44 protein-coding genes and 2 pseudogenes (1 of these 46 running past the window's edge) are annotated in these 57,671 nt (G+C 70.4%); 21 read left to right on the forward strand and 25 right to left on the reverse strand.

All coding sequences use genetic code 11. The features are described 5' to 3' along the window. Positions 1-66 precede the first annotated feature (66 nt). The 6 genes from ACFY5B_RS22885 to ACFY5B_RS22910 all read right to left on the reverse strand — a co-directional run bounded on the left by ACFY5B_RS22885 (position 67) and on the right by ACFY5B_RS22910 (position 8,800). Positions 67-1,932, reverse strand: a complete 1,866-nt coding sequence (locus ACFY5B_RS22885) for an RICIN domain-containing protein (protein ID WP_389971975.1) — start codon at positions 1,930-1,932, stop codon at positions 67-69. Positions 1,933-1,948: 16 nt separating this feature from the next. Continuing rightward, positions 1,949-4,096: a beta-galactosidase gene (locus ACFY5B_RS22890; RefSeq protein WP_389971977.1), complete on the reverse strand. Its 2,148-nt coding sequence runs from the start codon at positions 4,094-4,096 to the stop codon at positions 1,949-1,951. A 50-nt stretch (positions 4,097-4,146) separates the two neighbouring features. Further along, the gene (locus ACFY5B_RS22895; protein WP_389972201.1) at positions 4,147-5,079 is read right to left on the reverse strand and encodes a carbohydrate ABC transporter permease; all 933 of its coding nucleotides are present in this window, start codon (positions 5,077-5,079) and stop codon (positions 4,147-4,149) included. A gap of 2 nt (positions 5,080-5,081) precedes the next feature. After that, the gene (locus ACFY5B_RS22900; protein ID WP_389971979.1) at positions 5,082-5,999 is read right to left on the reverse strand and encodes a carbohydrate ABC transporter permease; all 918 of its coding nucleotides are present in this window, start codon (positions 5,997-5,999) and stop codon (positions 5,082-5,084) included. Between the two features lies 1 nt (position 6,000). Further along, a complete protein-coding gene (locus ACFY5B_RS22905) occupies positions 6,001-7,389 on the reverse strand; it encodes an ABC transporter substrate-binding protein (RefSeq protein WP_389971981.1) in 1,389 nt (462 codons plus the stop codon). Positions 7,390-7,690: 301 nt separating this feature from the next. Beyond that, positions 7,691-8,800: a LacI family DNA-binding transcriptional regulator gene (locus ACFY5B_RS22910; protein WP_389971983.1), complete on the reverse strand. Its 1,110-nt coding sequence runs from the start codon at positions 8,798-8,800 to the stop codon at positions 7,691-7,693. A gap of 235 nt (positions 8,801-9,035) precedes the next feature. Between ACFY5B_RS22910 and ACFY5B_RS22915 the strand changes: the two are divergent. Continuing rightward, positions 9,036-9,344: pseudogene (locus tag ACFY5B_RS22915) on the forward strand (hypothetical protein); the annotation flags it as partial. Between the two features lie 399 nt (positions 9,345-9,743). On the opposite strand, the gene sigJ reads toward ACFY5B_RS22915, so the two are convergent. Then, the gene (gene sigJ / locus ACFY5B_RS22920; RefSeq protein ID WP_389971985.1) at positions 9,744-10,667 is read right to left on the reverse strand and encodes an RNA polymerase sigma factor SigJ; all 924 of its coding nucleotides are present in this window, start codon (positions 10,665-10,667) and stop codon (positions 9,744-9,746) included. Positions 10,668-10,766: 99 nt separating this feature from the next. Between sigJ and ACFY5B_RS22925 the strand changes: the two genes are divergently transcribed. The 3 genes from ACFY5B_RS22925 (at position 10,767) to ACFY5B_RS22935 (ending at position 14,043) form a co-directional block, all read left to right on the forward strand. After that, entirely contained in the window at positions 10,767-11,168 is a 402-nt protein-coding gene (locus ACFY5B_RS22925; RefSeq protein WP_389971987.1) for a hypothetical protein, read from the forward strand. A 242-nt stretch (positions 11,169-11,410) separates the two neighbouring features. Then, positions 11,411-13,300 carry an ATP-binding cassette domain-containing protein gene (locus tag ACFY5B_RS22930; RefSeq protein ID WP_389971989.1) on the forward strand — a complete coding sequence of 630 codons (1,890 nt, stop codon included), beginning with the start codon at positions 11,411-11,413 and terminating at the stop codon, positions 13,298-13,300. A 107-nt stretch (positions 13,301-13,407) separates the two neighbouring features. After that, complete coding sequence (locus ACFY5B_RS22935) at positions 13,408-14,043, forward strand: acetoacetate decarboxylase family protein (RefSeq protein WP_389971991.1); 636 nt, start codon at positions 13,408-13,410, stop codon at positions 14,041-14,043. Positions 14,044-14,173: 130 nt separating this feature from the next. Here the strand turns inward: ACFY5B_RS22935 and ACFY5B_RS22940 are convergent, their stop codons facing one another. Next, on the reverse strand, positions 14,174-14,362 hold the full coding sequence (locus ACFY5B_RS22940; protein ID WP_389971992.1) for a CstA-like transporter-associated (seleno)protein: 189 nt from the start codon (positions 14,360-14,362) through the stop codon (positions 14,174-14,176). Then, positions 14,359-16,530 carry a carbon starvation CstA family protein gene (locus tag ACFY5B_RS22945; RefSeq protein WP_389971994.1) on the reverse strand — a complete coding sequence of 724 codons (2,172 nt, stop codon included), beginning with the start codon at positions 16,528-16,530 and terminating at the stop codon, positions 14,359-14,361. Before ACFY5B_RS22945 ends, ACFY5B_RS22940 begins: the two co-directional genes overlap by 4 nt. A gap of 226 nt (positions 16,531-16,756) precedes the next feature. On the opposite strand from ACFY5B_RS22945, the gene ACFY5B_RS22950 reads away from it, so the two are divergent. The 5 genes from ACFY5B_RS22950 (at position 16,757) to ACFY5B_RS22970 (ending at position 23,387) form a co-directional block, all read left to right on the forward strand. Then, positions 16,757-18,298, forward strand: a complete 1,542-nt coding sequence (locus tag ACFY5B_RS22950; RefSeq protein WP_389971996.1) for a sodium:solute symporter — start codon at positions 16,757-16,759, stop codon at positions 18,296-18,298. A gap of 20 nt (positions 18,299-18,318) precedes the next feature. Beyond that, on the forward strand, positions 18,319-18,861 hold the full coding sequence (locus tag ACFY5B_RS22955; RefSeq protein WP_389971998.1) for a SigE family RNA polymerase sigma factor: 543 nt from the start codon (positions 18,319-18,321) through the stop codon (positions 18,859-18,861). Beyond that, complete coding sequence (locus ACFY5B_RS22960) at positions 18,858-19,130, forward strand: hypothetical protein (RefSeq protein ID WP_389972000.1); 273 nt, start codon at positions 18,858-18,860, stop codon at positions 19,128-19,130. The genes ACFY5B_RS22955 and ACFY5B_RS22960 overlap by 4 nt, the downstream gene beginning before the upstream one ends. Before the next feature lie 279 nt (positions 19,131-19,409). Then, positions 19,410-20,498, forward strand: a complete 1,089-nt coding sequence (locus ACFY5B_RS22965) for an ABC transporter substrate-binding protein (protein ID WP_389972002.1) — start codon at positions 19,410-19,412, stop codon at positions 20,496-20,498. Positions 20,499-20,552: 54 nt separating this feature from the next. Continuing rightward, positions 20,553-23,387, forward strand: a complete 2,835-nt coding sequence (locus tag ACFY5B_RS22970; protein ID WP_389972004.1) for a SpoIIE family protein phosphatase — start codon at positions 20,553-20,555, stop codon at positions 23,385-23,387. A gap of 186 nt (positions 23,388-23,573) precedes the next feature. On the opposite strand, the gene ACFY5B_RS22975 is transcribed toward ACFY5B_RS22970, so the two are convergent. The 5 genes from ACFY5B_RS22975 to ACFY5B_RS22995 form a co-directional block, all read right to left on the reverse strand. Next, entirely contained in the window at positions 23,574-24,875 is a 1,302-nt protein-coding gene (locus ACFY5B_RS22975; RefSeq protein ID WP_389972005.1) for a ricin-type beta-trefoil lectin domain protein, read from the reverse strand. A gap of 171 nt (positions 24,876-25,046) precedes the next feature. Next, entirely contained in the window at positions 25,047-25,754 is a 708-nt protein-coding gene (locus ACFY5B_RS22980; protein ID WP_389972007.1) for a GNAT family N-acetyltransferase, read from the reverse strand. Between the two features lie 111 nt (positions 25,755-25,865). Further along, positions 25,866-26,723 carry a GDSL-type esterase/lipase family protein gene (locus ACFY5B_RS22985; RefSeq protein WP_389972009.1) on the reverse strand — a complete coding sequence of 286 codons (858 nt, stop codon included), beginning with the start codon at positions 26,721-26,723 and terminating at the stop codon, positions 25,866-25,868. A 36-nt stretch (positions 26,724-26,759) separates the two neighbouring features. Beyond that, a complete protein-coding gene (locus ACFY5B_RS22990) occupies positions 26,760-27,851 on the reverse strand; it encodes a rhamnogalacturonan acetylesterase (protein WP_389972011.1) in 1,092 nt (363 codons plus the stop codon). Between the two features lie 84 nt (positions 27,852-27,935). Beyond that, complete coding sequence (locus tag ACFY5B_RS22995; protein WP_389972013.1) at positions 27,936-28,985, reverse strand: glycosyl hydrolase 53 family protein; 1,050 nt, start codon at positions 28,983-28,985, stop codon at positions 27,936-27,938. A 442-nt stretch (positions 28,986-29,427) separates the two neighbouring features. On the opposite strand from ACFY5B_RS22995, the gene ACFY5B_RS23000 reads away from it, so the two are divergent. The 4 genes from ACFY5B_RS23000 (at position 29,428) to ACFY5B_RS23015 (ending at position 35,641) form a co-directional block, all read left to right on the forward strand. Continuing rightward, entirely contained in the window at positions 29,428-31,329 is a 1,902-nt protein-coding gene (locus ACFY5B_RS23000; RefSeq protein ID WP_389972015.1) for a rhamnogalacturonan lyase, read from the forward strand. Between the two features lie 155 nt (positions 31,330-31,484). Continuing rightward, complete coding sequence (locus ACFY5B_RS23005; RefSeq protein WP_389972017.1) at positions 31,485-33,677, forward strand: MMPL family transporter; 2,193 nt, start codon at positions 31,485-31,487, stop codon at positions 33,675-33,677. Positions 33,678-33,761: 84 nt separating this feature from the next. Continuing rightward, positions 33,762-34,970, forward strand: a complete 1,209-nt coding sequence (locus ACFY5B_RS23010; protein WP_389972019.1) for a sensor histidine kinase — start codon at positions 33,762-33,764, stop codon at positions 34,968-34,970. Further along, the gene (locus tag ACFY5B_RS23015) at positions 34,967-35,641 is read left to right on the forward strand and encodes a response regulator (protein ID WP_389972021.1); all 675 of its coding nucleotides are present in this window, start codon (positions 34,967-34,969) and stop codon (positions 35,639-35,641) included. Before ACFY5B_RS23010 ends, ACFY5B_RS23015 begins: the two co-directional genes overlap by 4 nt. A 21-nt stretch (positions 35,642-35,662) precedes the next feature. On the opposite strand, the gene ACFY5B_RS23020 is transcribed toward ACFY5B_RS23015, so the two are convergent. Both ACFY5B_RS23020 and ACFY5B_RS23025 read right to left on the reverse strand, forming a co-directional pair. After that, positions 35,663-36,799, reverse strand: coding sequence for an acyltransferase family protein (locus ACFY5B_RS23020; protein ID WP_389972203.1), 1,137 nt, complete (start codon positions 36,797-36,799; stop codon positions 35,663-35,665). Between the two features lie 140 nt (positions 36,800-36,939). Next, positions 36,940-37,422 carry a MarR family winged helix-turn-helix transcriptional regulator gene (locus ACFY5B_RS23025; RefSeq protein ID WP_389972023.1) on the reverse strand — a complete coding sequence of 161 codons (483 nt, stop codon included), beginning with the start codon at positions 37,420-37,422 and terminating at the stop codon, positions 36,940-36,942. A 124-nt stretch (positions 37,423-37,546) separates the two neighbouring features. Between ACFY5B_RS23025 and ACFY5B_RS23030 the strand changes: the two genes are divergently transcribed. Continuing rightward, positions 37,547-38,908, forward strand: coding sequence for a pyridoxal phosphate-dependent decarboxylase family protein (locus tag ACFY5B_RS23030; RefSeq protein ID WP_389972024.1), 1,362 nt, complete (start codon positions 37,547-37,549; stop codon positions 38,906-38,908). Positions 38,909-38,924: 16 nt separating this feature from the next. Here the strand turns inward: ACFY5B_RS23030 and ACFY5B_RS23035 are convergent, their stop codons facing one another. The 5 genes from ACFY5B_RS23035 to ACFY5B_RS23055 form a co-directional block, all read right to left on the reverse strand. Further along, complete coding sequence (locus tag ACFY5B_RS23035) at positions 38,925-40,667, reverse strand: amylo-alpha-1,6-glucosidase (RefSeq protein WP_389972026.1); 1,743 nt, start codon at positions 40,665-40,667, stop codon at positions 38,925-38,927. 33 nt (positions 40,668-40,700) lie between these two features. Then, entirely contained in the window at positions 40,701-41,519 is an 819-nt protein-coding gene (locus tag ACFY5B_RS23040) for a carbohydrate ABC transporter permease (RefSeq protein WP_389972028.1), read from the reverse strand. Next, on the reverse strand, positions 41,516-42,499 hold the full coding sequence (locus ACFY5B_RS23045) for a carbohydrate ABC transporter permease (RefSeq protein WP_389972030.1): 984 nt from the start codon (positions 42,497-42,499) through the stop codon (positions 41,516-41,518). Before ACFY5B_RS23045 ends, ACFY5B_RS23040 begins: the two co-directional genes overlap by 4 nt. Positions 42,500-42,509: 10 nt before the next feature. Further along, positions 42,510-43,751 (reverse strand): extracellular solute-binding protein, encoded by a 1,242-nt coding sequence (locus ACFY5B_RS23050; protein ID WP_389972032.1) that lies wholly within the window; start codon positions 43,749-43,751, stop codon positions 42,510-42,512. Between the two features lie 123 nt (positions 43,752-43,874). Next, positions 43,875-44,897 carry a LacI family DNA-binding transcriptional regulator gene (locus tag ACFY5B_RS23055; RefSeq protein WP_389972034.1) on the reverse strand — a complete coding sequence of 341 codons (1,023 nt, stop codon included), beginning with the start codon at positions 44,895-44,897 and terminating at the stop codon, positions 43,875-43,877. Positions 44,898-45,276: 379 nt separating this feature from the next. On the opposite strand from ACFY5B_RS23055, the gene ACFY5B_RS23060 reads away from it, so the two are divergent. Continuing rightward, a complete protein-coding gene (locus tag ACFY5B_RS23060; protein ID WP_389972035.1) occupies positions 45,277-48,930 on the forward strand; it encodes a LamG-like jellyroll fold domain-containing protein in 3,654 nt (1,217 codons plus the stop codon). A gap of 223 nt (positions 48,931-49,153) precedes the next feature. On the opposite strand, the gene ACFY5B_RS23065 is transcribed toward ACFY5B_RS23060, so the two are convergent. Both ACFY5B_RS23065 and ACFY5B_RS23070 read right to left on the reverse strand, forming a co-directional pair. Further along, a complete protein-coding gene (locus ACFY5B_RS23065; RefSeq protein ID WP_389972037.1) occupies positions 49,154-51,271 on the reverse strand; it encodes a CHAT domain-containing protein in 2,118 nt (705 codons plus the stop codon). Between the two features lie 33 nt (positions 51,272-51,304). After that, on the reverse strand, positions 51,305-51,988 hold the full coding sequence (locus ACFY5B_RS23070; RefSeq protein ID WP_389972039.1) for a hypothetical protein: 684 nt from the start codon (positions 51,986-51,988) through the stop codon (positions 51,305-51,307). 136 nt (positions 51,989-52,124) lie between these two features. Here ACFY5B_RS23070 and ACFY5B_RS23075 point away from each other — a divergent pair, with 136 nt between their 5' ends. Next, positions 52,125-52,448 carry a CU044_2847 family protein gene (locus ACFY5B_RS23075; RefSeq protein ID WP_344456004.1) on the forward strand — a complete coding sequence of 108 codons (324 nt, stop codon included), beginning with the start codon at positions 52,125-52,127 and terminating at the stop codon, positions 52,446-52,448. A 168-nt stretch (positions 52,449-52,616) separates the two neighbouring features. Here the strand turns inward: ACFY5B_RS23075 and folE are convergent, their stop codons facing one another. Beyond that, positions 52,617-53,336, reverse strand: a complete 720-nt coding sequence (gene folE / locus ACFY5B_RS23080; protein ID WP_389972041.1) for a GTP cyclohydrolase I — start codon at positions 53,334-53,336, stop codon at positions 52,617-52,619. A 99-nt stretch (positions 53,337-53,435) separates the two neighbouring features. On the opposite strand from folE, the gene ACFY5B_RS23085 reads away from it, so the two are divergent. From ACFY5B_RS23085 to ACFY5B_RS23095, 3 genes and pseudogenes are all read left to right on the forward strand, one after another. Continuing rightward, the gene (locus tag ACFY5B_RS23085; RefSeq protein WP_389972043.1) at positions 53,436-54,188 is read left to right on the forward strand and encodes a helix-turn-helix transcriptional regulator; all 753 of its coding nucleotides are present in this window, start codon (positions 53,436-53,438) and stop codon (positions 54,186-54,188) included. A 45-nt stretch (positions 54,189-54,233) separates the two neighbouring features. After that, positions 54,234-55,030 (forward strand): annotated as a pseudogene (locus ACFY5B_RS23090) (MIP/aquaporin family protein). Positions 55,031-55,160: 130 nt separating this feature from the next. Next, the gene (locus tag ACFY5B_RS23095; protein ID WP_389972045.1) at positions 55,161-55,559 is read left to right on the forward strand and encodes a cupin domain-containing protein; all 399 of its coding nucleotides are present in this window, start codon (positions 55,161-55,163) and stop codon (positions 55,557-55,559) included. Between the two features lie 267 nt (positions 55,560-55,826). Here the strand turns inward: ACFY5B_RS23095 and ACFY5B_RS23100 are convergent, their stop codons facing one another. Then, entirely contained in the window at positions 55,827-56,468 is a 642-nt protein-coding gene (locus ACFY5B_RS23100; protein WP_389972047.1) for an FMN-dependent NADH-azoreductase, read from the reverse strand. A gap of 350 nt (positions 56,469-56,818) precedes the next feature. On the opposite strand from ACFY5B_RS23100, the gene ACFY5B_RS23105 reads away from it, so the two are divergent. Both ACFY5B_RS23105 and ACFY5B_RS23110 read left to right on the forward strand, forming a co-directional pair. Beyond that, the gene (locus tag ACFY5B_RS23105; protein ID WP_389972049.1) at positions 56,819-57,256 is read left to right on the forward strand and encodes a MarR family winged helix-turn-helix transcriptional regulator; all 438 of its coding nucleotides are present in this window, start codon (positions 56,819-56,821) and stop codon (positions 57,254-57,256) included. 348 nt (positions 57,257-57,604) lie between these two features. Next, on the forward strand, positions 57,605-57,671 hold the start of the coding sequence (locus ACFY5B_RS23110; protein ID WP_389972205.1) for an SDR family NAD(P)-dependent oxidoreductase. 662 nt of this gene lie beyond the right edge of the window; the window shows 67 of its 729 coding nt (coding positions 1-67); the start codon lies at positions 57,605-57,607; its stop codon lies beyond the right edge, outside the window.

The raw sequence follows: 57,671 nt of genomic DNA on the forward strand, positions 1-57,671 counted from the left end.
GACGCGGCACCCCCGCCCGACGGAGGTGCCGTGTCCGAGCGTGTCAACGACCCGCGTGGGCAGGCATCACGAGCCGCCGCGTCGGGTGTCCCGGACGAGCCGCCAGTCCTGCGAACCGTCGCCGGCCGCGCTCTGGAGGGTCAGCGGCCCACCCGCGGTCGCACCGGTGAGGTACAGACCGGTGTTCTTGGCCGACTGGAGCTTGTAGGAACCGTCGGCGTTCTTGACGAGGTTCCAGCTGCCCGTGGAGCTGTCGTCGACCCACTGGCCGATCCGCTGGCCGGCCGTCGCGCTGCCCGTCCAGATGGCCGCCGCGCGTCCGCCCGACTTGTTGAGCAGCGTCGTACCGCCCTTCGGCTCGGTCACCACGTGCCAGTACTGGGTGTCCGGGTTCGCCGCCGCGCCGGCGTCCTCCAGGACCACGTCGGGGACGTTCCCGTTGCCGATGTTCGCGTCGTTGGTCCTGTTGCCGGTGCCGATCACCTGGCCGGTCTTGCGGTTCACCAGCCGGTAGTAGGCACCGTCCGAGTCGCCGAGGTCGACCTCGGCGTAGGCGATCTGCGACGTGCCCTGGTTGTTGAGGATCGCGACGCGGCCGGTGCCCTCTACGTACTGGAGGTTGCGGCTGTAGCCGGGCTGCGAGGTCGTCTGGTACTCCGTCCACACGCCGTCGCTGCGTCCGCTCTCGTTGACCCAGACGTTGCCGCTGTTCGCCGCGTTGTAGACCAGGCGCCCGTCGGGCAGTTGGATAAGGACCGGGCTGCCGCCGCCGGAGAGCGGACGGGAACCGGCGGTGACGGGCAGTGCGCCCACGGACATGCCGGTCTGGGTACCGCGGAAGAACTTCAGCGGGTCGTCGGCGATCACGTACCTGGTGTTGGCCCCGCCGCCCCAGTACTCGAACGTCAGCATCCACTTGTCGTCGGTCGTGCGGACGACGTTGGTCATGCCCGGCCGGCCGCCGCCGACCTCCGACTTGCCGCCTCCCATGTCCTGCACCGAACCGGCGAGGTCGACGACGGCGTCGCTCCACTTCGTGGCACTGCCGTCCCACGTGCGGTGCGCCAGGATCTGGCCGTGCGAGTCGGTGGCGGTGCCGTTGGCGGGGTCGGGCTTCGGGGCGCCGGTCTTCGGGTCGAAGCCGAGGTAGTCGTTCTCGTCGGAGTAGTAGCAGACCAGCTTGCCCTTGTAGACCATCAGGTACGGCTCCCAGAGGGGATCGACCTGCTTGGTCTTGTTCGCGTCGGCGATATTCCGGCCGATGGCACCCGCGCTGCCGCCCTGCCAGCCGCCCGTCGCGACGATGTTGAGGACCTTCCAGGTCTTGCCCTCGTCGCTGCTGGAGTACAGGGCGATCGCCAGGTCACCGCGGTCGCCGTCGTTGCTCGGCGTCCAGCCGGGGTCGGCCGCCTTGTGCTCCTTGTAGTAGGCGTCGTCGCCCGAGACGACGCTCGCCAGAAGCAAGGTGCCCGCCTTGAGCTTTCCGACGTTCTGCGGAAGCACGTAGAGGTACGGGTTCGTCCAGTTGCTCGTGTACTTGGCGTACTTGGGATCCTTGGACAGGTACGCGGGTGCCTTGACCTCGGACAGCGGCTGCCAGCTCGTACCGTGGTCGTCGCTCTTGTAGACGGGCAGGGTCTGGCCGTCGGCGCTTCCCGACGTGGGCACGACGGTGGACTTCTCGAACGAGGCGACCAGGCGCCCGCCGGGCAGCTGTGCCGTCTTCGGGTAGACCGCGCAGTTGCCCCGGCCCTTCAGGCACGGCTCGCTGCCGAGCTGGTAGAGGATCCCGCCCGTCGGGTTGTACGCCTGCGCGCTTCCGGCGGGTATCGCCAGCAGCGCGGAGGCCGCAGCGAAGGTCCCCAGGGCTCTGACCGTCCTGGTTGTTCTGGTGGTCCCTTTCGGGGACGACCACGGTGCGGCTCGGTTCATCGGTGGTGTGCCTCCTCTATTCGGTTGCTGCGACGAAGACGCGCACGTCCCACGCGCCCAGTGAGACGAACGTGCCGGCCTGTTGCGCCCCGCCGTCCAGGACGTCGGTCAACTGCACCGGTGCTTCGACCCGGGCGGGTTCGAAGCTCCAGTTGTGGACGATGTGGACGCGACGGCCGTCGGCGGCCGTGCCGGTGGTGACGGTGACGGACGCGGGGAGGTCGCGCCAGCCGCTGCGGGGCTCCGGCGCGAGCCAGGTGGCGAGCGCCCGGGCGAGGCCACGGCCGGGGACCGTGCCGACGTGGGTGACGCGGCCGGCTCCGTGGCGGCGGGTGGTGAGCGCGGGCCAGCGTCCGAAGTGCGGGTGGTCGTATTCGCCGAGGACGTCGGCGTCGGTGACGGTCAGGCCGTCCACCCAGTGGGTCGCCGTCGCCTCCTCCGGCACCTCCAGGGGGCTGCCGGCCGCCGCTCGCACCGGGAGGGCGCCGGTGAGGTTGCTGAACTCGTCGTACGACACCCCCGCGGCCTCGGTGAGGCGTCCGGGTGCCGCCTCGTGCCGGGCCCGGGCCTCATGGTCGGCGTAGCCGGTGCGGGGGCCGAGGACCAGGTGGCCGCCCGCGTGGGCGTAGGCGGCGAACCAGTCGAGCAGCTCGTCGTGGGCGATGTAGAGCGCCGGAACGACCAGGACCGGGTGGCGGTGCACGGCCTCCTCGGGGGTCAGGCCCTCGTTCTCACGGCTGGGGTCGTGCAGTTGGCGGGCGTGGACGATGCGGACCTGGCGGTCGGCCTCGAAGGCGCCGCGGTAGAAGGGGTCGAGAATGCGGTGGTAGGCGGCCGGGTCCGGTTCGCCGGCGGCGTTCGCCAGCGGCGGGTACTTCTGCATCAGCCACTTGCTGGGCGTGGAGTAGACGACCGTGATGTCGGCGTCCGGTTCGAGGTCCGCGACGAGCGCGCCCGCCCGGTCGAACTCGGCGCCCAGCCGGGCGATCTCGGCGTGCGTCCGGCCGGGCTGCCCGGTGTGCGGCAGGACTCCGCCCCAGTACGTCTCGGCGCCGAAACGCAGCGTCTGCCACTGCCAGTACTCGATCATCCGCGCGCCGCGCCCCACGTGCGCCCACGCGGCCTGTCGCCACTGCCCGTCGTAGCCGGGCCGGTTGTCCCAGCAGAAGCCGATGGAGTTGGCGTTGGTCTCGGTGACCAGGAACGGCTCCTGGCGGGAGGAGAACATCCAGTCCGCCGTCTGGTACATCGACCAGACGCCGGTGGTCTTCCAGACCTGTTCGTGCTCGTCGGGCGTGGGGTCGGGCAGCAGCAGACCGTCCTGCATGTCGTAGTACGGGTTGCCGGAGGCGATGTCGAGCCGGGCGGACAGCTCGTCGTCCGCGACGCCCTGCCGGGTGTAGGAGATGCAGGTGGTGACGAACTGTCCGGGGAGGGCGTACTCACGGACGATGTCCGCCTGCCAGCCGATGAACTCGGTGACCTGGCGGGCCTGGAACTCCCGCCAGGCGACGTCGTACTGCGGCTGTTCGTTGCCGTCCGGGGTCCACAGGTCGGCCCAGGTGGACAGCCGGTGCGACCAGTAGACCAGGCCCCACTCGCGGTTGAGGGTCTCGACGTCCCCGTACTTCTCCCGCAGGTGGTCCGTGAAGCGCTGGAAGACGCCGTGGTTGTGGAAGAGGTGCAGACCCGGCTCGTTGTCCACCTGCCAGCCGATGACCGCCGGATGGTCCGCGTACCGGGCGACGATCTTGCGGATGACCCGCTCGGCGAAGAAGCGGAAGGCCGGGTGGGTGAAGTCGACCTCCTGGCGGGCTCCCCAGCCGATGCGCTCTCCGGTGCGCCGCTCGCCCGTGATCTCGGGGTATTGGCGGGCCAGCCACGGCGGCACCGCGTAGGTCGGTGTGCCGAGGATGACGGAGATGCCGCGTTCGTGGGCACCGTCGAGAACCGGCTGCAGCCAGTCGAGGTCGAAACGGCCGTTCTCGGGCTCCCAGGTCGACCAGACCGACTCCCCCACCCGGATCACGGTGAAGTGCGCCTCGGCCATGAGGTCGAGATCGGCCTTCAGCCGTTCGTCGGGTCGCAGGCCGGCGTCGTACGTGGGGGTGTACTCGTGGTAGTACGCGGCACCGAACAGAACGCGGGCGGGCAGATCCGCCATGGGAGGAACCTCCGTGAACGAGAAGGGGGGTATGAAGCGCTGCGCGCGCCCTACTGCTTGACGCTGCCGGCGGCCAGGCCGCTCTGCCAGTAGCGCTGGAGCAGCAGGAAGGCCGCGACGAGGGGCACGATCGAGATCAGGGAGCCGGTCACGACGAGGGGGAGCATGTCGCTGCTGGCGCCCGCGCCACCGTTCTGTGCCTGCTCCGCCCAGGAGGACAGTCCGACCGTGATGGGGTACAGATTCGGGTCGTTGAGCATGATCAGCGGCAGGAAGTAGTTGTTCCAGGTCGCCACGAGGGTGAAGAGCAGGACGGTCACCAGGCCCGGGGCCAGCATGCGCAACGCGATCCTGAAGAAGATCCGCGCCTCGCCGGCCCCGTCGATGCGGGCCGCTTCCAGGAGGCTGTCCGGGACGGCGTCGGCGGCGTAGACGCGCATCAGGTACAGGCCGAAGGGATTGACGAGTGAGGGAAGGATGACGGCCCACGGGGTGTTGACCAGGCCGACGTTGGCGAACAGCAGGTAGGTCGGAATCGCGAGGGCGGTGGCCGGGACCATGATGGCGCCGAGGACCAGGTTGAAGGCCAGGCGGTCCCCGCGGAAGCGGAACTTGGCGAAGCCGTACCCGGCGGCGGCCGCGAGCAGGGCCGCGCCGAGCGCACTGACTCCCGCGTACACGGCGGTGTTGAGCAGCCAGTGCACGAAGACGCCGTCGTCCTGGGCGAAGGTCGCCCGGATGTTGGTCAGCAGCTGTGGGGCGTCGGAGAACCACAGGCCGAAGCTGTCGAACAGGTCCTGGGTGTTCTTGGTGGAGGCGATGAGCAGCCACAGCAGCGGCAGCAGGAAGTAGGCGAGCGCGGCGAGCATGGCGATCGTCAGCGGGGTGCTGCGGCGGGATCGGGACCGGCGGCGCGGTGACGGCGCCGGGGTGTGCTTCCGCTCGGTTCTGCCGGCGGCTGTGGTGCCCGCGGGAGTGGTCATGGTCACGGGGTCCTCCTGCGGTTCGCCGTGAGCAGGACGCCGTAGGAGGCGATGACGATGACCAGGCCCAGGAGGAAGGAGACCGTGGCGGCGTAGTTGACCTGCTGGCCGGTGAAGGCGAGGGAGTAGGCGTAGAGGTTGGCGGTGTACGAACTGCTGATGACGTCGGGGGCGATCTTCATCAGCAGGTTCGGCTCGTTGAAGAGCTGGAAGCTGCCGATCACGGAGAACAGCAGGGTCAGCAGCAGGGCGGGTCTCAGCGCGGGCAGTTTGACGGACCTCGCGATGCGCCAGGGGCCGGCGCCGTCCATCGCGGCGGCCTCGTACAGCTCGTGCGGGATGGTCCGCAGGGCCGCGTACAGGATGATCATGTTGTAGCCGACGAACTCCCAGGTGACGACGTTCGCGAGGCTGCTGAGCATCCATCCGTCGCTGAGGAAGTTCGGTGCCGGGACGCCGAGTTCGCGGCTCAGCTGGGCGAACGGGCCGAAGTCCGGCCCGTACAGATATCCCCACATGAGGGCCGCGACGACGCTCGGCACGGCGTACGGCACGAAGATGCCCAGCCGGATCACTCGCGCCAGCCGCAGCAGTCCGCTGTCCAGCGCGAGGGCGAACACCAGCGCCAGCCCCAGCATCAGCGGGACCTGGATGAGGAAGAACAGCGCCACGCGGCCGACACCGCGCAGGAGCAGGGGGTCGGTGAGTGCGGTGACGTAGTTGTCCAGGCCGACGAACACCGTTCCACCGACGAGGCGTTCCTGGAAGAGGCTCAGGTAGGCGGCGTAGCCGAGCGGGGCGAGGAAGAGCAGCAGGAAGAGGATCAGGAACGGGGCGACGAACAGGGGGCCGGCGACGCGGCGGCGACGCGGTCCGGCTCCCTTCGGCCTGGAGGCGGGTTGTGCGGTGGCGGCGGTCATGTCACGTTCCCTTGACGGTGAAGCCCTGCTTCTTGGCGTAGGTGGTCAGGCGCGTCTGCCAGGCACCGAGCGCGGCGGCCGTGTCGGCCTTGCCGGCGAGGGACTTGCCGACGGTCTCGATCCAGTCGGTCGCCGCCTGGTCGTAGAAGGGCGGCCACTGGAAGGCGGGGTCGACCGTGTCGCCGATGGAGGCGAACAGCTCGTTGACCTTCTGCCCGCCGTAGAAGGAGGCGGCGTCACCGGTGAAGGAGGGGTCGGTGAGCAAGGACTTGGTGGCCGGGAAGAAGGACTGCTCGGTGGCGAAGAGCTTCGCGCTGGCGGGGTCGCTGTTGAGGAACTGGGCGAACTGCGCGGCGGCGATGGCGTTCTTGGTCGAGCGCAGGACGGCGGTGGTCGAGCCGCCCCAGTTGCCGGAGGCCGGCTTGGACGTGTCCCACTGGGGCAGCGGGGCCGCGCGCCACTTGCCGGCGGTGGACTTGGCCGAGCCGGACAGGAACGCCGGCCCCCAGGCCGCGGTGAGCCAGGTGGCGTACTTGCCCTTGTTGAAACCCGCGTACCAGCCGTCGGTGAAGTCGGGGTCGGTGCTGATGACGCCTTCCTTGGCGAGCCCGCCCCAGTACGCGCCGAGCTTCTCGGAGACCGTGTCGTCGACGCTGAGGGAGAGGTCACTCTTGCCGGAGACGCCGTACGGGTGCGCGCCCGCCTGCCACAACAGGCCGTGCCAGGCGGCGGGTTCGTTGGCCGCGAGGTTCGTCAGGTAGACGTCCGGGTCGGCCTTGTGCAGCTTGCGGGCCGCGGCGGCGAAGTCGTCCCAGGTCTTGGGGACCTGGATGCCGTGCCGGTCGAAGATGTCCTTGCGGTACAGCATTCCCATCGGGCCGGTGTCCTGGGGTATCGCCCAGACCTCCCCTTTCGGGCCGCTGACCTGCCCCCACGTCCAGTCGACGAACTTGTCCTTGAGGGCCGAGGCGCCGTGCGGGCCCAGGTCCAGCAGGCTGTCCGTGATGGTGAACGTCGGGACCGCCTGGTACTCGATCTGTGCCAGGTCCGGGGCTCCGCTGCCGGCCTTCAGCGCGGTGCGCAGCTTCGTGTAGTGCTTGATCCCCTGGCCGGCGTTGACCACGTTGACCTTGATCGCGGGGTACTTCTTCTCGAAGAGGGCGACCTCGCGCTGGATGTTCGGGACCCAGGTCCAGAACGTCAGCTGGGTCGGCGTCCGCATCGCCTTGTCGATGTCGGACTTGCTGACCGGCTTGGCCGCGGCGGAGGAGCCGCCCGAGTCGCCACCGCCGCCACAGGCGGACAAAGCCGCGCCGAGGGACACCGCTCCGGTGGCGGTGAGGAAGAACCGGCGGCTCAGTACGGACGAAGGGATGGGGGTTCTGGACATGCTGGACTCCCGCCGGGGCGAAGGAAGAGGGAAGGCAGAGGCCGGCAGCGGCATGCCCGGGGAAAGCGAGGTGACGAAGCGGGTGAACCGGTGGCCGCGGACGTCGGGGTGGCCGAGCCGGGACACAGGTCCTGCGAGGTGGGTGGCCCCGAGTGGGCGGGTCCTTGGACCGGTCGGCCCGCCGGTGGTGGGGCTTGTACGGGTGGACAGTGCGGTACCAGGACGGGGCCGGCGGATGTCCGCTCACGTCGTGGTGCCCTCGCACCCCGCGGGTGACGCAAAACCGGACGTGGCGTCCCGGTCAGGCAGCCGGAGGAGCGTGAGCCTCGCCGGCCAGGGGCTGCACGGTATGTCGCACCGGCCCCGAGCCCGTCCGGGCCGGTGGCGGCGCGGTGGAGGAACGGACGACGAGCTCGACGGGTTGCCCCTGCGCCGTCGGCAGCTCCGCCTCCGGGTTCTCGATGGCGTGGACGAGCAGCCGCAGCCCCTCGTCGGCCACCGCGTCGAACGGCTGGCGCACCGTCGTCAGCGGCGGACGGACGTAGGCGGCAAGCGGGATGTCGTCGAAGCCGACGACGCTGACGTCCCGGGGCACCCGCAACCCGGCTTCGGTGAGGGCGCTGATCAGGCCGACGGCCATGTCGTCATTGGCGGCGAACACCGCCGTGACGTCGTTCCTGGCGGCCAGCCGGCGTCCTGCCGCGTACCCGGACACGGCGGACCAGTCGCCCTCGGTGACCGGGGGCTGCTCACGGCCACGCGCCGCGAGCGCCTGCCGCCAGCCCGCCAGCCGGTCCCGGGCGGCGAACCACCGCTCGGGGCCCGCGAGGTGATGAACCGTCGGGTGTCCCAGGTCCAGCAGGTGCTCGGTGGCGGCCCTGGCCAGCGCCTCGGAGTCGACCCCTGCGGCGATGGTCCGCTCCCCCGTGCGGGCGCCGGCCGGCGCCCCGAGGACGAGCACCGGAACCTCCGACGGGAGCGGATCGGCGTCCTCGTCGATGGGCTCCGACACGACGATGCCGTCCACGCCCCGCTCCAGGAGTGACTGCACGGCGCCGCCGACGCCGGCTTGGTCGCCTTCGAGGGTGTTGACCACGCTCAACGCGTACCCGGCGTCCCGCGCGGCCCGCTCGACACCGAGGAGCAGCGAGGCGGGACCGTAGAGGGCTGTTCCCAGCGCCACCACGCCGATGGTCCGGGACCGCCCAGACGCGAGGGCCCGTGCCGCGCTGTTCAGCCGGTAGCCGAGGCGGTCGGCCGCCTCCAGCACGCGGCGGCGCACCTCTACCGAGACGTATCGCTCGCCGTTGAGGACCCGTGACACCGTCTTCTGGGAAACACCCGCGGCCCGGGCCACGTCGACGCCTCGCGGTGCGGCGGAACCGCCGTCCCGCCCCCTTGCTCGCGTCATGGCGTCTCCCGGTGTGCGGTGGATCGGATCGTGTGGACGGCGTCGGTCGCCCGCCGTGCCGGGCGGGTGACTGCGCTGTCATGACTGCGCAGACATATCAACGCAGTCGAGCGGGCCGCGTCAAGACTTCGTACGAAGTCGGCTTGGTCCGCGGCCCGGGCTCACGGGGATTCGCCCTATGGTCTGGACCGGACGGCCAGTGCGGGCGGGGGCGGACGGGGGTGCGCCGGGCCAGGTGTCGGGAGCCACCCGCTTAATGACCGAGATGAACGAGGCCGATCTACGGGAGACCAAAGCCGGAAGGATTGTCGTCAAACCGGGCTGTGACATGAAGTCGCCGCACGAACTCGGGCCCGATCCAGTCGAGGCCGAGGCGCTGAAGGTTCGACTCGACGATCTGCACCGGGCGAAGATCCGGCTCGCTGATGAGGTGCTCGTGGTCGGCGAGCACACCGGAGACAGCACCCGAGCCGAAATCGCCTACGCCCGGTCGCTGGGCAAGCCCGTGCTGTTCACCCACCCCGAAGTCGATCCTGACGCCTGACCGCGCGCTGCCACCTCGACAACCAGGGCAAGCTGCCCGACGCCTGACCGTCCCGCGGTGGCTTCGGCCGTCGCCCACCCCACACCCTCCACAGGCATCCCTTGGACAGACGGCGAGCCAGGCCAGGGTGCGCTCTACGGTCCAGCGGTGGCGGCCCGATCCCCGCGAGGACTCCACTCCCCTGACGTCGCGACGGCGCCCCCGGTACCACCCGCTGGAACAACTCCCACGACGTGTCCGGCACCAACCCCTCGATCACCCCCGCCACGACCCACGGAATGGGCCTCGGCCTCGGCCAACCTGCTCGGCAAGCGCCTGGTGCGCCGGCCGCTGCCCCGTACTTCGTAGATCTCGCAGCCCACGGCCTCCAGCTGCCGAGCAGCCAACTGAGCTGACGTCTCAGGTCCGGCCACCCCGCCGCCAAGGCCGTAGCTTCTGCGGGTTGCGGACGGCCCAGATCCCGGTGACGCGCCCTGCGGAGACGTCGAACGAGGCCACGGTCATGACGATGCCGTCCCGCTGGGCCACCAGGCCGGGCCTGCCGTTGACCGACCGCTCCAGCAGTTCGAGTCCCGGTGCCTTGTCGGCGATGGTGACCATGTACTGGGCGATGCGCGTGCCACCCTCGACCGGGTGCCGCGCGGCGCCGGCCACGCCGCCGCCGTCGGCGGTCATCACGGCAGCCGGGTCGAGGAGACGGACCAGGGCGGCGATGTCCTTGCTCTCCCAGGCTTCTTTGACGTGCCGCACCACGTCGGCCTGGGCGGTCGCCCTCTCCCGGGAGCGTGCGGCGCTCACCCGCCGCCGCGCGGAGGCCGCAAGTTGTTTGCACGCCGCCGGAGTTCGGCCGAGAACGTCGGCGATCTCGGCGAACGGGTACCGGAAGACATCGTGCAGGACGAACGCCACCCGCTCGGCGGGCGTCATCGACTCCAGGACGACGAGGAAGGCCACCGTCACCGACTCGTCCAGGACGATCTGGTCGGCGGGGTCCGCGGGGCCGGTGGGGCCGGAGCCGTCCGCGGGGTCCCACTCGGCGCGGTCGGGCAGCGGCTCGGGGAGCCACACACCGACATAGCGTTCACGGCGGGCCCGGGCGGAGCGCAGCAGGTCCAGGCAGATGCGGCTGGTCACCGTCGTCAGCCAGGCGCCGGGGGAAAGGATCTCCTCCCGTCGGTTTCGCGGCAGCGCGTACCAGCGTGCGTAGGCCTCCTGCACGGCGTCCTCGGCCTCGGTGACCGAGCCGAGCAACCGGTAGGCGACATTGATCAGTTGGCGTTGCTCGCCGGCCATCGCATCCGCGCCGGTCCCGGCCGTCCCCATATGTCGGCGCCCCCTCGCCTTACCTTTCGCGCCCCCGCGTCGTCGGGCTGTCGAGACCTTATCGATCAACTGCCCGAGGGCGGAAGAGAGGACTGTGACATGGCCGCTCAATTGACAGCGACGGCACGGCGTGGCACCGCGTTCCTGCAGGTCGCGATCGCCCTGCAGACCCTGACGATCTTCCTCCAGGCGGTGTCCGCCGGACTGCTGCTGACCTCGTCCTACGGGGAGATGCTGCACAGCGTCGGGGCGCGTGTGATGTACGGGGCGTCGATGCTGTACGTGCTCGCGGCGGTGCTGGCGTGGAAGCCGGGCGGCGGCTCACCCCGGCCGATCTGGTACGCCTCGGGTTTCCTCGCGCTCGCCTCGCTCCAGGTCGTGCTCGGCATCGCGCATGTCCCGTCGGTCCATCTCCCCCTGGGCGTGTTGATGTTCGGCCTGAGCGTGCTGGCCCTGGTCCCGGCCGTGAGATCAGGCACGGGGCCGGCCGGAGCGAAGTAGGCCGAGCCGTCCGTCCCGAGGCTTCCGAAAACCCATGCGCCTCACGCGTTGCGAGCCTCCGCGATTCGGCCAACCACGGGCTGACGGGAGCGGCCCCAGCAATGAGCCGCTCCGGTCGACCCCTTGTGCGGCAAGGGACTCAGCGCGTCCGGAATCGAGCGCGTTCGAATCAGGGGTCATGTCGTTAGGCCGGGCACCGCCGAGCCGTCCGGGCTCGGCACGGACCTCCAGGAGGACCCCAGGTGACGGTGACCCGTGCCTCTTCCGCTGACGAGAACACTCCGCCCCCTCCCCCGCCCGCGACCATCGCGTTCGGCGGGAAGTTCGGCAAGAACCCGCTGGCAGACGCCGGTTTCGGAGCGATGTGCCGCCGTCTGCCGTCCGTACTCGGACACACCGCGCGGATGGCGTGGGCCGTCGACAGGACCGGCGTCGTGCTGCTCCTGGCGTGCCAGCTCCTCACCGGCGTCGCGGCGGCCGTCGTCCTCGCGTTCACCGCGCAGGCCATGACGCACATCCTCGGCGGCGGCACCGTTCCCGAACGCCTGCACGGCGCACTGCCGGCCCTGATCGTGGTGACGGCGGCCGCGGCCGTCGGCCGGATCACCAGTGCCCTCTCCTCCTACGCCGACGGCCGGATCACTCCGCTGCTGACGACCGAGGCCGACATCGCCCTGGTCGCCGCCGTGTGCCGGGTGGAGACCGCCGCTTACGGCGAGGACGGCTTCGCCGACCGGCAGGAAGCCGCCGAAGTGGGGGTCACCCGCACCCGGATGATGGTCCAGGACGCCCAGCGGTTCGTGTCGGCACTGATTCGCATGATCGCCGCGAGCGGAGTCATCACCGCACTGCACCCGCTGATGCTGCCCCTGCTGCTCCTGGCCGTCCTTCCGGCCGGCGCCGGGGCCGTCCTGTCCGCCCGCGTCGACTACGAGACCCACTACCTCAACGTCGGCGACCGCAATGTGCGCTCCATGATGCGCTGGTGGGCCACGTACTCCCGATTCGGCGACGAGGTCCGCGCCAACGGCATGACCGGCTATCTCGTCCACTGGTACCGGTCCCTGTCCGACCGTATCGACCAGCGCACTCTCACCGCCGCCCCGCGCCTGCTGCGCATCGTGCTGACCACCAGTGCCCTCGGCGGAGTGTTCCTGCTGTGCACCTGGGCCACCCTCGCGTGGCTCGCCGCTGACGGCCGGGTCGCCCTGCCCGTCGCCGCCACGGCCGTCGTCGCCGTGCAGACCACGCTCGCCGCGCTCGGCCAGTTCGTCATCCACGGCGCCGCGATGTTCCACACCTCGCTCTACCTGGCCGACATGCGGGCCTTCCTCGACATGGCCGCCGAACGCGCCCCCCGGCGCGGTGAGCTGACCATCCCGGAGCGCGTCGACGAGATCCGTCTCGACGAGGTCGTGTACCGATACCCGGGCAAGGAGGAACCGGCCGTTGCGGGGGTGTCGCTCATCCTGCGCCGGGGCGAGATCCTGGCGATCGTCGGAGAGAACGGCTCGGGCAAGTCCACCCTCGCCAAGCTCATCACCGGTGTCCTCCTCGCCGACAAGGGACGCGTGCTCTGGGACGGCGTCGATCTGGCGCACGCCGATCCCGACGCCGTGTGGAAACGGACCGCGCTCGTACCGCAGAACTTCGCCTGCTGGCCGCTGCGCGCCCGCGAGAACATCACCCTCGGGCAGCCGAAGAGCTTCGACGACGGTCCCGTGTGGGACGTCGTCGACGCCGTGGGCATGCGCGAGGCCATCGAGAAGCTGCCCCGGCAACTCGACACACTGCTCGCCAAGGAGCTGTGGGGCGGCGCCGAACTCTCCGGCGGGCAGTGGCAGCGGCTGGTGTGCGGACGCGCCCTGTACCGCCGGACGCCGCTGCTGATCCTGGACGAGCCGACATCGCAGATGGACGCCCGCGGCGAACACGCGATCTTCCTGGAGATCAAGAGGATCGCCGCCGAACGCATGACGATCGTCGTCACCCACCAACTGGCGAACACCCGTCTCGCCGACCGCGTCCTCGTCATGGACCAGGGCCGGGTCGTCGAGCAGGGGACGTACGACGAGCTCGTCCACGCCGGCGGCCTGTTCGCCGAACTCGTCGCGCTGGCCGAAGACCGCTGACCGCGACCGGGGGCGGGCCCGCGGTGTCGCGCCGCGGCCCGCCCCCGCCGTGTCCAGTGGAACAATCGGCCCTACGAGTCCGAACCGAGGAAGTCGGTCATCACGCCGTGGAACGAGCAGCCGTCCCCTTTCCTCCCCCGCCGTGGCACCTCACCGGCGACATGATCGTCTCGCTGTGGCGTGTGCCCGTGGGCGAGCTGCCGCCCTGGTCCCTGCCGTCCGGGGCCCGCCCGTGGATCGTGCGGCGCCGCGCCACCCTGGTCGCCTTCTGGGTCGACTACCGGCCCGGGGGCGTCCTCACCTACCGCGAGTTCCTCATCGCCCTGGCCGTGCGCCACGGACGCCGCCTCGCCGGCAGCACCGTGGCCGCCTGGGTCGACGACGAACAGTCCCTCGCCGGGGGACGCGCCCTCTGGGGCATCCCCAAAGAACTGGGCGCGATCACACTCCGCGCGGAGGGCCGGAGCGCCCGGGGTGAGCTGACCACTCCCGGGACTTCGGCCGTCCGCCTCACGTACCGCGACGTGCTGCGGCTGCCCTGCCGGCTGCCGGCCCGTGCCCACCTGGTCCAGCAGTCGTCCGACGGTACGGAGTGCCGCGTCCCCATGCGGATCAGCGGACGACCTGCCCTCGGCCGCGGCCGCGTCACGACCGGGCTCGAAGATCCCCTGTCCGTCCTCGGCCGGCATCGGCCGCTCTTCTCGTTCGCGCTCCGCGACTTCCGCGGCGTCGTGGGCGGCTGAGCCGCGCAGGTCTTCTCACCCGGTGCACCCACGCGGCCGGGTCCGGGCGACCGGACCCGGCCGCACTCGTTTGACGGACCACCGACGCAGCGTGCGGCGCCCTGTGCACGCCGCGCGTGACCTGAGCCGTTCAGCAGCAGCGGTTGTGGCTGCGTGCCTCTTGGTGCCGAAGGCGCAGCACCTGGTAGTCGCGACGGGTGGGGACCGGGGCGAGCGGGTGGTGGCGCCGGTGCCGTTCGCAGTGGCGGTCGTACTCGGCCTCGCCGGTCAGCTCGCGCAGGTACCAGCGCACGGCCCGCGCCCAGCGCCGGACCCTCACGAGCGGGCTCCGGCTCCGGCTCCGGATCCGGCCAGGGGCCCGATGGGGGTGCCCGATGGGTCGAGGCGGGACTCGACAAACGGCGCCTCGGTGGTCGGCAGCGGCGTCGCGGACCGTACCGCGCGCACGCAGACCACCGCCGCGTTGCCGATCACCACGGCGACCAGGAGCAGGAAGAGGGCGATGAGGACGCCGTCGACGGTGGAGTTGGTGATCACGGTGCGCATGTCGGCGGCCGACTTGGCGGGCGCGAGGATCTGGCCGGCGTCCAGGGCGTCGGCGTAACGAGCCCGTTGGGCGAAGAAGCCGATCTTCGGGTCGGCGGAGAAGATCTTCTGCCAGCCGGCGGTGAAGGTGATGGCGGTGACCCAGACCAGGGGGACGCCGGTGACCCAGGCCCAGCGCAGGCGGCCGGACTTGATCAGGATCGCGGTGCAGACGGCGAGGGCGATGGCGGCGAGCAGCTGGTTGGCGATGCCGAAGAGCGGGAAGAGCTGGTTGATTCCGCCGAGCGGGTCGGTGGCGCCGGTGTGGAGGAAGTAACCCCAGGCGGCGACGACCAGGCCGCTGCACAGCCAGATGCCGGGCTTCCAGTTGACACGGCCGATGGGCTTGAAGACGTTGCCGAGCATGTCCTGGAGCATGAAGCGGCCGACGCGGGTGCCGGCGTCCACCGTGGTCAGGATGAACAGCGCCTCGAACATGATCGCGAAGTGGTACCAGAAGGCCTTCATGGCAGCCCCGCCGAAGACCCCGGAGAAGATCTCCGACATGCCGACCGCGAGGGTCGGGGCGCCGCCGGACCGGGCGATCAGGGTCTGTTCCTCGACCGCCTTCGCGGCCTGGGTGAGCTGGTCGGGGGTGATGGTGAAGCCGAGGCCCGCCACCGCGTGGGAGGCCGACTCCGCCGTCGCGCCGAGGAGGCCCGCCGGGGCGTTCATGGCGTAGTACAGACCCGGCTCCAGCGTCGCCGCGGCGATCAGCGCCATGATCGCGACGAACGACTCCATCAGCATGGCGCCGTAGCCGATCAGCCGGACCTGCGACTCCTTCTGGATGAGCTTCGGTGTCGTTCCGGAGGAGACCAGGGCGTGGAAGCCGGACAGCGCGCCGCAGGCGATGGTGATGAAGAGGAAGGGGAAGAGCGAGCCCGCGAAGACCGGCCCGGCGCCCGAGGTCGCGAAGTCGCTCACCGCGTCCGCCCTGAGCACGGGCGCGGCCACGACCACACCGACCGCGAGCAGCGCGATCGTGCCGATCTTCATGAAGGTGGAGAGGTAGTCGCGCGGGGCCAGCAGCATCCACACGGGCAGCACGGAGGCGACGAAGCCGTAACCGATCAGGCAGAAGACGAGGGTGGTGGGGCTGAGGGTGAACGATCCGGCCAGTGAGGAGTTCTGCACCCAGCCGCCGCCGACGATGGCGAGGAGGAGCAGGGCGACGCCGATGAGGCTGGTCTCGACGACCCTGCCGGGGCGGACGCGGTGCATCCAGAAGCCCATGAACAGGGCGATGGGGATCGTCATCGCGACGGAGAACGTGCCCCACGGGGAGTGGGCCAGCGCGTTCACGACCACCAGGGCGAGCACACCCAGCAGGATGATCATGATGGCGAACACCGCGACCAGGGCGGCGACTCCGCCCGCCCGGCCGATCTCCTCGCGGGCCATCTGACCGAGCGACTTCCCGTCCCGGCGCATCGAGAGGAACAGCACCACCATGTCCTGGACCGCCCCGGCGAAGATCACCCCGGCGACGATCCACAGCGTGCCCGGCAGATAGCCCATCTGCGCCGCGAGGACCGGTCCGACCAGCGGCCCGGCGCCGGCGATCGCGGCGAAGTGGTGGCCGAGCAGCACCCGCCGGTCGGTCGGCTGGAAGTCGACGCCGTCCTCCAGGCGCTCGGCGGGGGTGGCCCGGCGGTCGTCCGGCCGGAGGACCCGGCGGGCGACGAACCGCGCGTAGAAGCGGTAGGCGATGGCGTACGAGCCGAGCGCGGCCACCACCAGCCAGATCGCGGAGATCTTCTCGCCCCGGGCCAGCGCGAGGACGCCCCAGGCGACGGCCCCGAGCAGGGCGACAACGGTCCACAACAGGACGGATCGAGGTGATATACGCGACTTTTCGGGCGTCGGCAGGCCGGTTTCGGGCAGGGTGGACGCAGGCATGGCGGCTCCTCACCAGGGCGGTGCGAGGCACCTCGTGACACGAGGTGCCCGGGGATCGGCGAAACGGCGGCTCTCCCGCTCGCTGTCGGTCTGTGCAAGAGTTGCCCACCCCCCGGAACCGGTTGACAGCGAATTTCCAGAGGATTTCCCGCCGGTTCCGTGTCCTCCGATCGGGGCCGCCGCGCAACTCCCCCGTGAGGATCAGGCACACCAAGGACGGTGACCCATGGCCGACGGCACCATGACCGCGACGTTCCTCGCCGTGATCGGCGGAGCGTCGCTGCTCGCCGTCACCGCGCGGCGCCTGCACCCCAGCGACCGGCTGCCGTCCCTGGAAGGCTGGGCATTGGCCGACCGCAGCCTGGGCCCGGTGTGGACCTGGTTCCTGCTGGGCGGCACGATCTTCACCGCGTACACCTTCACCGCCGTACCGGGGCTGGCGTACGGCAACGGCGCCGCGGCCTTCTTCGCCGTGCCGTACACGGTGATCGTCTGCCCCCTCGCCTTCGTGCTGCTCAGCCGGCTGTGGACCGTGGCCCGCGCCCACGGTTACGTCACCGTCGCCGACTTCGTGCGCGGGCGGTACGGGTCACCGCCCCTCGCGCTGGTCGTGGCACTGACCGGGATCCTCGCGACCATGCCCTACCTGGCGCTCCAACTGCTCGGCATACGGGCCGTGCTGACGGCCGGCGGGGTGTACCCGCGCGGTGCGGCCGGGGATCTGGTGATGGTGGCGCTGTTCGCGGGGCTCGCCGTGGCCACGTACCGGCACGGGCTGCGCGCGCCCACCGTCATCTCGGCCCTCAAGGCGGTTGCCGTCTTCGTGTCGCTGACCGCGGTCACCTGGCTGGTCCTGGAGCGGCTCGGCGGGCCGGGCGCCGTCTTCGACGGAGCGGCCCGGCGGCTAGGCGGCGACGCGCTGGTGCTGACCCCGGCCCAGCAGCCCGCCTACGCCACCCTCGCGCTCGGCTCCGCGCTCGCCCTGCTGATGTACCCGCACGTACTGACGGCGGGCTTCGCGGCCGACGGGCCGCGCACCCTGCGCAAGGTCGCCGTGGCGCTGCCCGCCTGGACGGGACTGCTCGCGCTCTTCGGGGTCCTCGGTTTCGCGGCGCTCGCGGCCGGGGTGCGGGCACCGGAGGGCGGCGCCGAGGCGGCCGTACCGATGCTGGTCGACCGGCTGATGCCGGGGCCGCTGGCCGGGCTGGTGTTCGGCGCGATCACCGTCGGGGCGCTGGTCCCCGCGGCGGTGATGTCGATCGCGGCGGCCACCAGCTTCGTACGCAACGTGTACGTCGAGTACGTGCATCCCACGGCCACGCCCAAACGGCAGGTGCGCATCGCCAAGGCCGTGTCGCTCATCGCGAAGGCCGGGGCGGTCGCGTTCGTCTTCGGGCTGCGCGACCAGGACGCGATCAACCTCCAGCTGCTCGGCGGGGTCTGGATCCTGCAGATCTTCCCCGCCGTCGCCGTCGGCCTGTACACCGCGCGACTGCATCCGCGGGCCCTGCTCGCCGGGTGGGGCGTGGGCATGGTGTCGGGGACCTTCCTGGTCGTGCGCGAGGGGTTCTCCTCCATCGTGGGCGTCGGTTCGGGGCCGCTGGAGATCTACGCCGGCCTCGCCGCGCTCGTGCTCAACCTGATCGTCGCGGTGGCCGGCACCGCCGTACTCGAACGTCTCGGCGTCCCGCGCGCCGCCGACAGGACCGACCTGCCGTCCCGCCTGACCGTCAGGCGGCGTCCGGAGACGGGAGCGAACCAGCAGTGAGACACAGACACCCGATACCGGTGCCGGAGCCCGACGTCGAGACACTGACGCCCGCGTCGGCCGACCCGGCCGAGCTGGAGCGCGAGGCCGGACTCGCCGGGCTCTTCGAGCGGCACTACGCCTCGATGCTGCGCCTCGCCGTGCTGCTCGGCGCGGACGACCCGGAGAACGTGGTGGCCGAGGCGTATTACCAGATCTACCGGAAGTGGCGGCGCCTGAGGGACATCGAGGCTGCGGAGGCGTATCTGCGCTCCACGGTGTGCAATCTGACCCGGATGCGCATCCGGCATCTCCAGGTCGCCCGCAAGCACGTGGAGAACCCACCCGAGGAGACCGTCGTCTCCGCCGAGAGCGCGGCACTCCTCCGCGACGACCAGCGCGTGCTGATCGACGCGCTGCAACACCTGCCGGCCCGGCAGCGCGAGGCGCTCGTGCTGCGGCACTGGCTCGGGCTGAAGGAGGGCGAGATCGCCGCCGCGATGGGCATCTCCTCCGGTTCGGTCAAGACGCACACCGCACGCGGCCTCGCCGCACTGACCCAGGCGATGGAGGCCCGGCGATGAACCACACCGAACCGGACCGCACGGAGCAGGAGCTCGCCGAGGCGTTGGCCGCCCTGGCCGGCGGGGTGCGGGCCGCGCCCGACGCCTATCGCACGGCACGCGGCGAGTGGCTGCGCCGCGAACGCCGTCGCCGGCTCGTCCTCGCCGTGCTCGTCACCGTCGTGTTCGCGCTGGCCACACTGATCGGCCTGTGGGTGCTGAACGAGGCGCCGTCCTCTCCGGGGGTGATCTTCTCGGGCCTCCCGGACCCTCGGGGCGGCACACGGTAGGCCGGTCGACGGCGGGACCGGGACATCAGCGGCGCCCACGCACACGGGGTTGGCGCTGGGAGGTGCCGGACGGCACCCGCACCCGAAGGCCTTTCGCCGTGCTGCGCAGCGCCGGTCCGGCGTAACCGCCCGAGGCCACCTCGGTGGGCCCCGGCGCTCTCGCGTCTGTGAAGGAAGCATTTTTCCTGGTAAACACTGATGAAAGCCGCACGAGCAGTGAGGCCGCCCGAGGATTCCCCTTCCTCACGGACCATCCAGCAGACGTCGTGGAGGCAGCCGGTGGGAGACGTCGGAATCGACCGCAGAGCCTTCCTGGCAGGAGTCGGGGGAATCACCGTCGGCGCGGGTGCCGCGTCGCTCACCGCTTGCGAGACCCGCCCCGGCCGGACCTCCACCGTGAGCGGCACGACGCTCGTCGTCCGCAACTTCGGCGGCTCTTACGGCGAGGCCAACCGCAAGGCCGTGTACGACCCGTTCACCAGAGAGACCGGCGTCCGGATCAAGGTGGTGAACTTCGCGCACGACCAGATGCTCGCCCAGATCAGGGAAGGCCGTCCACGGTTCGACGTGATGGACATCGACATGTCCAATCTGCTGCTGTTCGCTCGCGAGGGCGCCTCCGAGCCACTGGACTACGGCCGGTTGAAGAACACCCGGAACGCGGGCATCCCCCAGTCCCTGCTCACCCCCAACGGCGTGGGCAAGAGCTACTGGGCCAGCGTCCTCGCCTACCGCACCGACGCCTTCGACGGGAGGAAGCCCGAGTCGTGGGCGGACTTCTGGAGCCTCGGAGCCTTCCCGGGCTCCCGGGCGCTGCAGGGCGAGGTGGACTGGCCCGAGCTGGAGTTCGCCCTGCTCGCCGACGGCGTGCCGCTCGACGGGCTGTATCCCCTCGATGTGGACCGCGCCTTCAGGGTCCTCGACGAGATCAGGGGGTCCGTGCGGACGTTCTGGGAGTACGGCGCCGAGCCGGGCGAGCTGCTGTCCCGCGGCAGCGTCAAGGCTTCCAGCACGTGGGCCGGCAGGCTCCAGCACCTGATCGACGACAAGGTTCCGCTGGCGTACGAGTGGAACGGCGCCCGCAGGCAGAGCAACGGCTACGGAATCCCCAAAGGCTCCGCCAACCCGGACGCAGCCTACAAGCTCATCGATTTCGCGCTGCGGCCCGAGGTGCAGGCCCACATGGCCCGGCTCTACCCCGACGGCCCGGTGGTGCCAGCCGCCTACGGCCATCTCACCGAGTCCACCGCCATGCGTCTGGCGAGCACTCCCGGCCACCTGCTGTCGGGCTTCGACCTGGACATCGACTGGTGGCTCGAGAACCAGGACGCCGTGACCAGGCGCTGGCAGAAGTGGCTTCGCGCCTGATCGATTGAATGCAGCCATATGGCTGAATATCAATGTGCATGGTAAAGAGTCGGTATGATCCGGCGCCCTGGCCGATTCGCGGCCTTCCGCTCCCCCGCGCACAGTGGCGGGCGCTTCCGGTCCGCCCCGGATCGGGCGTGGCGCGACCGGCGGCGGAAGCAAGGCGCCAGAACCACCGGCGTTCGCCGGAAGGGTCTGCCGAGGGTGCGCAGCGTCGCCGGGCAGGTGTTCCTGCTGCAGCTGGTGATCATGGTGCTGTTCGCCGCCGCCGCGGGGGGCGCTCTCGTGGTGCAGGCCCGGGACTCGAGCACCCACGAGGCCCGGCAGCTGTCGGAGGGCGTCGCCCAGTCCTTCGCACGGGCCCCGGGAACGCTGGCCGCCATGAAGTCCGGCGAGCCCACAGAGCTGCTGCAGCCGCGCGCGGAGGACACCCGGAGGAACACCGGGGTCGACTACGTGGTGGCCTTCGACCCTCAGGGCTTTCGCTGGAGCCACCCCGACCCGACGCTGATCGGCAAGCACATCTACGCCGAGCGTGCGGGCGCCGCCGCCGACCGGCCGTTCACCAAGACGTTCGAGGGCAGTCTGGGTCTTGCGGTGGACACGACGGTGCCGGTCTACGACACCAACGGGCTCACCGTCGTCGGCTTCGTGGCGGTCGGAGTGACCGTGGCCAGCGTGGACGACGTGGTGCACGACCAGCTGCCGCAGCTGCTGGGCTTCGCCGGCGGCGCGCTCGCGGTGGCCGCGGGCGGGACGGCACTGGTCTCCGGGCGGCTGCGGCGACAGACCCGAGGCCTCGATCCGTCCGAGATGACCCGCATGTACGAGCACCACGACGCGGTGCTGCACGCGGTGCGGGAGGGCGTACTGATCATCGGGCCCGACGGGCGGCTGCTGCTCGCCAACGACGAGGCGCGCCGGCTGCTGGACCTGCCCGCGGACGCCGAGGAGCGGCACGTCGGCGAGCTCGGCCTGGAGGCGGCCACCACGGCGCTGCTGGGTGCCGGCCGGCAGGTCTCGGACGTGGTGCACCGGGCCGGCGACCGGCTGCTGGCGGTCAACGTACGGCCGGTGGACCCCGACGACCCTCCCGCGGGCAGTGTGGCCACCCTGCGTGACACGACGGAGCTGCGTGCGCTGGCGGGCCGGGCGGAGCTGGCCCGGGAACGGCTGGGGCTGTTGTACGAGGCGGGCGTGCGGATCGGCACCACGCTGGACGTGGTGCGCACCGCCGAGGAACTGGCCGAGGTGGCGGTCCCCCGGTTCGCCGACGCCGCGACGGTCGATCTGCTGGACCCGCTCCTGCGAGGTGCGGTGTCGGCCGGCCCGGGTCCCGAGATGCGCCGGGTGGCGGTGCACGGCGTCGACGGCGCCCGGTCCCTGTATCCGGTGGGTGAGCTGATCCGCTTCGTCCCCACGTCGCCCGTCGCGGTCGGGGCCGAGCGTGGCCGAGCGGTCCTGGACGCCGACCTGACCGGCTCCGACGGCTGGATGAACGCCCAGGACCCCGAGCGCGCCCGGCGGCTGCTGGCCCTCGGTTTCCACTCCGTGATCACCGTGCCGCTCCAGGCCCGCGGTGTGGTGCTGGGCATGGCGAGCTTCTGGCGCTCGAACGGCGTCCCCTTCGACGGGGAGGACCTGGCCGCCGCGGAGGAACTGGCCGCCCGGGCCGCGGTCGCCGTCGACAATGCCCGTCGCTTCACCCGCGAGCACACCCTGGCCGAGACACTGCAGCGCAGCCTGCTGCCGAGCTCCCTGCCCGACCACTCGGCCGTCGAGGTCGCCCACCGCTACCTGCCCGCCCTGGAGGGCGTGGGCGGCGACTGGTTCGACGTGATTCCCCTGCCGGGTGCGCGGGTCGCCCTGGTGGTCGGCGACGTCGTGGGACACGGCCTGCACGCCGCGGCCACGATGGGCCGGCTGCGCACCGCGGTGCACAATTTCTCCGCCCTGGATCTGCCCCCGGACGAGCTCCTCGGTCACCTGGACGAGCTGGTCGCGCGCCTCGACGGCGACGAGAACGTGGAGCGGGACAGTGAGAGCGTCTCGGGCGCCACCTGTCTCTATGCCATCTACGACCCGGCGTCCGGGAGGTGCTCGCTGTCCCGGTCCGGCCATCCGGAGCCGGCCCTGGTGCATCCCGACGGCACCGTGGAGTTCCTGCGGGTGCCCGGTTCACCGCCGCTGGGTCTGGGCGGCGGGGAACCCTTCGAGACCGCCGAGGTCACCCTCCCGGAGGGTTCGCGGCTGATCCTCTACACGGACGGCCTGGTCGACGACCGGGAGCGGGGCATCGACACCGGTCTCCAGGCGCTGCGCAAGGCCCTCGCGCGAGCGGACCGGACCCCTGAGGAGACCTGCCGGGACGTCCTCGACGCACTGCTTCCCGCCCGGTCGAACGACGACATCGCCCTGCTCGTCGCCCGTACCCGGCTGCTGGACCGTTCCCAGGTGGCCGAGTGGGACGTGCCGGGTGATCCGGCGGCCGTCGCGGCCTTCCGGGCGAAGGTCACCGGGCGGTTGCGGACCTGGGGGCTGGAGGAGATGGCGTTCACGACCGAGCTGATCGTCAGCGAGCTGGTCACGAACGCCGTCCGCTACGGCATCGAGCCGATCAGGCTCCGGGTGCTGCACGATCGCGACAGCCTGATCTGCGAGGTCGCCGACGGCAGCAGCACCTCGCCCCACCTGCGCAGGGCCGCGACCACCGACGAGGGCGGACGCGGACTGTTCCTCGTCGCCCGCTTCGCCCAGCGGTGGGGCACCCGCTACCTGGCCCGCGGCAAGGTGATCTGGACCGAACAGTCGACCCGGAGCCCGGCCGCCGAACCCGAGGAGACGTCGGCCGACGCCCTGCTGGACCAGTGGGAGGACCTGGCCTGGTGAGTCGCCCCGTCACAGGCCGATGCCGGTGACCTGGCGGACCCGTGGCACCGTCGGTGATGACGGCGCGGCCGCTGAACACACCGCCGTTCGTGTTCGACGGACGAGCTGTCAGAAACGTCACCGCATTTCTGACAACTCGCATGCCCTTCGACGTGGCCGGTCCTCAGCGGCCGGAATCGATGCGCGTCATCCCACGGTCCAGCGCTGGTTGGCTCCGCCGTTGCAGTTCCACAGGACCCCCTGGGTCCCGTTGGCCGTACCGGAGCTGGCAGCGTCCAGGCACAGTCCGGAACGGGCGCTGGTGATCGTGCCGTTCGCGTTGACGTTCCAGCGCTGGTTCTGGCCGCCGTGGCAGTCCCAGATGACCGCCCGGGTGCCCGGGGAGGTTCCGGAGGCCTCGGCGTCCAGGCACTTGCCGCCGTACACGCGCAGTTCGCCGGCGTCCGTGCGGGTCCACTTCTGGCCGGCGCGGTCCAGGCAGTCCCACAGCTGCACCTGGGTGCCGTTGGTCTGCGAGGAGTTCGGCACGTCCAGGCAGCGGCCGGAGCCGGCGCCGACGACCTTGGTGCCGCTCGGCGGCTCCGGGGTCGTGCCGCCCGGCGGAACGTAGGGGCACTTGGTCTTCGAGCGGGAGATCTGGCTGCGGTCCGCCAACGACGGGCACAGGAACTGGGTGTAGCGGGTGTCGTTGTCGAGGAAGATCTTGAGCCAGGGGATGGTACGGCGCGTCACGTTGGAGTTGCCCCAGGTGGAGAAGCCGTGGCCGCCGGTGGTGAGCTCGATGAAGGCGCTCTGCGTGCCGGCCGGCATGCCTCCGTAGAGGCCGTCGAGGTAGGAGGGAGTGACCGTGCCGTCGTCCCGGGCTCCCATGATCATCGTCGGGACGCGCAGGTTGGACAGGTTCTGGGAGGGTGAGAAGGGCGCGAGCGGAAGGGCTGCCTTCAGGGACGGCCGCCGCACGGCAGCGCTGATGGCACCGCCACCGCCCATGGAGTGGCCGAGCACGCCCAGCCGGTTCGGGTCGACGCGGTCGCGCACCGGGCTCTTCTGGGTGAGGTAGTCCAGCGCCGCGAGAAGCTGGGTTCCCCGGGCGGTGTCGAAGTCGTTGGGGCTGTTGGTGTCGATGCCGATGACGACGAATCCGAAGGAGGCGAGCCAGTGCCCCATCCAGGCGCCTTCGGCGCTCCACCGGGCGGTGTAGCCGGGCACGGCGGCGATCGCCCCCCAGGTGCCCTGGCTGGTGTCCGTCGGGTAGTAGATCTTGCCGCCGTTGAAGCCGTTGCCGGGCGACACGGTCGTCTCGGCGGTGGCGAACGTGCCCCGCTGGGCGGCGACACTGCTCACCGTGGGGTCCGGTCCCCGCTGGTAGGGGTTGTCCGCGGCCGCTGCCGGCTGGATCGAGACGAGTGTGGCGAGCAGGCCGGTCACGGCCGCGGCCAGGGCGGCCCTCAGCCCGGCCGTCCTGCTTCTGCGCAGGGGTATCCGCATGGTCCTGTTCCTCCTTGCCCGTGCCTCTCCGACGAGGGCGGGGCGGTACGCGACGAGTGGGGGGTGCGCGAACAGGTGCTGTGAAACTCTGGGAGCGTTCCCAGGTCGGGTGAGCGTAGGTAAGCCCTGATGTGCCGTCAAGCATGCTCTCGGGATCGCGGATCCGACGCCTCACGGAGTGCGGAAGCCGCGGAACGTCACATGCTCGCGGGTCTCGAAACCGAGCCGTTCGTAGAGCGCGAGCGCGCCGCTGTTCGCCTCGGCCACGTGCAGGAACGGACGTTCGCCGCGAGCCATGATGCGCGCGATGTGCGCGCGCAGCAGGCGGACCGCGTGGCCCCGTCCACGGGCCTCGGGTGCGGTACAGACGGCACTGATCTCGGTCCATCCGGGAGGCCTCAGCCGCTCCCCCACCATCGCCACCAGCACACCGTCCTCGCGGATGCCGAGGTAGGTGCCGAGTTCGTGCGTGCGGGGCCAGAAGGGCCCCGGCCGGGTGCGCTCGACGAGGTCGAGCATCTCGGGCACGTCCTCCGCACCGAGTTCGACCATGTCGCGCTCGGACCCGTCAGGTGAGGGGTCCGGGCCGCTGTCGCCGGCCCAGATCATCTGGCGGCCCTCGAGGACGAAGACCGGTTCCCAGTCCGGCGGCGGTATCGCCGGGCAGCTGAACATGTCCGCGAACTCGCCCGGGCCCAGCAGCTTCGCCAGGTCGGCCCATGCCGCCGCGTCCGGCTCGGCCGGTACCGCCGAGAAGGTCGCGACTGCGGGTACGTAGGTCGCGGCGCCGCCGAGCCGGCGGGCGAGATGTGCGTGGTGCCCGCGGAGCGACTCGCCCACCGGGTCGTCGAGTGCGACGGCGTCGCTGAGCCCCGTCATCGTGCTGCGCCTTTCCTGCCCTCTGCTGCGGCCGGTCGGCCCGTGGACCGGCACGGCGTCTTCGGATGCCGGCAGCCATGCTAGTCAGTCCCTCCCGAGCGGCTCTCGGCACTACCTGAGATACGTGGCGAGCGGAAGGTTCTGCCGGCGCACGTCACCGGCGACGATTCCGGCGATCCGCTGCGCGCCGTACGTCTCGAAGTGCGTCCGGTCGTCGCAGAAGAAGGCGCCCACGGGGCCCGATCCGAAGTCGCCGTTGTGCGGGCAGAAGCGCAGGCTGTTGTAGAGCGAGACGCTGAGCGCGTGCAGGTCGACGACCGGCGCCCGGGTGGCGGATCCGACCGCGAAGGTCTCGTTCACGAAACCGCGGTTCTTCGTCGCCGTGCTTCCGGAGCAGGTGATCGCGGCGACCGGTGTGAGCAGCACCGGGTGCGCTCCCCGGGCCAGGGCGGCCTGCACCATCGTGGTCATCAACTGCCGGTAACGGGTGGGGCCCACGTGCCGCGGACAGGTCGACGAGGAGTCGTTGATGCCGAACTGGATGAACAGGTAGTCGCCCGCCTTCATCCCGGTGCTCGCGTTCAGCATCGACTGCCAGCGTGACGAGTAGGCACTGGACGTGAGACGGCACTCGCCGTCCGAGCCTTTGGTGCTGCTGACGTTCCCCTCGTACATCCAGGTCTGGATGCTGCGGCCTCCCACGGCCTGGTTCCGGACGGTGACGTCGGCGTCGAACAGGGCGTCGAACTGGCTGCCCCAGCCGACCGGGCAGCGGGCGGAGCCCGGGTTGGCCATGGTCGAGTCGCCGGCCAGCCACACCGTGACCGGCTGGGCGGCCGCCCGGGCGGCGGGGGCAGCCGAGCCGGAGCAGCGCGTCGTGGCGCTGCCGGCCGCCGAGGCCGCACCCAGTCCGAGGCTCGACAGGGCGAGCACCAGCAGGGCGGTGATGACGGTCCGTAAGTTCTTCATCGGTTTCCTCCAGGGGACGGGCGTCCCGTGCGTCGGTCAGCGCAAGTGGGCGGCGAGCGGCAGGTTCTGCTCCCGGACGGCCTGGAGCAGCAGCCCGCCCATCCGGGTCGCGCCGTACTGCGAGAAGTGGGTGTTGTCCGTGACGCCGTCGACGGAGGAGCGGAGGAAGAGCTGTGCGGAGGCGGACGGGCCGAGGGACTCGACCAGCGTCTTGCTCCGGGCGGTCAGGTCGATCACCGGGACCCGCTGCGCCGCACCGACCGCGCGCATCTCGGCGGGCAGGTTCACGCCGACGCCGTTGACGTGCAGGGCCGTGGAGGTCAGCCGGTTGCCGTCGAACAGCCGGCGGACCGGGGGCGTCACCAGGACCGGGACACCGCCCTTGCCGCGGACCCGCGAGATCATGGTGGTGAGGTTGTTCCGGTAAGCGGACGCGCTGGTCTGCTTGTCGTTGTGGCCGAACTGGATGAAGACCGGGTCGTTCGCCTTGACCTTGGCCAGCAGGGCGGGCAGGAGTGCCGAGTTGCTGATGAAGCTTCCCGAACTCTCTCCGGAGTCGCCGTAGTTGGCGATGACCGCACCCGGACGTACCGAGGACGTGATCATCTGCCCCCAGCCGGTGTAGGGAGCGGCGGGCTGGTCGCACACGGTCGAGTCGCCGGCCAGGTAGGCGACCAGCGGCTGGGCCGCCGGTTTCACCGAGACGGCCGAGACCTGGGGGCCGGAGCCCGTGAAGCGGAGGTCCAGGCCCGGGTTGCCGGTGCCGCCCTGACCGGTCGGCTGTCCCTCCGGCTGGCGCACGTTGACGGTGAACGAATGGGTGGTGACGGCTCCGGCCGCCGTTCCCGTGGCCGGGAGCATCAGCCGCCGGGACTCGGCCCACATCTCGGTCTGTCCGGCGGAGGCGCCGCCGATGGAGACCGTGACGTCGTAGTTGCCCGGGGCGACGCCGTAGTGACAGGTGATCACCGAGGTGCCGGAACAGCCGGCCGGCAGCGCCTGCGGCGCGGCGGCGACGTGCTGGGCCACTCCCGAGCACGCGAGGGCCGCCAGGGTCAGCAGGCCCGCCGTCGCCAGCCGGGCTGCATGTCCGCCACGGCGCTCGGGTGGCATGTTCATTACAGTCATCAGTCCGTCCTTCGTCACACGGGAGGTCCGGGTCGGGGTGAGGGCATGTCGGAGCCGCGCACCGCCTTGGATCAGGCTCGCCGCTCAGGCGGCGGTGAAGCCGCTCATGATGGAAGTGGGCCGCTTGCTGGCGGAGTCCCAGGCACCCATGTTGTAGCCGGTGAACGGGGACATGCACTCCGGCTCCCAGTAGAAGATGCCCTGCCCGCCGGCGGCCTTCAGCGCCTGGGTGTAGGCGACCAGCGCGGCCCGGGTGGAGGCGGCCCGGTCCACCCGGCCTCCGAACTCGCTCTGCAGGAACGGTTTTCCGTACGCGGCGGAAATCTTCCGCATGTTCTCCACGATCCCCGGCGCGACATCGGCGCTGCCGTACGAGGAGAACACGGACATGTCCCACTTGCCGCCGTTGGCGGCGAAGCGGCTGAAGAACGTCGTCATCACGTCGTACTTCTGCGGCTGGGCCAGGTGGATGCACACCGTCGAGTTCGGCGACACCGTCTTGACCTGGGTGTAGGCCGCGTTGAGCAGGCCGGTCATCTGCACCGGGCTGGAGACGCTGCCGACGGGCCGGCAGATCCCGCTGTTGATCTCGTTGCCGATCTGCACCCATGAGGGCAGCACGTCATTGGTCTTCATGACGGTCATCGTCTGGTGCACGTACGAGCTCATGGCGGTGAGCATCTGGCTGTAGCCCAGGTTCTTCCAGGCCGCGGGCGGGTTCTGCACACCGACGGAGTTCCAGGTGTCGCCGAACATGTAGTCCAGCATGATCGACATGCCGGCGGCCTTGACCCGTTTGGCGAAGGCGGCGACCTCGTTGATGCCGCAGTGCCCGTTGGCCGGGTCGCCGGACGGGTTGACGAACGTACGGAGCCGGACCGCGGTGATGCCGTACCCCTTGAGGATGGTCAGCAGGTCCTGTGTCTGCCCACCGGCGTTCTTCCAGGAGTAGCCGCGGGCCTCCATCTGCGGCACCCAGCTGATGTCGACGCCCTTGACGAAACCGGCGGCGGCGTGGGCCGGCGTTTCGAGTTCGCCGAGCGCGGCAGCGGTGGCGAGGGCTCCGGCGGTCGCGGTGGTGGCCTTGAGCAGCGTCCGGCGGCTGATCCGAGCAGGAGCAGGGGTTCGGGGCATGGTCGCTCCTCCCTGCCCGCCGGCCGCGCATGGGGCGTCGCGGCCGGCGGACAGCGGGTCGTGGGGGGTGGATGTTCCGGGACTGGGACTGATCCGCCTGCACATACTGGGAGCGTTCACAACCTGTCATCCGGCCACGAGACACTCCTCCTCGGCGGGGGAAGACCGCAGGTGCAGGGAATCCGTGAACTGCCGTGCTCCGCGCCGGCGTTCACAGACGGGTCGACCGATGCGACTGCCCCCGGCCACGGTTGGCCGTGAGGCGTCTCACGCAGTGTTCTCGCGCCGTAGCCCGGCTGTCAATTCATGACGCGCGAGAAACTCACGGATCCGAACAGGGCCGAACAGCAGACTGGACACAATCCTTGACGAGGCATCAGCCCGTTCTTACGCTCCCTCCTCATGGGAGCGTTCCCATACCCCCCACGCCCCGGAGGCCACCGTGACCGACCCGCATCGGCGTCCCCGTACCGCGCCACGATCGTGGCGATCACCCCACCGGCCGGGCGGCCGGCTCGTCGGCTCCCTCTCCGCCGCCGCTCTGGCCGTCTCCGCGCTCGTCGCACTGCCCCAGACCGCCCAAGCGGCGACCGCACGGCAGGTCGAGAAGCTCGACCGCGGCCTGTCCAGCGTGCACACCGGCAGCGGCAACCTGCTGTCATGGCGGTGGCTCGCGACCGACCCGAACGACGTGTCGTTCAACGTGTACCGGGGCGGCACCAGACTCAACTCCTCGCCCGTCACCGCCTCGACGAACTACTTCGACTCGGGCGGCGCCGCCTCGGCCGACTACACGGTGCGCGCGGTGGTCAACGGCACCGAGCAGGCCGCGTCCGCGCCCGCGGTGCAGTTCCGCACGGGCTACAAGGACGTGCCGATCTCCCCGCCCGCGGGCGGCACCGCCCCGGGCAACTCGGCCTACACCTACGAGGCCAACGACGCCTCCGTGGGCGACCTCGACGGCGACGGAGCCCTGGACCTGGTCCTGAAGTGGCAGCCCACCAACGCCAAGGACAACTCCCAGTCCGGTTACACCGGCAACACCATCGTCGACGGCATCAAACTCGACGGCACCCGGCTGTGGCGGATCGACCTGGGCCGCAACATCCGCTCCGGCGCGCACTACACGCAGTTCCAGGTGTACGACTACGACGGCGACGGCAAGGCCGAGGTCGCCATGAAGACCGCCGACGGCACCCGCGACGGCACCGGCGCGGTCATCGGCTCCTCCTCCGCCGACCACCGCAACTCCAGCGGCTACGTCCTGTCCGGGCCCGAGTTCCTGACGATGTTCAACGGCCAGACGGGCAAGGCGATGCAGAGCGTCGACTACGTTCCGGGCCGCGGCACCGTGTCCTCCTGGGGCGACAACTACGGCAACCGCGCCGACCGCTTCCTCGCCGGGACCGCCTACCTCGACGGCGCCCGCCCCTCGCTGATCATGGCGCGCGGCTACTACACCCGATCGGTGATAGCCGCCTGGGACTGGCGCAACGGCGCCTTCACCCGGCGCTGGACCTTCGACACGTCCTCCTCCAGCAACAGCGGCAAGGGCTACGACGGCCAGGGCAACCACAGCCTGTCCGTCGCCGACGTCGACGCCGACGGCAAGGACGAGATCGTCTACGGCGCGATGACCGTCGACGACAACGGCAACGGCCTGTGGACCACCCGGCTCGGGCACGGCGACGCGGGCCACGTCGGCGACCTGAACCCGTCCCGTCCGGGCCTCGAGTACTTCAAGGTCTCGGAGGACTCCAGCAAGCCCGGCTCCTGGATGGCCGACGCCCGCACGGGGGCGCGGCTGTGGCAGACGGCGTCCGGCTCGGACAACGGCCGGGGCGTCGCCGCCGACATCCACGCCGGCAGTCCGGGCGCCGAGGCCTGGTCCGCCACCGACACCACCCTGCGCTCCGCCACCGGTGCCTCCCTGGGCCGGGAACCCTCCAGCATCAACTTCCTTTCCTGGTGGGACGGCGACCCGGTCCGCGAGCTCCTCGACGGCACCCGCATCGACAAGTACGGCACGTCCGGCGACACCCGGCTGCTGACCGGCTCCGGTGTGGCCTCCAACAACGGCACCAAGTCCACCCCGGCCCTGTCGGGCGACATCCTCGGCGACTGGCGCGAGGAGGTCGTCTGGCGCACCGGCGACAACAGGGCGCTGAGGATCTACTCGACGCCGCACCAGACCAACACCAAGATCACCACCCTGCTTCAGGACACCCAGTACCGCACGGCGCTGGCCTGGCAGAACACCGCGTACAACCAGCCCCCGCACCCGAGCTTCTTCATCGGCAACGCCATGCCGACGGCACCCCGGCCGACGGTCTACACACCCTGACCCGTTCCGACCGGCCCTGACGCGCAGACACTTGTCTCTACTGCGATCGCAGTAGAGACAAGTGTCTGCGTTCGGCCAACGACGAGAGACCAGCGGACTGCGAGCGTGGCGGTGTGCCGGGATTCCGGCCCGTGTTCCTCTGGAAAGGCTCGTCGATGTCCCCTCTCGCCCGCTGGTGCCACCGGCACCGGCTCGCCGTCGTCCTGGCCTGGGTAGGCCTGCTGATCGCCCTGGGCGGGGCGGTCGGCGCGGCCGGCAGCAACTTCGGCAACAGCCCGCTGTCGCAGGACACCGACTCGGCCAGGGCGACGGCTCTGCTCCAGAAGGGCGCGAGCAGCGCCGCGGGCAAGAGTGGCCGGGTCGTCTGGCAGGTGAGTGAGGGCAAGGTCACCGACGGCGCGGCCGAGCGGGCCATGGCCGGAGCGCTGAAGCGCATCGCCGACGCCCCGGGCGTCGCCTCGGTGACCGACCCCTACACGCCCGCCGGCCGTGCCCAGCTCAGCGAGGACGGCAGGACGGCGTACGCGACGGTCGCGTTCGACGACGGCGTGGACGACGCCCGGATCGACCATGTGAAGGACCTCGCGACGGCCCCCGAGTCGGGGAGTCTGCACATCGCGCTCAACGGGCAGGCCTTCACCGTCAACCCGGAGCCGAACGCGGTCGCCGACGCCATGGGCATCGTGCTCGCCTTCGTCGTGCTGCTGTTCGTCTTCCGGGCGGTGTGGGTGGCGGCGCTGCCCATCATCACGGCCGTCGCCGGCGTCGGCACCTCCGCGGTCACGGTGATGCTGCTCAGCCACGCCGTCACGCTCTCCGACACCACGCTGACCCTGGGTTCGCTGATCGGTCTGGGCGTCGGCATCGACTACGCGCTGTTCATCGTCAACCGACACCGCGGCAACCTGATGGCGGGCATGAGTGTGGCCGACTCGGTCGCCAAGTCCCTCAACACCTCCGGCCGGGCCGTGGTGTTCGCCGGTCTGACCGTCGTCGTCGCGCTGCTGGGCATGCTCACCCTGAACGTCGGCATCATCAACGGCATGGCGATCGGCGCGGCCATCACCGTGGTCCTGACCGTGCTGGCCGCCATCACCCTGCTGCCGGCGCTGCTCGGCGTGATCGGGACGAGGATCCTCGGACGCGCCGAGCGCCGCACCGAGGCCGGGCAGGCGCCGGGCGCGGCGGGCGCCACCGGGATGTGGGGCCGCTGGGCCGAGCACGTCCAGGCACGGCCCAAGGTTCTGGGCCTGGTCGGGCTCGTGGTGCTCGCGGCCCTCGCGCTGCCGACGCTCTCCCTGCGGCTGGGCGCGTCCGACGACGGCAACCTGCCCGCGTCCTCGACGAACCGTCAGGCGTACGACATGATCGCGGACGGCTTCGGCCCGGGCTTCAACGGCCCGCTCGTCCTCGCGGTCCAAGCCCCCACCGCCGCCGACAAGGCGGCCCAGGCGGAACTGGTCACCGCTCTGAAGCGGGTCGACGGTGTCGCCGGTGTCGGCGCCACCCCCATGCAGGAGGGGCAGACGGTCGGCGTGGTCTCCGTGATCCCGACCACCTCGCCGCAGTCGGCGGCCACCTCCGACCTGATCCACCACCTGCGTGACGACGTGATCCCGGAGGCGGAGCGGGGGACGTCCCTGAAGGTCTACGTGGGGGGAGTCACCGCGAGCAACGACGACTTCGCGTCGGTCCTGATGGGCAAGCTGCCGGTGTTCGTGCTGGTGATCGCCGTGCTCGGTTTCCTGCTGCTGACCGTCGCCTTCCGCAGTCTGCTCATTCCGGCGGTCGGCGCGCTGCTGAACATCCTCAGCATCGGTGTGGCCTTTGGCGCGATCGTCGTCGTGTTCCAGTACGGCTTCGGCGCGGGGCTCCTCGGGCTCGGTGCCGCGGGGCCGATCGAGTCGTTCGTGCCGATCCTGGTCGTCGGCATCATGTTCGGCCTGTCCATGGACTACCAGGTCTTCCTGGTCAGCCGGATGCGCGAGGAGTGGGCGCACACCGGTGACAGCCGTCGTGCGGTGCGGATCGGGCAGGCGGAGACCGGCAAGGTGATCGCCGTCGCCGCCACCATCATGGTCTGCGTCTTCGGCTCGTTCGTGTTCGGCGGCATGCGGGTCATCTCCGAGTTCGGCGTCAGCCTGGCGGTGGCCGTGGCCCTGGACGCCCTGCTGATCCGCATGGTCGTCGTGCCGGCGCTCATGCACCTGTGCGGACGGGCCAACTGGTGGCTGCCCCGCCGGCTGGACCGGGCACTGCCCCGCGTCTCGGTCGAGGGCCCCGCGCCGGAGCCGGCGCGACCGGCCCGGGCGGTCCGTGAGCCGGAGACGGCCGGCTTCCGCGGCTGAAAGATCATCGGCGTACGGCGCGGACCGGGCGGCGGGCTGGGCCGCCGCCGTCCGGTCCGCGCTGCGTAGAGTGAGGGAGTGCAGGTGGCAGCGGTGAGTCGGCGGTTGTCGGTCCGTCACGAACGGATCCGGGACGCGTTTCCGGCCGTGGTGCTGGTTCTGGTGGGCACGGCGGCGACCGCCGCGGGCGAGGGCGGTTCCGGCTGGCACGCACCCCGGCCGGCCGGGACGGCATGGATGGCGCTGGCCTGCGCGCCGCTCGTCTTCCGCAGCCGGTGGCCGCTTCCGGTCGTGATCGCCTCGCTGGCCGTCGATCTGGCCCACCTGTCCGTCGCGCCGGACTTCTCCATCACTCCGGCGGCGAGCCTGGTCGCGCTCTACACCCTCGCCACCCGGAGCAGCCGGCGCACCGCCTGGATCACCGGCCTCATCGCGTCGGTCCTGATCACGGCCGTCTACGCGGTCGCCGAGTCCGAACCACCCCTCGCGGGCGCCAGTCTGCTCCGCTTCGACCTGGCGATCGCGGCCACCGCGCTGGGCGACGCCGTCCGCACCCGCCGTCGGCACCTCGCCGAGGTCGAGGCACGGGCCGAACGGGCCGAGCGCAGCCGGGAGCAGGAGGCGCGGCGGCGGGTCACCGAGGAGCGGGTCCGTATCGCCCGGGAACTGCACGACGTCGTGGCCCACCACATCACCCTGGTGAACGCGCAGGCCGGCGTGGCGCACCATCTCATGCGCCACGATCCCGACCGCGCGTACGAGGCACTGGCCCACATCAAGGACAACAGCCGGGCCGCGCTCGACGAACTGCGCGCCACCGTGGGCCTGTTGCGCCAGCCCGACGACGGTCCCGACTCCCGCGCGCCCCTCCCGGGACTGGCCGACCTGGACGCCCTGGTCGGTGGTGTGCGGACGGGCGGACTGTCCGTGGAGGTGAGGTGCACCGGCACATCCCGGCCCGTGGCGCCCGCCACGGAACTGACCGCTTACCGCATCGTCCAGGAAGCGCTCACCAACACCCACAAGCACGCGTCGGCGACGCGGGCGGAGGTGGAGCTGGACTACGGACCGGACCGGCTGCGGGTCACGGTGACGGACGACGGCAGGACCGGCGCCGTCCAGGGGCCCGGCTCCGGTCATGGCCTGATCGGCATGCACGAGCGCGCGAGTGCCATCGGCGGCACGGTCACCGCGGGTCCGTTGCCGGACGGTGGCTTCCGGGTCGTCGCCGAGCTCCCTCTCGCTCTCGCCCCCGCATCCGTCCGACCCTCACGAGGTACGAGTCACCCATGACGATCCGCGTCCTGCTCGCCGACGACCAGGCCCTGTTGCGGGGCACTTTCCGGCTGCTCCTCGAGGCGCAGCCTGACATGGAGGTGGTCGCCGAGGCGTCCGACGGTGGGGAGGCGGTGCGGCTGGCCCGGTCCGCGCGGGCCGATGTGGTGGTGATGGACATCCGGATGCCAGAGGTCGACGGCATCGAGGCCACCCGGCTCATCGGCCGGGACGAGGACCTGGCCGGGGTGAAGGTGCTGGTGCTCACCACGTTCGAGGTGGACGAGTTCGTCGTCGAGGCGCTGCGGGCCGGTGCGAGCGGCTTCCTCGGCAAGGGGGTCGAACCGGCCGATCTCCTCCAGGCGATCCGGCTGGTCGCGGCCGGTGAGGCGCTGCTCTCGCCGGCCGCGACGAAGGGCCTGATCGCCCGGTTCCTTTCCCAGCCCTCCCCCGGCGGCCTCGCCGACCCCGAACGGCTGGCCACGCTGACGCCCCGGGAGCGCCAGGTCATGCAGTTGGTGGCCACGGGCCTGTCCAACGACGAGATCGCCGAGCGGCTCTTCGTCACCCCGGTGACCGTCAAGACCCACGCCAATCGGGCCATGGCCAAGCTCGGCGCCCGGGACAGGGCCCAACTCGTGGTCATGGCCTATGAGAGCGGGCTGGTCCGCGCCGGGGAACGGACCTGACCGTCACGGCACCGGCCTCCGTCACGCTCCGGTGGGTGCGGTGCGCGGCACCTCGGCGGCATCCCGCCGGAACGCCCACTCCAGCCGGGGCTCCAGCGCGAAGCGGAACAGCCGCCGCACGGGCGGGGTGCACAGGGCGGTCATGACGGCCGCCGCCACGAGGGTGACCGTGATCTCGCCGACGGGGTCGTGGATCCACTCGGGGCCGAACCAGCCGAAGTGCTTGGCCCCCTGTACCGCGAAGCCGTGCAGCAGGTAGCCGTACAGCGTGCCCGCGCCGAGGGCGGTGAACCATGTGCGCCGTCCCGGGACCCAGGCGAGGAAGCAGGCGACGAGGAGCAGCGAGCAGCCGAACAGGGCGAGGGTCATCACGGGGCCGTACCAGCCGGGGACGCCCAGTTCCTCGGCGCTGGAGCGGTGGAAGAGCCAGGCGTAGTCCCACCGGGGCGTGATCCAGTACGCCCCGGCGAGGGCCATGGCGAAGACGGGCAGGGACAGCAGGCGCGTCTCCCGTCGGCGCACCAGCCGGAAGTGTTCCGGCTTCAGCAGCAGACCGAGCACGAAGTAGGGCAGGAACTGCAGGACGCGCTGGAGATCGAGGTCGTCGCCGATGGACGGCGAGAGGGTCGCCAGGGCCGCGATGACGAGGGCGACGGGCAGCGGCCACCGCAGGAGCCTCCAGATCGGGGTGGTCAGCCGCCAGATGAACAGGGCCGCCAGGAACCACGTCAGGTACAGGGGACTCAGCAGGCTGATGGCGCGGTCGGGGTCGCCGCTCGTCCAGCGCGTGTAGTAGGTGTACGCCACCTCGAAGACGACGTACGGCACGACCACGGTGGTGACCAGGCGTTTGATCCGCTCCGGGCCGGCGTCGAAACTGCGGGAGAAGTAGCCGGAGATGACGATGAAGGCCGGCATGTGGAAGGCGTAGACGAGCGTGTAGAGCGCGGTGACGGCGCGGCTGCCGTCGCGCAGCGGTTCCCAGGCGTGTCCGATGGCCACCAGAACGATGGCCAGGTACTTGGCGTTGTCGAAGAACGCGTCTCTGGGCTTGGCCGCGGGGGCCGCCGCCGGCCGGTCGCCGGTCGACCGGCCGCTCGCGGCACGGGGGACTTCGGGTGGGGATTGCCGTGTCTCCCGGTCGCCGCGCGGGGGCAGCGTGCGCGGGCCGGCGTTTCCTTGCGGTGGAAGCCCGGACAGACCAGAACACCTCTTTCGTCGCGTGTCGGTGGTTCCCGCCTCCGATCACATCACGAAAGTTCTTCAGTTGCGTAATCATGCAACCATAGGCTCGAGGATCAGGCGTCGCGCAGCGCCTTCTCGATCTCGCCCAGCGAGCGGGTCAGCCGCCCGTAGTCGGCGGGGGCCACCGGTGCCACGAAGTACCGCTCGACGACCCGCGCGTGGACCGCGGCCGCCCGGAGGAACGCCGTGCGACCCTGCTCGGTCGGCTCGACCAGGACGCTTCTGCGGTCCCCGGGAGCCGGCACGCGCCGCACCACGCCGGTTCCCTCCATGCGGTCGATCAGGCGAGTGATGCCGCTGCTTGTGAGTGTGAGGTCGTCGGCGAGCCGGCGTTGCGAGATCTCCTCGTCCGGATGCCGGCAGAGCCGGATGAGGACCTCGAACATCGTGTGGCTGATCCCGCACTCCTTGCGCAGGGCCGTGTCGATCCGTTGCTCCAGCCGGGTGGCGGCCTTGATCAGCAGCCCGAAGTCGTGCACGAGCCGGCTGTCGGCGGCTCGTGCGGCTTCGTCGTTCTGTCGTTTCGCGGTGTCCACCCGGCCGACTTTAGTGCTTCTTCACCTACTGCTGTCTCAATTACTGAGCAATCAATTGCTGAGCAGTCAACGAACTCCTATCGTGGGTGCCCACCACCCAGCACGTCGACAGAGAGGGAAGTCAGTGGACCTTCAGCACTGGCTCGGCCGGGCCAACGACGCGATACAGCAGTGGGCCGACACCTTCGGCCCCTATGAGCAGCACCCGTCCCTCCTCGTCGACGACGACCGTTTCGCCGCCGCCTTCGAGGAGCTGACCGGGAGGCTGAAGGAGAACTACCCCTTCTTCCACCCGCGCTACGCGGGGCAGATGCTCAAGCCCCCGCACCCGGCGGCGATCGTCGGTCACCTCACCACCATGCTGATCAACCCCAACAACCACGCCCTGGACGGCGGTCCCGCCACCGCCCGCATGGAACGCGAGGCCGTCGCGCAACTGGCCACGATGTTCGGCTTCGACACGCACCTCGGCCACCTCACCACCAGCGGCACGATCGCCAACCTGGAGGCCCTCTTCGTCGCCCGTGAGCTCCACCCCGGCCGCGGCATCGCCTACAGCGCCGACGCCCACTACACCCACGGGCGCATGTGCCACGTCCTGGGCATGAAGGGGTACCCGATCCCGACCGACGACCGCGGCCGCATCAGCCTCGATGCGCTCGAGGACATCCTGCGGACGGGAGAGGTCGGCACCGTCGTGCTGACCGCCGGCACCACCGGCCTCGGAGCGATCGACCCGGTCCACGACGCCCTCGCCCTCAGAGAGCGCTACGGCGTCCGGCTCCACGTCGACGCGGCGTACGGCGGCTTCTTCACCCTGCTCGCCGGCGCCGACGGCCCGGAGGGACTCCCCCCGCAGCCCTGGCGGGCGATCGCCCGGTGCGACTCGATCGTCGTCGATCCGCACAAGCACGGACTCCAGCCCTACGGCTGCGGTGCCGTCCTCTTCCGCGACCCCGAGGTGGGACGCTTCTACCTGCACGACTCGCCCTACACCTACTTCACCTCCAGCGAGCTGCACCTCGGCGAGATCAGCCTGGAGTGCTCCCGCGCCGGCGCCTCGGCCGCGGCCCTGTGGCTCACCTTCCAGGTGCTCCCGCCCACGCCCGACGGACTCGGCCGTGTCCTCGGAGCCGGCCGGCGGGCCGCCCTGCGCTGGGCCGACCTGATCACCGCCTCGGAGGAACTGGAGCTGTACCAGCAGCCCGAGTTGGACATCGTCGGCTACTTCCCCGCGGTGGAGCCCGCCACTCTCAGCGCTGTGGACGCGGCGTCGGCACGCGTCCTGGCCGACGGCATGACCGGCCCCGATCCCGTTTTCCTGAGCACCCTGAAGGCCGACCGGGACGCCTTCACCGCACGCCACCCGCAGGTCACCGCCGATGCCGACGGTGCCCGCATCCTGCGCAGCGTCCTGATGAAGCCGGAGTCCGAGGACCACGTACCGCGCCTCCATGACCGGGTCGCGCGTCTCGCCCGGTCATGAGCGCCGCCCCGAGGGTTCACGTCAGGTCAGGGTCGCCTCGGAGCGCGTACGCCTCGGCGAGGAGGAGGTAGCTGCTGGCGGTCCAGGTGTAGGCGCGGTCGCGCAGGCCCGTTCCGGCGAGGGCGTCGAAGTTCTCGGCGAAGCCGTGGGCCTCGCACAGGGCGCGGAAGCGGCTGCTGATGTCGTCCGCCAGCCGGTGGTGTCCGGCGCGGCGCAGGCCGTCCTCGACGAGGACGGTGGCGGGAGCCCAGATGGGGCCGCGCCAGTAGCCGTCGTCGAGGTAGTGGGGCGACGTGGGCAGTTCGGTGGCGAGACCGTACGGGGTCAGGTGGGCCTTGATGTGGTCGGCCAGGGCGCCGCTGACATGGCCGGGCAGATGCTCGCCGAGCACGATGGGCATGAGGTCGAGGAGACTGGCGCTGCTCCAGGTGTCCCCCGTACCGACGCCCCGGGCGACGAACCGGTCGTCCTTCCAGAGCTGGTCCAGCAGTGCCGCCTGGGTCTCCCGGGCGGCTCGCGCCCAGCGGCGGGCCTCGTCGCCTCGACCCAATTCCTGCGCCAGATAGGCGAGTTCATGCAGCTGGAGGACGAGGAAGGCGGACAGGTCGGCGGTCTCGACCACCCGCTCGGGGTCGAAGGTGGTGGCGTTGTCCCAGCCGCTGTCGTTGCCGTGCTGGTAGTGGGGGAAGGCGGCGCCGGGAGCGCGTCGGGCGGTGAGCCAGAAGTTCGTCCAGCGTTCCAGCCGCTGGTAGGTCTCGCCCAGTTCGGCCGGGCCGGGAGGCGTCGGCAGGCGGCGGCGCAGGTGGCCGAAGGCCCAGCCGTGGATCGGCGGTTTGACGAAGTTGTAGAGGACCTCGGAGTGGGTCACCGAGTCGGGCAGGGCGCCGCTGCCGTCCTGGTGGTCGAAGGGCAGGGCGAACTGGTCCCGTGCCAGTTCCGGGCAACCGGGCGCCAGGGCGAGGGCGTTGAAGCAGTGGTCCCAGCTCCACACCTTGTCCATCCAGTGCTTGGACATCAGCACCGCGGGCCGGGTGACCAGACCGGTCGGGTTCACGGTGGCCGACCAGACCACGTAGGCGGCCAGCTCGGCGGCCGGGGTGGCGGACGAGCGCCAGGGAGCCACGGCGTCCACGAACCGGGCGAACGTGGCCTGCTCGGATGCCGCGATGTCGTCGAAGGCCGCCGCGGACGTGTACGGCGGGCGTGCGGCGTCTATTTCCTCGATCGCGATCTCCCAGGCCCCGTCGGCCGTCGCGGCCGTGGCGAGACCGCGCTCGGCGCTGCCCAGCGTCTGGGCCCCGGTCGCGTCGAGGGTGCCCGACAGTGCGGTGACGCGGTACCGGCGTCCGGTCTCGTAGGACGTGAACACGTGGGCGCCGGCGGCGGCGTCGTGGAAGAACCAGGTTCCGCTGAACGGCGTCAGGGTCCGCGCGGCAGCCCGTACGGCCATGCCCAGACCGCTCCCCCGCAGTCGCACGGTGTCCGGCGACTCGTAGGCGAGCTCGACACGTCCCTGCGCGCCGATCCAGCTGAGCAGGCCCGGTCTCGCCTCCACGCGGGTCTCGGCCCGCTCTCCGGTGACCGGGTCCAGCGGTGTCAGGCTCAGGACGGCGTGCATGCCGTTCTGGTGGGAGACGAGGTGGAGATCCTCGGCGTACGTCTTCTCCGCCACCACGGGCGAGATGCCGAACCAGGACCCGTACGTGCTGAAGGGGATGTCCTGGACGGAGAAGGCCGGGCCGGAGCGGTCGGCGGTCATGAGGTGTCACTCGTTTCTCGAGCAGGGGGAGGGTCAGTCCTTGACCGCGCCGGCCGTCACGCCGGCGGCTACGTAGCGCTGGGCCAGGACGAGGATGACCGCGGCGGGCAGCGAGGCCACGACGGCGGTGGCCATGATGGCGTTCCACTCCTGGTTGTTGTTGCCGATGTAGTGGTAGATGCCGAGGGTGATCGGCTCGTGCGCCCCGCCGTTGACGAGGGTGCCGGCGAAGACGAAGTCGGACCAGGACCACAGGAACGCGAAGAGCGAGACCGTGACCACGGCGTTGCGGCTCATCGGCAGGACGATCGACCAGAAGGTGCGCACGGGCCCGGCGCCGTCCGTCCGGGCCGCCTGGAGCATTTCGCCCGGGATGCCGGACATGAACGCGGTGAAGATCAGCACCGCGAAGGGCACGGCCAGGGTGGAGTCGGCGACGATCAGCCCGGGGACGGACCGGAGCAGGCCCAGCTGCAGGTAGATGGCGTAGAAGCCCATCGCCATGATGATGCCGGGGATCATCTGCGCGGCGAGGAGGAGGAAGCTCAGCGCTCCTCCGCCGCGCGGGCGCAGTTTGGCCAGGGCGTAACCGGCGGGGGCGGACAGGGCCACGGTGAGGGCGACGGTGCCCAGGCCGATGACCAGGCTGGTGCCGAGGTAGGGCAACTGCTCGTCGAGGACGGTGCGGTAGCCGGCCAGGGTGCCGTGGACGGGGAACAGGCCGGGCGGGGACTTGCGCATGTCCTGGTCGCGGGTGAGGGAGACGTTCAGCATCCAGTAGACCGGGAAGAGCATGATCGCGGTCAGCAGGACGCCGACGATCGTCTTTCCCCAGGTGCGTCGGCTTGTCATGAGTACGCCTGCTTTCGCTGGACCCTCATGTAGAGGAGGCCGAACGCCAGGGCGGCCACCACCAGCAGGTTGCCGACGGCCGCGCCCGGGCCGAAGGCGGGCAGCAGGTTGCCGAAGCCGAGCTGGTAGGACCAGGTGGCGAACGTCGTGGAGGCGTCGGCCGGGCCTCCCTTGGTCATGATCCAGATGATGTCGAAGACCTTGAGTGTGTAGACCAGCCCGAGGAGCAGCGTGATCGCCGACACGGGGCGCAGCAGCGGGAAGGTGATGCTCCAGAAGCGGCGCCAGGCTCCCGCCCCGTCGAGGGCGGCCGCCTCGTACAGGCCGGAGGGGATGGACTGCAGGCCGCTGTAGAGCACGACCAGGTTGAACGGGACGCCGATCCAGATGTTCGCGATGATCACCGAGGTGAGCGACCAGGACGGTGACGTCAGCCAGTTGACGGGGTCGAGGCCAAGGGCGTGCAGTGCCGCGTTGACGATGCCGGAGTCGCTGTTGAGCATCCACGACCAGGTCGAGGCCGACACGATCAGCGGCAGCAGCCAGGGCACGAGGAACAGGGCCCGCAGAGTCGCCGAGAGGCGGAAGTGCTGGTTGAAGAAGACCGCGAGGGCCAGGCCGATGGCGTACTGGAAGGCCAGGCACAGGCCGGTGAAGACGACGGTGTGGAGCAGGGCCGGGGCGAAGGTCGGGTCGTCGAAGACCTTCTGGTAGTTCTCCAGGCCGGTGAACGGCGCGTCGCCCTGGACGAAGGAGCGGACGGTGTAGTTGCGCAGGCTCAGGTCGAGGTTGCGGTAGAGCGGATAGGCGTAGAAGAGGGCGAGGTAGAGGGTCACCGGGGTGAGGAAGGCCCAGGCGGCCCACTGCGGGGAGACGGGCCGGCGGCGCTGCGTGGTGCGGGCCGGGGGTGGGGCGGCGTGGGCCGCCCCGTTCCGCGGCCGCACGGACCGGTGGTCCGGCGGACGGACGGTCTGCTTCATCGGGCCCACATCACTTGACCGCGGCCTGCGCCGAGGTCAGCGCGTCCTCGGGCGACTTGGAGCCGCTGAGGGCGGACTGCACGGCCTTCCACATCTGCTCGGAGATCTTGGGGTACTTGGTGCCCAGGTCGTCACTGGTGCGGCCCTTGGCCGCCTTGACCGCGTCGACCCACGGCCCCAGCGCGGCGTCCGCCGCCACCTGCTTCTGCCGGACGTCTTCGGTGGGGGCGACGTAGGAGAGGGTGGTGTCGGTGTCGTACAGGTTGGTCTTGCTGGTCAGGCAGGTCGTGAGCTTGCTCGTGGTGGCGTAGCGGGCGGTGTCGCTCTGGACGGGGACGGTGACGAACTCGCCGCCCGTCGGGGCCGCGGCGTTGCCGCCGCCGGTGGCCGGTATGGGCAGGACGCCGTAGTCGAAGCCGGCCTTCTTGGCGGCCGCGAGCTGCCAGGTGCCGTTCTCGGCGAAGGCGTAGTCGCCGCTGGCGAACTCCTGCCAGCTGGTGGTCTGGGTGTTGTTGAGCACGGAGTTGGGGGCGTAGCCCTTGTCCAGCCAGCCCTTCCACAGCGACAGCGCGGAGACGGCCGCGGGCGAGTCGAGGTCGGTCAGGGCGGCGCCGGAGCCCCAGAACCACGGCAGGAACTGGAAGCTGCCCTCCTCGGTGCCGATCGCGGAGAAGGTGATGCCCTTCTTGCCCGCGTTCTTGATCTTCTCCAGGGCTGCCGTCAGCGACTTCCAGTCCTTGACGGAGGCGATGTCGACGCCGGCCTCCTTGAGGACCTTCTTGTTGTAGTAGAGCGCGAGGGTGTTGGCGCCGATCGGGGTGCCGTAGGTCTTGCCGTCCGACTGGCCGGCCGCGAGGAGATTGGGGTCCACGGCGGAGGTGTCGAGCTTGTTCTCGTCGGTCGTGGTGAGCACGCCCGCGTCGGCGAGGGTGGACACCACGGGGTTGTCGACGATGAGGACGTCCGGGGAGTTGCCCTGCTGGGCCGCGAGCAGCGTCTTGTTGGCCAGGTCGCTGGTGTCGAAACCGGTCCGCTCGACCTTCACTCCGGCCTTGCCGCCGCAGGCGTCCAGCAGCTTCACCCACGCCGAGCCCTTTGCGAACTGCGGGTAGGGGTCCCAGATGGTGTAGGTGCCGCTGTCCGCGCCCTTGGTGTCGGTGCTCCCCGAGCCGGAGGAGCAGGCGGTGCCGACGGCGGCGAGGACGGTCGACAGGGCCACTGCGGCGAGACGCCGTCTGGAAGTGCTGTGCATCGCGGGTTCCTTCGTTCTAGGCACAGGGGTGCCGTGGCGGGGGCGATGTGGGGGAAGCGGGCACACCGGAGGGAGGCGGTGAGGGGGTGCGCTCGAAGCGGGGAGGAAGGGAGGCAGCGGGGGTCAGGGCTGGGAGGAGCCGGTGGCGGGTCCCGTACTGGCCCGCAGTGAGATGGGGGGTGTCAGCAGGTGGTGCCGAGCGGGAGCGCCGGGCTGGTCGAGCCGCTCCACGAGCAGTTCTACGGCGCGCCGGCCCAGTTCCTCCGCCGGCACGTCCGCGGCGGTGAGCTGCGGGGTCACTGTCTCCGCCCACCGGCTCGCCACCACCCCGGTGACGGAGAAGTCGCGCGGCACGTGGCGGCCGGCCCGGGCCAGTCCTCGGTAGAGACCGCCCAGCGCGGCCTCGTTCAGGGTGACCAGGGCGGTGGTGTCCGGGTCGTCGCGCAGGATGTGTTCCAGGCAGGCCTGGCCGGAGGCGGCGTCGTCCCCGCAGCAGTATGTCCGCACGGTCAGCCCGCGCTCGGCCGCGGCCTTGGTGAAGCCGTCGAGGCCACGGTGTGCCGATTCGTACCCGGCGCGCAGCAGTTGCTCGGGGCGGTTGACGAAGGCGACCCTGCGGTGGCCCAGGTCCGCGAGGTGGTGGACGCATGCCGCCGCCAGCGCGGTGTGGTCCAGGCCGACCCACCAGCCGCTCTCCGGGTGGGCGGTGCGGCCGATGGCGACGGCCGGGAAGTCGAGCGCGGCGAGGTGGTCGGCCCGGTCGTCCTCCAGCCTGATCTCCATCAGGATGGCGCCGTCGACCCGCCGTTCCCCCAGCAGCCGCTGGAAGGACCGGTCGCTGTCCACGCCGCTCGGTGACAGCAGCACGTCGTAGTCGTAGGCAGCGGCGGCCTCCACGACACTGCCGATGAAGTCCAGCTGCATGCCGGTGTAGTGGTTGCCGGCCGGCGGGAAGACGAGGCCGATGGTGCTGGTCCGCCCGTTGGCCAGGGCGCGGGCGCTGGCGCTGGGCTGGTAGCCCAGTTCGTCGACGACCTGCTGGATCTTCCGGCGGGTGTCCTCCGAGACCGGTCGCTTGCCGCTGAGCGCGTAGGACACGGTGCTCCGCGAGACACCGGCTCGCTTGGCGATCTCCCCGATGTTCACGGCATCTCCTGGCTCGTCGAACCGGTTCGCATGGCAGGAAGGTAGGAACTGCCCCGACTCCTGTCAACACCTGGGACGCACTTCCCTGGTCCACGGGGTGTCCGCCCGGAATCCTGGTGTCGTAGGCATTGCTGACCGGGGGTGCCGGTGCTAGCTTCGCGAACCGGTTCGACGCATCGGCCCGTTCGGTCGCGGTGAGACAGACCCTCATGCCCTCATCCGCGCACCGGCGTAACCGCCCCTGACGCTGCCCCTACCCCCTGCACACGCCACCTGCATCCGCCACTGATCGAACCGGTTCGACGGGCGTGCGGACCGAAACCGCTGCTCGACGAAGCGACGACACGACGCGACGACACGACGACTGAGGACGCCATCCATGCCATCCGCTGACAGATTCGCGCGACGCCGGGCTCCGGCCGCCGTGGCGCTGACCCTCGGGGCGGGCCTGCTGGCCGCACCGGCCGCCCCCGCGCAGGCCGCCGAGGCACCGCAGCCCGCCGCGCACTACTCCTTCGACCAGGACGACCTCGCCTCCGGGAAGATCACCGACAGCTCCGGCAACGGCCTGACGGCGACCCTGGTGAACGCCTCCACCGCCCGCTCGGTGGACGGCTCGGCCGGAGGCAAGGCGCTGTCCCTGCCCGGCGGTGCTCCCGCGTCCGACGGCGCGTACGTCCGGCTGCCCCGCCAGGTGCTCGCCGGAACGACCGACCTGACCGTCTCCGCGCGCGTGAAGTGGAGCGGTGACAAGTCGCCCTGGCAGCGGATCTTCGACCTGGGCACGGACACCACCAAGTACCTCTTCAGCACGCCCTACAACGGCAGCGGTTTGTTCCAGACCTCCGTGACCACCGGGGGCGGGGGCGCGGAGACCCAGGTCCGCGGCTACGCGAGCCTGCCCGCCGACGAGTGGCGGACGGTCACCGTCACCCTCGACACCACCGCCGGCCGGCTCACCACCTACCTCGACGGCGTGGCGGTCTCCTCCGCCGCGACCGGCATCAAGGCGGGAGACCTGCTGGACGGTTCCGCCACCGCCGCCGGGTACATCGGCAAGTCCCTCTATCCGGACCCGCTGCTCCGGGGCGCGATCGACGACTTCACCGTGTGGCACGCGGCACTGAGCCCCGAGCAGGTGGCCGGTACGGTCGGGTCCGTGCCCACCCTCCAGCAGCTCTCCAAGACCTCCTTCGAGGCACGCACCACGACCGGGACCGCCCCGTCGCTCCCCGCCGCCGTCCGCGCCTCCTTCTCCGACGGCTACGACCGCGACACGCCCGTCACCTGGGACGCCGTGCCCTCCGACAAGTACGCCGCGCCGGGCACCTTCACCGTCGCCGGGACGGCGGCCGGGCGCGCGGTGAAGGCCACCGTCACCGTGGTCCGCGAGGGAGAGCTCACCGTCGACCTCGGCTCGGACACCGGCGCGTTCCACGGTGGCGCCTCCGGCACCCTCTACGGCGTGTACGGGCCGGACGTCCCCACCAACAACCTCATGGAGGGCATGGGCCTGCGCACGGTCTCCACCAAGGCGCAGGACGGTCCCCAGCACCCCGGCGCCGACGCACTGGAGGTGGTGAGGCCGCTGGCCGACTCCACCGACGGTGACGTGTACATCTACATGACCGACATCCACCGCGGCTTCCCCTACGAGTGGCCGGGCGACACACCCGCGCAGAAGCTCAAGCTGTACGAGGAGAAGATCGCCAAGCAGGTCGACCAGGTGCTCCGGCTGCCGAAGCAGTACCAGGACAACATCGTCTTCGTGCCGTTCAACGAGCCCGAGGGCAACATGTTCGGCACCGGGCAGTGGAGTTACGACAAGGTCAGCTGGCTGGACGACCCCGACGACTACTTCGCCGCCTGGGACTCCGCGTACAAGCTCATCAAGACCAGGATGCCCGGCGCCCGCATCGCCGGGCCCAACACCAGCATCCTCTACGACCAGGTCAAGGGCTTCCTCACCCACGCCCTGGCCGCCGGCACCCTCCCGGACGTCATCACCTGGCACGAGCTGAGCCACCCGGAGGCGGTGCGCCAGAGCGTCGCCAAGTACCGCGCCTGGGAGAAGGACCTGTTCAAGGGCACCGACCGGGAAGGCACACAACTCCCCATCAACATCAACGAGTACGCGTTCAACTACCACACCTCGGTGCCGGGCCAGATGATCCAGTGGGTGTCCGCGATCGAGGAGTCCAAGGTCGACGCCGACATCGCCTACTGGAACATCGACGGCAATCTGTCGGACTCCGCGGTGCAGTCGAACCGCGGCAACGGGCAGTGGTGGCTGCTGAACTCGTACGCCTCGATGAGCGGCCACACCGTGAAGGTGACCCCGCCGTTCCCGGGCGAGAACTACACCATGCAGGGCGTCGCCACCCTCGACGAGAAGAGGAAGCAGTCCCGGCTGATCTTCGGCGGGTCCACCGGCAAGGGCCACATCACCTTCGCGGGCGTCCCGAAGAAGGTCTTCGGCAAGCGCGTGCACGCCTGGGTGCGGGAGATCGAGTGGAGCGGGCAGGTCGGTGACTCGTCCGGTCCGAAGCTCCTCGCCGAGACGAACCTGACGGTCGGCGGCGACGGCACGGTCGCCCTCGACTTCGGCGACGGCACCCTGCCGAAACTGAAGGAGTCCTCGGCCTACGAGGTCATCCTCAGCCCGGCCGGCGAGGCGAAGGGCACGCAGGCACCGCCCGTACGCTGGCAGTCCTCGTACGAGGCCGAGGACGCCGCGCACACCGGCTCCGGCTGGTCGAAGAACGGCCCGGAGGGCTCACCGCGTGACGTGTCGAAGTTCTACACCTCCGGCGGCTACGACGTCGGCGGCCTGCGCACCGGCTCGGACGTCGCACTCGACTTCACCGTGGACGTCCCCGAGGACGGCACCTACGACCTGAGTGTCTTCGCCAACTCCCTCAACACCTACGACAAGGTCAAGGAGCAGGGCCCCACCAACGTCTTCCTGCGCGTGGACGGCAAGGCGGCCGGTGAGCAGGAACTGCACCTGCCGCTCGGCTACAAGTGGGTCGTGTGGGACCACGCCGACACCAAGGTCGAGCTCACCAAGGGCAAGCACACCCTGACGCTCGCCGCGAAGAGCGCCGACGGCAAGCGGGCGACGAAGGGCGACGCCATCGTCGACCGCCTGACCCTCTCGCTCCCCCGCGCCTCGGCGGACACGCAGGTGTACGAAGGTGAACTGGCCTGGCCCGCCGGCGGGGCACGACCGGTGTACGAGCTTCCGAAGCCGGCGGCCAGCGGTTCGGGCGCGGTCCGGCTCGCGAAGGACCAGAGCGCGACGTTCTGGGTCTACTCTCCGGCCGATCGCGAGGCCACCCTCCTGGTCGACACCCTCGGCGGTACGGGCGCCCGGCTCTCCGTCAACGGCCACGACGTCCTGCGCCTGGCCAAGGGCCGGAGCAGTGCGGCGGTCTCCCTCTCCGGCGGCGTCAACAAGGTGACGGTGACCGGTGGCCCGGCCACGACCCTCGTCGACCGTCTCACGGTCACCCCGACCGAGGGCACGCTGCCGGCGCGCACCTACGAAGCCGGGGACGCGACGCTCGCCGGTTCGGCCACGCTCGCCCCACTGTCCCTCGCCACCGACGGCACGGCGATCACGGGCATCGGCGGCGCCCCCGGCAACGGCAACACGGCGACGTTCACCGTCACAGCCGACCGCGCCGGCCTGTACGCGCTGCGCATCCGCTACTCCAACCCCGAACAGTCCGAGGCCACCCACTACAACCCCGACCCGCTCGCCCGCCACGCCGACATCAGCGTCAACGGCGGCCCGGCACATCGCGTCGGCTTCCCGCACAGCTTCCACCAGAACAACTTCTGGGAGCTGACCGTCCCGGTGCAGCTGAAGAAGGGCAAGAACACGGTCGGCTTCCGCTCCGAGGAACTGCCGAACTTCGACGGCACCACCTACGCCTCGGACACCTTCCCCGGCGTGCTGCTCCGCTCCCGCTACGCGCCGCTGATCGACCGGATCACCGTCGCGCCCTATGCGCGAGAGGTGCGATGACCCGCTGACACGCGGCGCCCGGGACCGTCCCCGACGATCCCGGGCGCCGCGCCGCGCTCACTTGGCCACCCCGGTCAGAACGAGGAACTCGCCGCGGGAGCGGGCGTCGGAGCGCAGGAGGCCGGGCTGTGCCACGGTGGATTTCGCTCAGGGTGTGCTCGAGTACCCCCTCAGGATCGCCGCGAGCCGGAGCCGTTCGGCGGCGGTCCAGCTGCGCCAGACGTCACCCGGCTCTCTGGGCGGAGATCCTCGTATTCCGCACGTTCTTGTCCTCGCCGCCGCTCGCCAGGTGCCGGCCGTCCGGGTAGAACGCCACGACGTTGACCGAGCGTTTGTGCTTGATGTGCAGCACCGGTTCGCCTGCGGCCGCGCGCCACACGTGTACCGCGCCGTCCTCGCTGCCCGTGGCGATCAGAGCGCCGTCAGGGCTGAATGCCACCGCGCGCAGACCGCTCCGGTGCTCGACGTGGAAGAGGGGCTCCCAGGTCCTGGTGTCCCGTATCTGGGCGGTCCGGTCCTCGCTGCACGTGGCGATCCGTCGCCCGTCAGGAGAGAAGGCGACGCCGAGGACGTAGCTCTCGTGCGGGAACTGCGCCCGCTGTTCGCCGGTCGCCGTGTCCCAGACGTACGCGTGCCGGTCCTCGCTGGCGGTCAGCAGCAGTTTCCCGTCCGGGCTGAATCTGACGTCCCTGACCGCCCGGCCGTGCCGCAGGGTCAGCAGCCTGTTGCCCGTACGGAGATCCCAGAGGCAGGCCAGCGCATCGGAGCCGCCTGTGGCCAGACGGCGAGTCCTGGCGTCGAAGTCGACGGCGTTCACGAAGTGCCGGTGCACCAGTTCCAGGGAGACCTGACCGGTCGCGAGGTCCCACACCCGTGCCAGGTTGTCGGAACTGCCGACGGCCAGCAGGCCGCCGTCGGGGCTGAAGCAGACGGCATTCGCCATCGTGCTCCACCCCGGGAGCCGGCGCTCCCACTCCGCCTGCCCGGTGGTCGCGTCCCACAAGCGCACAAGTCGGCGGGCGCCCGTGGCGAGCAGTCGCCCGCGGGGGTGCACGGCCATGCTCACGACCCAATGGTCCGTGTCGATCATCGGCAGGACCGGAATATCGGTGACCTTTCCCGGGCCGGAGCCGGTGTCGCCCGACTCTCCGTCCGGCCCTTGGTCCGGCCCCGTGTCCCTGCCGTCCTTCCTGTGCCCGGGCGGAGGATCTGTCCGATCGGGCGCCGGGGGAGGCTGGGGTGTAGGCGCAGTGAGGTCGAAGAGCCGGGCGTCGCCGGCGCGCTGGTACAGCACCGGTGTGAAGCACTCCAGACTGTCGTCCTTGTGGACCCGCAACGCGATACGGCCGGTGCGTACCGCCTCGTCGACCGGGCGATTGGCCGCGAGGGCCTGGTAGAACGCGCGGGAGAACAGCACGGCCGCCGTGTCGGTCACGGCGAACTGCATGGCCACGACTGCCGGGACCGTGTGCTCCAGCTGGGCCGCGGTACTGGAGAACAGGTCTTGAGCGTTGGAGGTTCCCGTCTGGCAACTGTTGAGTACGACCAGGCGTGGGCGCGGCTGGCCGACGCTGAGGAGAGAACCGAGTGCTTCCGCGTGCAGCGGGTCCTCCCGTCCTCTCTCGTCGGCGAAAATGATCGTGCCCTGACGCCGATGCTCGTCGAACCTCCCATGACCGATGAAATGCAGAACATGGCATCCGCCGCGGAGCAGAGCACTGTACAGGTCGCTTTTCGTGTTTCCCGGAACCCAGCCGAGCTGCACCATCCCCTCGTCGATGAGTGGATTCAACGCGGTGTGCAGGTTCTCTCTCTCGGTTTCGGTGTCCAAGCTCGCCAGAGAACCGGGGAGAGCTATCATTCCGAGCACTCGAAGCGGTGGCGACACGCGAAGCGGTGCGACCGGTTTCAGGATGTCGACGTAGCGCACGATGGGGTGATTGAGGCACAGGTAGCCGCCGAGCTTCGAGTCGTGAAGAAGCTCCCACGGGAGGGCGGCAAGTTCTGGTGCCCGCACCCGGAGAACGATACGCAGCGCATGGTCCTGCTCTTCCGCTTTCTGCTTGCTGGAGATGTAAAGCCCTTTGATGGAGTCCCGGAAGACTGAATCGAACAACGCATCACCGATTTGCAGAACCGGGTCCTCGAGTTCACTGCCGGCTCCCCGGGAGCGTACGGACGATCCCAGAACCGCGGCTTGCAGCGCGGGCATTCTGCTCAGCAGATCGTCGGTGCTCAGACTGATGACTTCCCGGTCCTCGCCGGCTGATGAGGAAACCTCGATCTCGTATCCACCGGGTGCCTCGCTCATCTGAACCACGAAGTCGAACTCCTCAGGCATGACAGCCTTCTCTTCAGTGGCATGAGATCACCGCTATTCTGCGGTTTGTGTGGGCGTCTCGGGTGTTGAGTTTCCGGACCCTGCGGGTGTGGTGTCATCGATCCAGTCAGAAAATCCGGAGACATCCCCTGGCTCACCGTGGTTGGCCTCCACGACGATGTTGTATCGCCGGTCCGTGTAGGTCATCCAAAGGCTGCCGTCGCTACTGACCTCGCATGCTACGTCGCCCAGCTCGGAAGATTCGTCATTAGTAGTATAGACATACTTGCCGCCCGCCTGGAAGTCCTCCACACTGCTGCACTCGGAATCGGTAAGCGTTTCCAGGGAGACCTGCTTCATCCAAAAAGCCTGCATGGAGTTGACATCCGGGAACAGCGAATAATAGACGGTTTGCATGCCGTCGTCCGAGGTGCAAATCGCCTCGACTGCTCCCTTGGGTGCTTCACTGTGTTCCTCGCACGTCAACAGGTCCGTCAGCCTGCTGGGTATGTGCTCTTCGAGGTCGGCGTAGGAGGGGCCCTTCTTCTCGTTCGGCATCATCAACAGCCAGCCTCCGCCGACGAGCATCACCACACCGAGGGCGGCTATGACCATGCGGGGCCATTTGTGCATTCTGGGTATGGTCATCAGGCGCCGGGAGATTCCGCTGCCGATCAGCGCAAGCGCCAGAAGAAGGATGCCGATAAGGACGAGTAGGATTTCGATCGCGAGTGGCATGGTTCCACTCCTCGGTGACTTGCCCCCCGACGTCACGCTCCCACCGACCCTGCTCCGACCACATGCCGCAAGGCCGACAAATGGGAGAATGGTCAACTAAGTGGCTAGCCATGGCATTTCGTGCTATTACGACTCTATGACCCTTGCAGAGTTCGTGCTACAGGACGGCGGTACGGTGCTGGTCAGGGTTTCTGACGAGCAAGCGGAAAGCCCTGTTGTCACCCGCGGAGCCTCGGCATCCGCCGTGATGGCGCGGGCCGAGGGAACATTCGAGTCGGCGATGGGCGTCGTCCGTGCGGTGACCCGAAGCGTGGCCACGCAGGTGGAGGAATTCGTGCACAGACCAGATGTGCTCGTGGTGGAGTTCGGCGTCGAGCTGAGCGCCCAGGCGGGTGCTCTCGTCTCGGCGGCCGGCGCCTCCGCCCAGTTGAAGGTGAGCCTGACGTGGAACGCCTCCTGAGCGAGTCCGCCCCGTGATCGGCTGAGGGGGCGAACTGCCCTGTTCCTGCCCGGGTTTCTGCCTCACTCCTCCTCTCCGTTCAACATGGACAGCAGCACTTGAGGGCACGGGACGGGCAGCCGGAGCGGACACCTGACTCCTGGCCACCACCTGAGCGCCGCGCCGCGCTCACCTGGTCACCCCCGTCAGAGCCAGGAACTCGCCGCGGGAGCGGGCGTCGGAGCGCAGGAGGCCGAGAAGGGTGGAGGTCAGGGTGTCGGAGCCGGTGGCCTGCACACCGCGCAGCGTCATGCAGGAGTGCTCGGCCTCGATGACCACGCCGACGCCCTTGGGCTCCAGGTGGACCTGCAGCCAGTCGGCGACCTGCTTGGTCAGGCGCTCCTGGACCTGGGGGCGGCAGGCGAAGTGCTCGACGACGCGGGCCAGCTTGGACAGGCCCAGGATGCGGGCGCCGGGCAGGTAGCCGACGTGCGCGGTGCCGACCACCGGCAGCAGGTGGTGCTCGCAGACGGTGCGGACCGGGATGCGCCGGGCGAGGACGAGTTCGTCGTAGCCCTCGTCGTTGGGGAACGTGGTCAGGTCGAAGGGACGTGGGCTGAAGAGTTCGGCGTATGCGCGGGCCATCCGGCCGGGTGTGCCGCGCAGACTTTCCGACGCCGTGGAGATGCCCAGGGCCTCCAGGAACCGGCTTGCCGCGACCTCGGCGGCGGCCAGGTCGATCCCGTCGGGTTCGTGGACCACCCGCAGGGCGGGCCGTACGGGTGCCGTCGCTTCTGCTTCGTGGCGCTCCGTCCGGACGGAGGCCGACGCGGAGTGCTCCGTCATGTCGGCCGCCTCCGACACCGAGTGCGGTGAGAGCGGGATCATGGTGACCTCCAAAAGTTTCACCAATAAGTTTTTCCTTTATTCCGCGTCGGCGTCAAGGTGCGCAGACCACCACGCCCGAACAGCTCTCGCTCCCACACGTGTGGGAGTTACCGTGGTCGTGTGGCTTCCGACCCGCCCGCGCAGGCCGATCCGGCCGACAGCGCCATCGACTCCGTCAGCGTCCTGAGCGAGGACTCACGCCGACGCATGTTCGCCTTCATCAGGCGGGCCCGGCACCCCGTCACCCGTGACGAGGCCGCCGCCAGCGTCGGCATCTCCCGCAAACTCGCCGCCTTCCACCTCGACAAGCTGGTCGACGCCGGCCTGCTGCGCGCCCGCTACGAAGCGCCGGGCGGGACCCGCAAGGTCGGCAGACAGCCGAAGGTGTACGAGCCCACCTGCGCCCAGATCACCGTGAACATCCCCGACCGGCGGCACGAGCTGCTGGCCGGCCTGCTCCTGGACGCCGTCCTGACCGAGCACGCCGGCGAAACCGCCACGCAGGCCGCGATGCGCGCCGCGCGGCAGCGCGGCCGGCAGGTGGGCGAGGCCGCACGGCACGAGACCCGCCCGGGTCGGCTCGGCCCCGAGCGGGGGCTGACCACGTGCGAGCGCCTGCTGGACCAGTACGGCTACGAGCCCGTGCGGGAAACCCCGACCCGGATCCGGCTGCGCAACTGCCCCTTCCATCCGCTGTCCGCCAGGGCTCCGGATCTGGTGTGCGGCATGAACCAGGCGTTCCTCAGCGGCTACCTCGAGGGTCTCGAGGTCAACGGGGTCCGCGCGGCACTGGCTCCGGAACCCGGGGAGTGCTGCGTCCGGCTCGGTTCCGGCGACGACGAGTCCGCCGAGGAGGCACCCCCGGGCCACTGAGGATCAGAGGAGACGCCCCCGGGCCACTGAGGATCAAGGGAGCGCATCGCGGTCCGCTCGTCCGGCGGGCAGCGTGAGCGAGCCGCCGGAGGGTCACCCGCGGTTGCCGCGGGCCATGCGCCGGGTTACCACGTGATCCTCGGCATCTACGTGGCCGGCGGCGTCAGCGGAGCGCACATCAACCCGGCGGTCACGCTGGCCTTCGCCGTCCGCCGCAGGTTCCCGTGGGTCAAGGTCGTGCCCTACTGGGTGTCCCAGGTGCTCGGCGCCTGGCGGGAGCCGCCCTGGTCTACGCCGTGTACCACGACGCCATCAACGCCTTTGACGACGCCTTCAAGTGGCCGAAGACGAACGGGAAGACCCTCGCCTCGTTCTCGATCTTCGCGACGTTCCCGGCGCCATACTTCGGCGGTGGCGTCTGGGGCCCGCTGTTCGACCAGATCGTCGGCACCGCCTTCCTGGTCATGCTGGTCGTGGCGACCATCGACCTGCGCAACACGGCCGTGAAGGCGAATCTCGGCCCGCTGGTGATCGGCTTCGTCGTGGCGGCCATCGGCATGTCCTACGGGGCGAACGCGGGATACGCCATCAACCCGGCCCGCGACTTCGGCCCGCGCCTGTTCACCTGGATGGCGGGATGGGACGGACTGGCGTTTCCCGGCAGCCTGGCCGGGGCGTTCAGCGACTACTGGTGGATCCCGATCGTCGGGCCACTCATCGGTGGTGTCATCGGCGTACTGGTGTACGACCTGTTCATCGGCGACGTGCTGCACGCCCGCGCGCAGCAGGGCGAGGCACCGGAGCCCGGGCGGACGCGCCCCACCACGTTCGACGAGGAGTGAGCGCGCATCGACCGCGGCCGGGACTGCGGCCGATGCTAGATTCCTCGGGGCGTCCGTGAGAGGCGCGGATCGCCTGCCGTACAGGTGAACCGGCCCAGGGCAGGCCCGTATCGGATGGTGGCACGATCCCATGACTGACCCGGAGGAGTTCCCCGGCGCGGCCGGCACTCCCCTTCCGCGGATCCTCGGCAACACCGAGTCGCTCGCCGCGGCCGAACCGGAGGCGACCGGCGCCCTGTGGCGGCTGGCCGAGCCCGGTCGGCAACTGGACGCCAACCTCGTCCGCGTCCCGCCGCGGGCGGTCATCGACGCCCACGCCGAGCCCGATCTCGACGTCCTGCTGCTCGTCGTCTCGGGAGACGGCACGCTGGGCTCCGCGGCCGGGCAGCACCGGGTGGAGCCCGGCAGCCTGGTCTGGCTGCCGCACGGCAGCGTTCGCAGCGTGACCGCGGGCGTGGGCGGCCTGTCGTACGTGACCGTGCACCGCCGCCGCCCCGGTATGCAGATCCGGAGCGGGCCCCGGGCGTGACAGCCGTACCCGGCGCGAGATGCGCGGCCGGGTCGGCGGCATGGCATCAGCGGAGCTCGGGACGAGAACCAGCGCCCTTCATACAGAAGGTGCCTTCCGTACGGGCCGACGGAACCCCTGAACAAGGGTCATCGCCGCACCGCATTCTCATTGATTTCGCCCCGCATCCGGCCTCGCCCCCGACCGGAGCGGTGAGGCCAGGGTGTGTCTCGCAGATCAGCGCGGTGGCGAGCCACCGTCCGATCCACGAGACAAACCTCGGGGCGCTCAGACCCTGCTCAGCTTGGCGATCCGCAGCCCGTGCTCGGCGGCCCGCTCGTGCCCCGTCTTCATCGACTCCTCGGCCAGCCCTCGCAGATGCGCCATCTCCGGGTTCCAGAACGCGTGGGTCAGCTCCGCCTCGGCGATCTGCAGGTCGAGGCCGAAGACGTCAGCGAGGATCCTGCGCAGGTAGGGCGTGGCGTAGTCCCAGCCTTCCTTGGGGGAGCCGGGCCCGTAACCGCCGCCACGGCTCAGCGTCAGGAGCGCCGGCTTGCCCTTGAGCGGCTGGTCACCGTGTATCCCCACCCGGGGGTGCTTCAGGATCAGGTCGATCCACGTCTTGACCTGCTCCGGGACGTTCCAGTTGTACATGGGCACCGCGAACAGGAACGCGTCGGCCTCGAGCAGTTCCGCGCCGAGACGGTCGAGGAGCTGGTGCGCCTCGGCCGGGGCCGGTGCGGCCGGGTTGACGACTTCGTGGGCGAGCGCGGTCCACGCGTCCCCGGGCAGCGGCTGGACCCCGAGGTCGCGCCGGGTCACGACGGCGCCGGGATGCTCGGCGAGCCACGCCTGCTCGGCGGTGTCGGCGAGGGCGCGGCTCACCGAGCCTTCGGTACGGATGCTCGCGTCGAGACGGAACAGATTCACGGTGCGGTACCTCCACATAGTTCTGCGGCAACGCAGATAGTATGTGTCACAGAACATCTGACCGCAAGAACAGTGAGCCGGCTCTCGTTGAAGGGGTCTGAGCGGGAAGGAAACAAGATCAGCGATTCCGCTGGGGCCCCCGGCGCGCCCTCGCGCGTTCTGCCACTCGCGCAGCCGGGGTTCGCGCCGAGCCCGCCCCGATCAGGGACGATCGATCCCGCGGAGACCAGGCTCCATGGGCGAAAATGCTCTGCCAGCAAGACCATCTGTCGTGCTACCGAGAGTGTTACGGTGACGGGATGTCCCCTGAACCCCGTGGCCGAGCCGGAAAAAGCGCCGAGTGTCTTACCTTGGACAACGACCTGGTGTGGGCCATTCGCATCATCTCGGGGGCGCTTCGGCGCGCTGCAGCCGAGTCCGCGGAGACGCTGCCCGGAGGAGCGCGCGCCTACTTGGTGCTCATGGCATTGGCCGCGACCGAGGACAAACCCCCCACGCAACTCGAACTGGCCGGCCAGGTCGGTCTCGACCGGACGGTGATGACCTACCTTCTCGACGACCTGGAGGGGATGGGTCTGCTGTCGCGACGCCCGAATCCGCAGGACCGGCGGGCTCGCCACGTGATCCTGTCGGACGAAGGCCGATCGCAGTTGCAGCGCGTGCGAACTGAGGTCGCGGCCGCTGAAGCACGGCTGCTTGCGGAGCTGAGCGAAGAACAACGGGTCCAGTTGCGAGACCTCTTGGCCCAGGTCGCGCTCACCGCTCAGCGGGGCGCCTCCGAAGACTGAGGCGCCGCTCCTCCCCCAGGACGACTGCCCACGAGTCGAGTTGCTCGCCGAGTGCGTGAGGATCAGGTCATCGCCGCTCCGGCGCCGGCGGTCGGGGGGGGGGACCGATGGCTGACGTGGGCCGGCCGCTCTCGCCACTGGCGCGCCTGCCGGTGTGCTCCAGCACACCCCGTCGATGACACGCCATCACGGTGTCGCCGGTGTTTCGGGGACACGGAGCGGCGGGAGTGGTCGGCTCCCGCGCCGGATCTGACGAACTGTCGCCGGCGGTAGTTTGGAGAGATCCCGTACGTGTCTCCCCGCGGGACACACATCCCTTCGGAAAGAGGCAGTCTCATGCGAGGAACGGTGAGCCGGATCCTGGTGACCGGGTCCGCGGAGGGCCTCGGGCGGGCCACGGCGGAGGCGTTGCTGG

The organism is Streptomyces sp. NPDC013187, assembly GCF_042899705.1.
GTDB classification, from domain to species: Bacteria; Actinomycetota; Actinomycetes; order Streptomycetales; family Streptomycetaceae; genus Streptomyces; species Streptomyces hawaiiensis_A.

Bases quoted from the DNA above. Each gene is read 5' to 3' on its own strand.
- ACFY5B_RS22885 (WP_389971975.1), bottom strand. From the start codon at position 1,932: ATGAACCGAGCCGCACCGTGGTCGTCCCCGAAAGGGACCACCAGAACA.
- ACFY5B_RS22890 (WP_389971977.1), bottom strand. From the start codon at position 4,096: ATGGCGGATCTGCCCGCCCGCGTTCTGTTCGGTGCCGCGTACTACCAC.
- ACFY5B_RS22895 (WP_389972201.1), bottom strand. From the start codon at position 5,079: ATGACCACTCCCGCGGGCACCACAGCCGCCGGCAGAACCGAGCGGAAG.
- ACFY5B_RS22900 (WP_389971979.1), bottom strand. From the start codon at position 5,999: ATGACCGCCGCCACCGCACAACCCGCCTCCAGGCCGAAGGGAGCCGGA.
- ACFY5B_RS22905 (WP_389971981.1), bottom strand. From the start codon at position 7,389: ATGTCCAGAACCCCCATCCCTTCGTCCGTACTGAGCCGCCGGTTCTTC.
- ACFY5B_RS22910 (WP_389971983.1), bottom strand. From the start codon at position 8,800: ATGACGCGAGCAAGGGGGCGGGACGGCGGTTCCGCCGCACCGCGAGGC.
- sigJ (WP_389971985.1), bottom strand. From the start codon at position 10,667: ATGGGGACGGCCGGGACCGGCGCGGATGCGATGGCCGGCGAGCAACGC.
- ACFY5B_RS22925 (WP_389971987.1), top strand. From the start codon at position 10,767: ATGGCCGCTCAATTGACAGCGACGGCACGGCGTGGCACCGCGTTCCTG.
- ACFY5B_RS22945 (WP_389971994.1), bottom strand. From the start codon at position 16,530: ATGCCTGCGTCCACCCTGCCCGAAACCGGCCTGCCGACGCCCGAAAAG.
- ACFY5B_RS22950 (WP_389971996.1), top strand. From the start codon at position 16,757: ATGGCCGACGGCACCATGACCGCGACGTTCCTCGCCGTGATCGGCGGA.
- ACFY5B_RS22960 (WP_389972000.1), top strand. From the start codon at position 18,858: ATGAACCACACCGAACCGGACCGCACGGAGCAGGAGCTCGCCGAGGCG.
- ACFY5B_RS22970 (WP_389972004.1), top strand. From the start codon at position 20,553: ATGATCCGGCGCCCTGGCCGATTCGCGGCCTTCCGCTCCCCCGCGCAC.
- ACFY5B_RS22975 (WP_389972005.1), bottom strand. From the start codon at position 24,875: ATGCGGATACCCCTGCGCAGAAGCAGGACGGCCGGGCTGAGGGCCGCC.
- ACFY5B_RS22980 (WP_389972007.1), bottom strand. From the start codon at position 25,754: ATGACGGGGCTCAGCGACGCCGTCGCACTCGACGACCCGGTGGGCGAG.
- ACFY5B_RS22985 (WP_389972009.1), bottom strand. From the start codon at position 26,723: ATGAAGAACTTACGGACCGTCATCACCGCCCTGCTGGTGCTCGCCCTG.
- ACFY5B_RS22990 (WP_389972011.1), bottom strand. From the start codon at position 27,851: ATGACTGTAATGAACATGCCACCCGAGCGCCGTGGCGGACATGCAGCC.
- ACFY5B_RS22995 (WP_389972013.1), bottom strand. From the start codon at position 28,985: ATGCCCCGAACCCCTGCTCCTGCTCGGATCAGCCGCCGGACGCTGCTC.
- ACFY5B_RS23005 (WP_389972017.1), top strand. From the start codon at position 31,485: ATGTCCCCTCTCGCCCGCTGGTGCCACCGGCACCGGCTCGCCGTCGTC.
- ACFY5B_RS23015 (WP_389972021.1), top strand. From the start codon at position 34,967: ATGACGATCCGCGTCCTGCTCGCCGACGACCAGGCCCTGTTGCGGGGC.
- ACFY5B_RS23035 (WP_389972026.1), bottom strand. From the start codon at position 40,667: ATGACCGCCGACCGCTCCGGCCCGGCCTTCTCCGTCCAGGACATCCCC.
- ACFY5B_RS23040 (WP_389972028.1), bottom strand. From the start codon at position 41,519: ATGACAAGCCGACGCACCTGGGGAAAGACGATCGTCGGCGTCCTGCTG.
- ACFY5B_RS23045 (WP_389972030.1), bottom strand. From the start codon at position 42,499: ATGAAGCAGACCGTCCGTCCGCCGGACCACCGGTCCGTGCGGCCGCGG.
- ACFY5B_RS23050 (WP_389972032.1), bottom strand. From the start codon at position 43,751: ATGCACAGCACTTCCAGACGGCGTCTCGCCGCAGTGGCCCTGTCGACC.
- ACFY5B_RS23060 (WP_389972035.1), top strand. From the start codon at position 45,277: ATGCCATCCGCTGACAGATTCGCGCGACGCCGGGCTCCGGCCGCCGTG.
- ACFY5B_RS23065 (WP_389972037.1), bottom strand. From the start codon at position 51,271: ATGCCTGAGGAGTTCGACTTCGTGGTTCAGATGAGCGAGGCACCCGGT.
- ACFY5B_RS23070 (WP_389972039.1), bottom strand. From the start codon at position 51,988: ATGCCACTCGCGATCGAAATCCTACTCGTCCTTATCGGCATCCTTCTT.
- ACFY5B_RS23075 (WP_344456004.1), top strand. From the start codon at position 52,125: ATGACCCTTGCAGAGTTCGTGCTACAGGACGGCGGTACGGTGCTGGTC.
- ACFY5B_RS23095 (WP_389972045.1), top strand. From the start codon at position 55,161: ATGACTGACCCGGAGGAGTTCCCCGGCGCGGCCGGCACTCCCCTTCCG.